The following is a 56,717-nucleotide window of genomic DNA, read 5'->3' on the forward strand; positions in this document are numbered from 1 at the left end:
CAACCTGAAGCACTTCAGCGACTGGAAAGCCATCGCCACCCCCGACGGCACCCTGCACTGGACCAGCCCCGCCGGCAAACACTACGCCACCGACCCCGCCACCCGCATGAGGCCCCCGCCTACAACACACCGACCCACCACCAGCCCAGAGCCGCCGGCCGCACCACCACCCGTGCCTAACCCGTGGGCCTCCGACTGGACCTCCGTCTGGCCCATCGATAACGCTGAGAACCCTGACCCCCAACCGTTCTAGGGGCCTTCTCGGCCGAGAGCAGAATCCTACTAATGAACAACGCCGGAAACACCGTTAGCGGGACACTCCCGCTGAGTACCGCGCTGTTTGCGCATTATGTCGACGAGCACCCCGGTGTGCCACGGTCTTGCCGCAGATTGCTGCCGAAGCGCGAGCTGGTCGACGGCTACCGTGCCGCCGGTGGCACCGGGCTGCTCTACTGCGAAGCTCCCCTCGCGTGGGCGCCCACCGAAGAGGCAGCCGTGAAGGCCGCCCACACAACGAATGCGTGGTCGGTCACCGGCTGGAAGGTGATGGCTGAATTGCCAAACCTGGTGAATTTCGAGGCCGCGGCGGCCAGCGTGCGGGAGGACGACATCCGTTCGCCGTACGCCTGTGGCCCCGACGTGGAGCGGCACCTTGAGGTGATCGGTCAGTTCACGGATGCGGGTTTCGACCACGTTGCCCTCATGAATGCCGGCCCAGACCAGGACGGCTTCTTCGACTTCTTCGAGCGCACGCTTCGGTCCCGGCTGTTGTCGGCGGGCAGCCGATGACAGGCCGACGAGCGGTGTTGTTCGACATCGACGGCACCCTGGTCGACTCGAACTATCTACGCGTCGATGCGTGGCACCGGGCGGTCCAAACGATGGGCGTCGACGTTGAAGCGAGGCGCATCCACCGCTCCATCGGTCAGGATTCCGGCCAAATGCTCGACTCGCTCGTCGGTGACCGTGACGCTCACTGGGTGACCGAGGCGAAGCGACTGCATGCCCACAATTATTCATCGCTCGCCCCGCGACTGCGCGCGTTCCCGCACATCCACGAGCTGCTGAGCGTGCTCGCTGAACAGGGCCACATCGTCGTGCTCGCAACTTCGGCGCCGGAGGACGAACTGCGCATGCTGCTCGAGGTACTCGACTCAGCCGATGCCATTCATGCCACCACGAATTCTGACGACGTAGACGTGGCCAAACCTGACCACGACATCGTGCGGGTAGCGCTCGAACGCGCCGGGGTAGAGCCGACCGAGGCGATCTTCATCGGCGATTCGGTCTGGGACATGATGGCGGCTTCCCGCGCTGGAGTGCAGCCGTTCGGAATGCCCTTAGGAGGCATTGCAGCCGAAATGCTCGTCGAAGCGGGCGCCGGTGCAGTTTTTGAGAATCCCGCGGACCTTCTGGCCCGGCTCGCAGACCTCGGGCTCAGCGACTGAAACCAAATGAGCCATGTGCTGCAACCGGCGGCACTGCCTCAAGTTGCCTAAATGTAAGGCATGAATAACATCGTTACCTTGAGCAGATTGAAGCCGCAATCCGCCGAGCGCATGTTCCTTCGAATCGTCGAACCCAGGGCGGATGTTGACAGCTTTTTCAGGGCGCCCCGCCACGACGATGCAGGCTCCCGACAAGAAAGAAGAGTTTGCATCGTGCCACTGACAACACAAATCCGGGCATAATCAGCATCACTGCAGGGTTCGATACCCGCACGGCGATCGTTCTTGCCTGCAGGCGTATCGGGAGAACAATGTCATATGTATCGTCGAGCTTGAAAAACCGCGGCTGGTTGACTATCACGGCTTCCGTTGCGGCTGCAGCATTGTTGGTCATCGCGGGAATCACGTTTACCGCTGCGCCGGCCAATGCCGCCAAAGACGATCGCGCCGTCGTAATGCGCGTAATCGACGGCGATACCCTGGTGCTGAAAGCAGACTCAAAAGAGACACGGGTGCGCCTTCTGAACATTGACACCCCCGAAACAAAAGACCCGAACGAGCCGGTGGAATGTGGTGGCCCGGAAGCCTCGGCCTTTCTCACCGCGCTACTTCCCGTAGGGGCCAAGGTGACGCTGAAATATGACCGCGAGCGCCTCGACCGCTACGGACGCACGCTGGCCGCCGTCTATACCGCCAACGACAGGTTCGTCAGTGAGGAAATCGCTCGACAAGGCTACGGAATGGCGGTCACCTTTGGTGCTAATGACAAGAATTTTAAGACCGTGCAAGCCGCTCAAAAAGTCGCCCAAACCGAGTTTCGAGGGCTCTATTCAAAGACCACCGACTGCACCATCCGCACCCAGGTCAAGGCCTTGAAGGCGGAGACGAACCAGCTTGCTGCGGTCAACAGTTCGGCCGCTCCGTCGAGTGAGGTGACAGCACTGGTCGCGCGCTCCGCCGCGCTCATAGCCGGCGTCGCTACGATTCAGCGCATGGCTGATCTGGATCAGCCCTCCATCGCGATGGCCATCCTGCTGGCGACACCGAAGATGGGCTACGCCAAGGGCCTGACGAACATGGACACGAAGGCACGGTTGGTGCACAAGAAACTGGCGGCCGCCGAGACGGCTGCGCTATCGCGAGAGGCCGCTGCGGCCGCCGCTGCCGCTGCACAGGCCGCCGCAGATGTTGAGGCCGCTCAGGCAGCTGCAGCAGCAGCACAGGCAACCGCTGCTGCGCAAGCGGCCGCCGACGCCGCCGACGCCGCCGCGCGGGCTGCTGAGCAACAGCAGGTCGCTCCCAACGTTGCGCCCTCGGCTCCCAGCGTCGATACCTACACCGGATGCCGCGCCTACGGCAGCAACGGAACATCCGTCGATAACCAGGGTCGCCGATATACCAAGATCCCCTGCCCCTAATCGACAAGTCGATTCGCCGTAAACCCGACATCGACTACCTCGTGGTCGGCCCCGCGTCGTCTTCACCATTAACTCCAGACACCATGGCGGCAAGTAGATCTGGTTCGCCGAACGGTGCTTCCTGGTCAACGGCCAAAGGTACCCCTACCTTCGAAACTCCAAATTCGGGGCCACATCAAGATCCTTCAAGAGCGGATGCCTCTGCTCCTGTCCGCGCAGGTCGTTGAGGACTCGGCCGACCTGCTGGCACGAGCCTCAATCTCGAAGCCTGACCGCGGCGCCAGCTCGATCTTCGTCGCGGCGTCTACTAGCGTGGTCAGACACGCTCGGGGCGATTGATCTCTCTCCGTGACGAACGCGGAGGTCTCGATGTCCACCCAGCAGACAACCCGCACCGCGAGGTCGCTCAGTTCCATCGCGCTCGGCATCGGCGTGGCCGCCGTTGTCGTGTTTGTGCTCGGATCGATCCTGCTGGCGCTGCTGCCCGGCAATCTTGTGGTGATCGGCGTCGTGACGGTGCTCTGCTATCTTCTGCCGATTGTCGGCATCGTCGTTGGCCACAACGCGTGCCGCCGCGAGGGCGCGCAGAAGTCCGCGAAGTTCGGGCTGATCCTGTCGTACATCGCCTTCGGTCTCGTCGTGATCCCGCTGCTGTTCGACATCGTCGTGCGGCTCACGCAGCTCGCCTGATCGACCGACTCTCGCGAGCGGATGCCGCTGCTCGGGTTTCCGCGCGCCCGTCGCGCTGATTGTGAAGCGCGTCGACAAATTGCACAACGCCGACCTCGTGCTCCAGGCCGGGATCTCCCGCTAGATTGGCACTAATCATCGGGGGATGCATGACAACACAGCTACCGGGCATGCGTGACCAGATCGCCGCCCAATCGGTCATTGAAGAGTTGCTCCGCCAGCAACAGTCGATGCCACCGCGCACGCGCTTCGCTCGGTTCTGGGGAATCAACCCGCTGGCCGCCGACAGCGTCGCCTGGTACCGCGGCGCCCAGGGCGAGATCGAGGTCGGCAGAATTCTCAGCCGGCTCCCGCCCGAGTGGCGAGCCTTCCATGCACTCCCCATCGGTAAAGCAGGCGCGGACATCGACCACCTCGTACTCGGCCCCGGCGGAATCTTCACCATCAACACCAAACACCATCGCGGCAAGAAGATATGGGTCGCCGAACGGGTGTTCATGATCAACGGCCAAAAACAGCCCTACCTTCGAAACTCCACATTCGAGGCCACACGCGTCACGAAAATACTTCACGAGCGAATGCCGCAACTCCCGCCCGCGCAGGCCGTGATCGCGCTGGTCAGCCCCGCGTCGATCATGGTCAGGAAGAAGCCCGATGGCGTCAGCGTTCTGGATGCGATCAATTTGCGCCGGTGGCTTCTGAAGCGGCCACTGGAGCTCGACGAAGTCCAACTGGTAGAGCTCGCTGCCTTAGTAAATGCCCCCGCGACTTGGCCTGCACCCGCGTCGCCACCGAGTCCGAACCTGTCGGCACAATTCGCTGTGATCGACAGCGAAGTGAAAACCGCGCGGGTCCGGCGCGTGACGTGGACCCTGCTCAGCTTCGCGACGGTGGCCACGCTTGCCGTCTTCGTCGGTTTGCCCCTCTACAACCGGTTGGTCCTAGGGCTCATTGGCGTACCGTGACGACTACGGGTGGCGTCGGGCGCCCTGGAATCGCGCTGGCTAAGCTGACGTTACGGATTGACAGCTAGGCATCGGAGTTCACCAGTGAAAAAGAGAATTAATGTTGTCGGCGCCGTGCTGACGCGCGGACAGACAATTCTCGCAGCACGTCGTAGTTCGAAAATGTCGCTGCCGGATATGTGGGAGTTTCCCGGGGGAAAGATTGAGGCGAACGAAACGCCTGAGCAGGCTTTGCTCCGCGAACTCGACGAAGAGTTGCTCTGCTCGGCGGAGATCGGCGCGCTCGTCGAAACCACTGAGCATGAGTACGACTTTGGGATCGTTGTCCTAACGACCTACTACTGCTCTCTCATTGGCGAAGAGCCCCGGCTGACGGAACATTCAGAAATTCGGTGGGTTAAGGTCGCAGAGCTGGACCAGCTCGATTGGGCACCTGCTGATATTCCTGCCGTCGTGCGGGTAATGAAAGACTTTCGCGAGTGAGCGCGACCAGCCGTCAACTTACGTTCGATAACAACTTTGGATTCTTAAACTCCCAGGTCAAAGCTGACCAGATCTACAACCCGACGCTTGTGTCGAATTCCGACGGTAACACCATGCTTCGAACGATTCGTGAGGAACTTAAGCGCTCGCGTCGTTTCGTCTTCTCGGTCGCCTTTGTCTCGCCGAGCGCGATAGCCCTGCTCAAGCAGGCGATGATCGACTTTCGAGGTTCGGGTACGATCATCACCTCCACCTACTTGGGTTTCAACTCGCCTGCAGCCTTTCGCGAACTCCTCAATCTCGAGGGCATCAACGTTTTAGTGCATCCAGATTCCTCTGCTGGCTTTCATGCCAAGGGCTACATCTTTGAGCAGGAGTCGAGCACTACGGCGATCGTAGGCAGTTCAAACCTGACGGATCGCGCGCTCCTGAACAACCACGAGTGGAATCTACGCTTTTCCGCCCTCCCGGACGGGGACATAGTCCAGCAGCTCAATCGAGCCGCGCAGGCTCACATCGATGCGTCCATTCCCCTCACTGAACACTGGATTGACGACTATGAGCTGACGTGGACGGCGCCCATACGCGAGTCTTCACCCGGAATCGGCCTGATTGAGCCGGAAACTGGTTTGCCCCTCGATGGCGTGATTCAGCCCAACGCCATGCAGATCGAGGCGCTTGCTGAGATTGCGGCGCTGCGCGAGACCGGGGAAAAACGCGCGGTCGTCATTTCTGCAACCGGAACTGGAAAGACGATTCTCTCGGCGCTCGACGTGCGCGCTTACGCACCGAAACGGATGCTTTTCATAGTGCATCGAGAGCAGATCTTGGACCGCGCGATACACGAATTCAAGCGCGTACTTGAGGCCCCGGACGGCAATTTCGGCAAGTTTGTGGGAGCAAAGAGAGAGCTCGATCGTCGCTACGTGTTCGCCTCGATTCAGTCACTTTCGAGGCCCGAGAATCTTGCGGCGATTGAGCCAGATGCGTTTGACTACGTTCTGATCGACGAAGTCCACCGAGCGGGCGCCGCGAGCTACAGAAGCGTAATTGACCATCTCAAGCCGGCCTTTCTGCTCGGAATGACAGCGACTCCCGAACGAAGCGACGATTTCAACGTCTTTGAGCTCTTTGATTTTAATGTGCCTTACGAAATTCGATTGCAGAAGGCGCTTGAAGCTGACATGCTGGCTCCGTTTCACTACTACGGAGTGACCGACTACGTCAAAGATGGTGAGGTCATTGACCAACTCGCCGAACTTGGTCGGCTCGTCGCCGCTGAGCGGGTCGACCACCTCCTGTCCTCGATCGAAAAGTACGGACACGCGGGTGCACCGGTACGAGGGCTAATCTTCTGCAGCAGAAACGATGAGGCGGCTGAGCTTTCTGCACTTCTCAATCAGCGCAAAGTCCACGGCCGACAGCTGCGAACCCGCGCGTTAAGTGGTTCCGACCCTGTCGATGAGCGCGAACTAGCAGTGCAAATGCTGGAGCGTGGCGAGCTCGACTACATAGCTACCGTCGACATTTTCAACGAAGGTATCGATATCCCGTCGGTCAATCAAGTCGTAATGCTCAGGCAAACACTCTCGAGCATTGTATTCACCCAGCAGCTCGGTCGGGGACTCCGCAAGTCAGCGGGCAAGGACCACTTGGTGGTGATTGACTTCATTGGCAACTACGACAACAATTATCTAATCCCTATCGCGCTCTTTGGCGACAGCAGCCTAAACAAGGATTCGATCCGCAAAAAGATCATCGACGCGCAAGAGGCCGGCGCCATAGCCGGACTATCCAGCGTCAACTTTGATGCGATTGCGCGAGAGCGAATTTTCGCGTCACTTGCGCGTACGACTCTCGACAGTATGACGAATCTCAAGAAGTCCTTCCTTGAACTGCAGAACCGCCTAGGCAGAGCCCCCCTACTAATTGACTTCGCGCGCTTCGACTTGGTTGATCCGACCGTCATCGCGATTAAGCAAAATAACTATTGGCGTTTCCTCAACAAAGTCGGTGCACGCGAAGCAATAGCCGACGAATATGAAGATGCCGTTCTCACGTTTCTGTCTGGAGAGCTACTCAACGGCAAGCGGCCCCATGAACTCCTACTCATCAAAGATCTTCTGTCGAACGAGGGCAGCCTGGAAGCGGCGACTTTCCAACATTCCCTCGCAGGAAGTCGTCTGGCGGCTGATCCCGCGACTCTCGCTTCTGTCCTCCGCGTGCTAGACCTCAGTTTCTACACCAAAGCGGAAGCCCTAAAATTCGGCGCGGTGCCGATCCTTAGCCTGAATCACGGGCTTTACATTCTCAGCGAGCAATTCATTTCGACTTGGCGGAGGTCTTTGGTGTTCCAAGAGCACGTGAATGACGTCATAGAAACTGGTCTTTACTTAGCCCGACACCGCCACAGTTGGAGTGGAGGACTCGAAGTCGGTGAACGCTATTCACGCAAGGATGTTTGCCGCCTACTTAACTGGAAGTCGAATCAACAAAGCAACATTAACGGGTATAAAGCGGACATTTTTTCACAGACCTGCCCCATATTTGTCACCTATCAAAAAGGGGAGCATATCTCGGACACTACCAAGTATGAAGACGAGTTTGTCAACCGCTCGACTTTGAGCTGGTTCACGACAAGTAGGCGCACGCTCGCGAATGTCCAGGTGAAAGCGATTGTCGAGAATAAGATGCCCCTCCACCTTTTCGCAAAAAAAGATGATGCAGACGGGATCGACTTCTTTTACTTAGGAAAGGTGACATCACGAGATGCTCGGCAGACGAAGATGTCGGGAGGTTCTGGTCACGACATCGTGTCCATGACTTTGGGACTTGCGAATCCAATTGATTCCAGCCTTTTCGAGTACTTTGCTGCTCGCGCCTTGGGGGTTGTAGCTCGTGCTTGACCTGTGCACCCCTTAGTAATATCGGTGCCGTTCACGCCGTTCACGCCGTTCACGCAGTACCGCCACAACCGTTGACACCCCTCGTCCACGGGCCGCGCCCGCGTCTACCGTCTCGGTACAGTCAAACGACCACCCCAATCAGTTCAGGAGCACCATGCCCGGTTTCGCCGTCATCGACTTCGAGACCACCGGACTTTTCGCGGGCGGCAGCCACCGGGTCATCGAGGTGGCCGTCGTGCACGTCAGCGCCGACGGCCAGACCGAAGGCCAGTGGGAGACGCTCATTAACCCCGGGCGTGACCTTGGGCGCCAGGACATCCACCACGTGCGCGCTGCCGACGTCATGCAGGCGCCGACCTTCGCCGAGGTAGCCCCACAGCTCGTGGCGCTGCTTGACGGCCGCGTCGTCGTGGCCCACAATGCCGCCTTTGACTTGCGCTTTCTTCTGGCCGAACTTGCCCGCGCCGGTTACCCGGTTACAGAGCCCGTGATTAGCCTCTGCACCATGCAGCTAGCCCGCGACTTTCTGCCCGGCACCGGTCGCGCGCTCGCCGACTGCTGCGCCGCCTACGACATCGATCTCATCGGAGCACACCGCGCTTCCGTCGACACCTATGCCACCGCCCAGCTGCTCAGCCACTACATCACCGGCGCTGCCGACCCGATGCTGTGGGCCGACGCCCTCGACCGAGCCGCCACCTACCGCTGGCCGACTTTGCCGCCAGCGGAGCGCGCGTGGTACCCGCGGCCGCAATATGCGACCGAGCAGACGGCATCCGCTTTTCTGGAACGCATCAGCGTGCGACTGCCTGAGATTACCGGGCCGGCTGAACACCAGGACTACCTCGCCCTGCTCGATCGTTGCTTGCTCGACCGGCAGCTTTCCGCCCACGAAGCGCAGGCGCTCGTGCAGCTGGCTGAGGAGCTCGGCCTCAGCCGGCACCGGTGTGAGCTGCTGCACGGCGAGTACTTCGCCGCGCTCGCCCGCATCGCCTGGGCCGACGGCGTGCTCACCACAGATGAGATGGCCGACCTCGTCGACGTCGCCAACCTGCTCGACATCTCAGCGGATGCCCTCGATGCAGCGCTCGACTGCTCAGAGCCGGCGGTTGTGGTGGTGGCCAGTGCCCACTTTGAACTGCACCTCGGCGACCTCGTTGTGCTCACCGGTGAGATGATGCGGCCGCGCAGTGACTGGGAGTCGGAGCTGCTGGCCCGCGGCTTCGCCCCGAAGAGTGCGGTGACCAAGAAGGTCACGCTGCTCGTAGCCGCCGACCCGGACTCGCTGTCGGGCAAGGCCCGCAAGGCCCGCGACTACGGAATTCCGATCGTGGGGGAGGCCGCGCTCGCCCGACTGGCCGGTGCATTTCCGCTGCGCTGAAGTCTGGTTTTTCCACTGCTCCGGCATGATTTCATGCCGGAGCACGCGGTATCCGCTCTGTGAAGACGTGTTGACCTGTTAGGGCGTGGCGACGATTTTCTTGCCGAGGGGCATGAGCGCGACCGGGATCAGCTTGAAGTTGGCAATTCCGAAGGGGATGCCGATGATGGTCACGCAGAGAGCGATGCCGGAGAGCAGGTGTTCGAGGGCGATCCACCAGCCGGCCAGAATGACCCAGACGACATTGCCGAGCAGCGACCCGACGCCGGCGCCCGGGGCGTCGACCACGGTCTTGCCGAACGGCCAGAGTGCGTAGACACCGATGCGCGCTGCCGCGATACCCCAGGGAATAGTCACGATGAGAATGCACATGATGAGCGCGGCGAACATGTAGCCGACGAACAGCCAGAAGCCTGACAGTACCAGCCAGATGATGTTGAGAAGGGTCTTCATCGTGGATCTATTCTCGCAGGTGGCGCGTGGCACGATCGCAGGTCTCCGGGCACAATAGAGGCCATGGCCCACCGTCAACGGCACCCTGCCGACTCTGACCCTGCAACTGACCGGGCGGACAAGACCTGCGCGTCCTGTGGGCGCCGAATCGAGTGGCGGGCCAAGTGGGCTTCCCGTTGGGAGTCAGTGAAGTACTGCTCGGCAGCCTGCCGCTCTCATGGGGTCAACGCGAAAGACCTCCAGCTGGAAACGACCATCGTGTCATTGCTCGACAAACGTGCGCGGGAGTCCACGATTTGCCCGTCGGACGCAGCGCGAGCCATCGGCGGCGAGGAGTGGCGCGAGCTGATGGAACCGGCGCGCCGAGCGGCACGCCGGATGGTCGCTCGCGGCGAATTGCAGATCACCCAGGGCGGCGTTGTGGTCGATCCGTCGACCGCCAAGGGACCGATTCGGTTGCGGCGGGCGCGCTAATTGGCTCGGCGGCCGATCTGGACTTAGTCCAGTGGACTAAGTACGCTGGCTGCATGACCGAGATCGTGAACATCCACGACGCGAAGACCCAATTATCGCGACTGCTTCAGCGCGTCGAGGGTGGGGAGCGGGTCGTCATTGCCCGGGCGGGCAAGCCGATTGCCGACTTAGTGCCTCATCAAAGCGGCAGCGGGCTGCAATTTGGGGCGCTCGAGGGCCAGATCTGGGTGGCCGCAGACGCATTCTCGTGGCCGAACGACGAGATCGATGCCATGTTCTACGGAGATCCCACACCCCTGCACACTGATGATCCTTCTTGATACCAACGCGTTGCTCTGGGTGCTCGGCGATCCGAAACAGTTCGGCGCGAATTCCCTCCGTCTGTTGGCCGAAAGCGACGAAGTCTACTCGTCTCCAGTTTCGCTCTTCGAGATCTCGATCAAGACCATGCTGGGCAAGCTCTCCGTTCCGCCGGACTTCGCCGCCGCTGCTCGCGCTAATGGGATCCAAGAATTACCGTTGAACCACCGCCACGTTGAGGCTGTGGGAGTCTTCACTGAACTCGCCCGACATGACCCGTTCGACCGGCTGATTCTCGCGCAGGCATACGTGGAGGGAATGACCCTTCTCACGTCCGATCGGGTCTTGATCTCATTGGGGCGGCAATTCGTGCGCGACGCCCGGACATGATCAGTGTCAGTGTGACGAAGAGAGGAGCGATCGACATGACAGTGACCTGCGACATGATGGTCTCGGAGGACGGCTACGCGGCGGGCGTGAATCAGAGCCTGGAGCATCCGCTGGGAGAAGGCGGCGAACGACTGGCACGCTGGCGGTTCGAGCGGCCCGACGAGAATGCCGCGGAGATCGCCGCCATCGCGACGGCGGGCGCCTACATCATGGGGCGTAATATGTTCGGCCCGGGTCGTGGTGAGTGGGACGACGACTGGACGGGGTGGTGGGGTGACGACCCGCCGTATCACGCACCGGTTTTCGTGCTGACGCACTACCCGCGAGCACCGCTGGAAATGCACGGCGGCACGACGTTCACGTTCGTGACCGACGGCATCGAGTCGGCGCTGGAGCAGGCTCGCGCGGCTGCGGGGGAGCGCGAGGTGGCGATCGCGGGCGGGGCAGCCACTGCGCGGCAATATTTGTCGGCCGGACTGATCGACGAACTGCGGCTGCACGTGGCGACGGCGGTGCTCGGCGCCGGGGAGCCGCTCTTGACGGGACTCGACGAACTCAACTTGAAACAGATCGTCTCGGTGCAGCGGGAGCTGGTCACCCATGTCACGTATCGGGTGGTGCGCTGAAGAGGTCGTGTGCCCCTAGTCCAGTTGTAGGGCGAGGCGCAGGGCCTCGTCGATGAGGTTGAGTTCGTCGTGACTGACGTGTCCGGCGAGCACGCCGAGGCGTTCCGGCGCAACGGCGGATGTCTGCTCGACGAGCACCTGCGTGAGTTCGCCGCCGATCGAAATCGAGGGGCGAAAGCTTCTCGGCTGGGCGGAGCGCGAGGTAGGGGCGACCAGCACTGTCGAGAGCATCAGATCATCGGACTGCAGAATGACCGCGAAACGCACGCCGGTCTGTTCGTGGCCGCGGGTGCCGCGGGGTGCGCGCAGCCGGTGGATGTCACCACGCACGTAGGTCGTCCAGATCGCGGAGCACGGCACGGCTCTCTGTAAGGTCGGCAGCGTCAGTCAGCAGAGCGGTGGACTCGCGCCGCATGAGGTCACGCCGCTTCTGGCGTGCCGCATCGATTAGGGCCTGACGAATCGCGGCCGAGACGGTCGCGCCGTCCGCTGTCAGCTCGTCGAGTGCCTGTTGGGTGAGTTCGTCGGTGCGGAAGTTGACTATCGCCATGAAACCAGCGTAGTACGATGCGTAAGACGCCGCCAGGACTGGTTGTCATGCATCAGCGCGCTCCCGCCATTCGTGGGAGCATGACGCATGCCTAACTTCGCGAGTGAGATCGTCTATCAGACGGTGCAGCAAGACAACTGGTGGCTCAACGGTGGCGGCTGGTTCGTGCTGGCCCTGGTGAACGCTGGCCTGGCCGAGCAGAAGAACCGTTCCCGCTGGAACTGGTTCGTGCTCTCGCTCTTTCTCGGGCCCGTCGCCACGTTCCTCATTGTCGTGTGGGAGCCGGTGACCCGGCAGCCACTCGAACTGAACAATCCGTTTGAGAAGGCCGACGGCCGCTATCTCACCCTGGCCATAATGGCGCTGGTGCTCACGATTGGTGCGCTGCCCTTCGCCGTGTTTGGGCAGACCTGGTACATGTGGGTGGCCAGCGCCGTCGGCGCCGCGGCCGCGGTGACTTTTTTCCTACTGTTCCAACGCGCACGTGCCGAGCGGATGCACGCACACGGCGCCTGAGGCAAGGTCTCGTTCCTGGGTTGGCGATGTCTGGGAGCCAGCCCTGAGCATCCGTTTGAGCGTGTCGTTCGAAGGCATCGCTGGGTATCGTTGACCTATCGCTGTATATCGTTCGCAGTTCCTAGAGGAGGCAATCATGGGCAACACATTCCCAACCGGCGGGTTTAACGCTGGCAACATCGACGGCATCTGGCAGGCGATGGAGCAGTTCCGTTCGCGGTTCGAAAAGCAGACCGGCACCCGCGCCGGCCGCGGCGAGGTGCGCACGGCGGTGCTGGCGCTACTCGCCGAGCAGTCGATGCACGGCTATCAGATCATTCACGAAATTGAAGAGCGCAGCGGCGGCAGCTGGAAGCCCAGCGCCGGATCGGTCTACCCGACCCTGCAGCTGCTCGCCGACGAAGGCCTGATCAGCGCGGAAGAGAGCAACGGACGCAAGATCTACTCGCTGACCGACGAGGGTCGCGCAGCTGTCGCTGACGCCGATACCAGCGCGCCGTGGGAAACCACCGCGTCTGCGTCGGGCCACGGTCATGCAGCACTGCCAAAGGCGGGCATCGAGCTCGCTCAGGCAGCGGCCCAGGTTGGTCGCACCGGCTCGCCGGAGCAGGTCAAGCAGGCCGTCACGGTGCTCGACGACGCCCGTCGCAAGCTCTACTCGATCCTCGCCCAGGACTGACGGGGTGCCACTGGCTCGACGAGGTAGCTACGATTCGAATTCGGGCGCGGGCAACATGCGCGCCCGGTACCGCCGCATTCTGCGTTTTGCCAGCTGGTATCTCGCCATAACGTGGTGGTTCGAATTGTTCCTGCCTCGCATCGGGCTGGTGAAAATTGCCGAGCGCACAAGATCTAAGCGGATGCAACGCTTCGCAAAGGGTTTTCACGTCCTCGCGGCCGACCTCGGTGGTCTCATGATCAAGGTCGGGCAGTTCATGTCATCGCGGCTCGACGTGCTGCCGCCCGAGATCACCAAAGAACTCGAGGGGCTGCAAGACGAGGTCGCCCCGGTAGCGTTTGCGGCTATTCGCGAAGCCGTCGAGGCAGAGCTCGGCATGCCGCTTGAGCGGGCCTTCACATTTGTCGACGAGACCCCCGTGGCGGCGGCCTCGCTCGGGCAGGCGCATCGAGCGCGGTTGACCGCCCTCGATGCCTCTGACACCGGGCTCGACGGAGTCATCATCAAGGTGCAGCGACCGGGAATCGACGAGATCATCGACGTCGACCTCGCCGCCCTGCGCAAGGTGGGCGGGTGGCTTAGCCATGTTCGTCTGGTGTCCAACCGCGTCGACATGCCCGCGCTGGTCGAGGAATTCGCCCAGACCAGCCTCGAAGAGATCGACTACCTGCACGAGGCGGCCAGCTCAGAGCGCTTCGCGGAGGCCTTCCCCGACGACGACCGGGTGAGCGTGCCCAGCGTCGTCTGGGAGCGCACCACCCGCAAGGTGCTCACCCTCGAAGACGTGACGGCGATCAAGATCACCGACGTCGAGGCCCTGCGCAAAGCGGGAATAGACCCGGCCGAGGTGGCGCCCGTTTTCGCTGAGGTCATGTTCGACCAGATGTTCACGATGGGCTTCTTTCACGCTGACCCGCACCCCGGAAACATCTTCGTCACCCCCGACGCCTACAGCGAGCGTGGCTGGAAGCTGACGTTCATCGACTTCGGCATGATGGGTGAGGTCCCCACCAGCACGCGCACCGGGTTGCGCAAAATGCTGATCGCGGCCGCCTCGCGTGACGGGCGCGGGCTGGTCAACGCCATGAACGACGTCGGCGTGCTCCTGCCCTCGGCCGAGACGGCCGAACTCGAACGCGCGATGACCCAGCTGTTCGCCCGCTTCGGCGGCATGGGATTCGCCGAACTGCGCGAGGTCGACCCGCGCGAGTTCCGCGACTTCGCGGTGCAGTTCGGCGACGTCGTGCGCTCCCTGCCGTTTCAGCTGCCCGAGAACTTTCTGCTCATCATTCGAGCCATGTCGCTCACCTCCGGCGTCGCCAGTGCGCTGAACCCCGCCTTCAACCTGTGGGATTCCGTCGAGCCCTACGCGGCTCAGCTGCTGCGCGACGAGAGCGGCAATTTGGTGCAGGACATTGCCAAGCAGGCGATGGAAACGGCTGGCCTCGCTGTTCGCCTGCCGAAGCGGCTGGATGAGTTCATCACCCGCGTCGAAGACGGCTCCGTGGGCGTAGCCAGCCCGGGCCTGGAGAAGCGGGTCGCGCGCCTCGAGCGCACCACCCGACAGGCGGTATCGGCCGTGCTGTTCGGGGCCCTGCTCATCGCTGGGGTCCTTCTGCGAGCGGATGACTCGGTGCTGGGCACCGTATTAATGGTTGCGTCCGTCGCCCCCTTGCTACACGCGCTGCTGGCCGGTCGCCGCGGGTTCTGAGCGTTCGGTCGCCACGATCTGCGACGGGCAGGCGATCCGGCGGGCGGGAGGCATCCGTTTGGGGGAGGCTATGGCGCAACCGACGGCTGGATCGGCCGCACGTCGCCACCAGCCCGCTAGCTTTCGCAGCCTACGCCGTCGCCGTCCCGGTCGAGGTGGCGACCGTAGCCGGGCTCGCCTGCGTGCACCGGAGCGGCTCCCGCCGCTCGTGCCGCAGTGCAGTTATCGTAATAGGCGCTTGCCGGAGCCGGCTCAATCGGTGCAGCCGGTGCCGGTTGCACGACAACAGGAATTGGCGCGACGGCCACCGGAGCGGGGGCCACGACCACCGGCTCCGGCGCAAAAGCGGATGCCGTAGCCCGCTCGTCGGGGCACGCCGCGAGAATCCGGGTCATCGCGTCGTGCTCGGCCTGGGTGACCCACAGTCCGTATGTTGCCTTCACCGAAATCTGGCGTGCCACGTATGCGCACCTGTACGACTTTGCCGGTGGCAACCAGGTGGCCGTGTCGCCGTCACCCTTGCTGGAGTTGGTGCGCCCGTCCACTGCCAAAAGGTTGAGTGGGTCGTTGGCCAGCGACACCCGCTGAGCGTTAGTGAGTTGCTGCGCGCCGGTCTGCCACGCATTCGACAGAGCCACAACGTGGTCGATCTGTACCAGTGACGAGGTCGAGTTGCCACGCACGAAATTGATGATTTTTCCCGTATACGGGCCGACCAGGGTGCCGGTCAAAACCCGACAACGTCCCGATTTCACGGGGTCGGTGAAGTCGCGCGCCAGGATATCGTTGCGCGTATCGCATCCGTTCTGGTCGACGTCGAGCCAGGCGGCGCCGAATTGCCCGCTGCGGTCATACCCGGTCTTGGGTGCGCGTCCCTTCACCGGGAGGGTCGCGAGCAGCGCGACGGCCGTGGTGTCAGTTGCCGCAGTATCGGCAAGAACGATGCTGGCCGCTTCCGATGCCGGCATCGTGGTGGCCGGATCGGCCGGTGCTTCGTCGGTGAAGACCACCGGGGTGGGCGTGGGGCTTGGCGTCGGAGTCGGGCTCGGCGTCGGTGTCGGTGCGACGGTCACGGTCGGCTGCTCAGTTGAGCGCGCCAGCTTGGTGTCGAAGGAAGTCACGGCCAGCGAAGATCCGGCGATCATCGCCACGAGAGCCCCGGCCAGAACTATTCCGGCAATCTTGCGCGTTGGTATGACGGCCCAGGATTGGCGGCCCGTGGCCAGTACATAGATGGCGGTGAGGGTGCCGATCGTGCCGGCCATCGTGAACAGGGCGGAAAATCCGCCGGTCGACGCCGCCACGAGCAACAACACTTGTGACACTCCGAGCATGATCCAGGTGAGCGTGGACAATTTGGGTCCGCGAAGACGGGGTGGTGTGGACATGATGCTCCTTCGGCCGCATCGCCACGACCAGTCGAACTTACCGTCGGACCAGAGTTTTCGCACTCCCACCTTCGGGGCTTCTCGACTGACCTTTACAAAGGTGAACCGGCCGGGTCTGCGGCATTCGCTTGTGACGGATGACACCTTGCAGTTGGTCGTGAGGCTCTCAGGGTTCGAGCGAGAGTGCGACCGCTGGCGTCTCGCCGACCGTGATGACCCACGTCAGCGCAGAATTAGTCTGGGCCATTTTGAACCAGCTCTGCAGCACTCCAGCCGGCTGAATCTAACGGCTAATACGCACTTGATCAGGTTAGTAACTGAATTCCAAGCGGCGGCCAACCTGTCACGGGTCGCAAATTATTGCACGGCAGCGCCGGCGTGACCGAAAGTCAGCGGATTCGGAGAATATCGTGAGGATTCATTCAAAAACTCCGGGCATGCTGGCGGACTCGCCCGAGCCACCCCGAAGTGCACGGGCCAAAAACCCAGCGAACGGGCGTACCTAGCGTCCATCATTCGCGCCAGATGAAGGACATGCGCCCAAAAAACACTGAAACGCCCCGTGCCCACCTTGCCACCCGAAGCCACCGAAAGCCCCGCAAACCACGCACCCGCCGGCACGAGATTGCAGTTGCCACCGGTGCCGCACTCGTTATCGCCGGCCTCGTCGCCGGAAGCGGATTCGCCGCCCAGTCCGCCGATGCCAGGCAGGACAGCATCGCCGCCACGACGGCACTGGCCGAAACCTCGGGCCGGCAGAGCGACCAGCTCGACTTTTACGCTGCGCGCGGCGAGTCGATCACCCGCGACAACGCATACGCTGCCCTGAGCGCCGCCAACCTGGTCATCGCTGCCAGCGTCAGCAAGGTGGATTCCACGGCCCTCACCTCGGTAGCCAGCTCGCTCGCCAGCTACAACATTTTGCCGATCGACCAGGTCGAAGACCTCACGGCCGAGGCGAAAACCCAGACCGCGTCGGTTGCTGCAGCCACGGCCGAAGTTGACCGCGCTGCCGCTGAGGCGGCCGCTGCTGCCGCAGCAGCCGCTGCTGCCGCAGAAGTTGCAGCCGAAGCCGCTCGCGTGGAATCGCTCGCCGGGGGCAACAGCGTCGACGGCGCACGCGCCACGGCACGCTCGATGGCCGCCGCACAGTACGGCTGGGGCGAGGACCAGTTCAGCTGCCTCGACCGGCTCTGGCAGAAGGAATCCGGCTGGAACTATGCGGCCATGAACTCAAGCAGCGGCGCGACCGGAATTCCGCAGGCGCTGCCCGGCAGCAAGATGGCCTCGGCAGGCACCGACTGGGCCACCAACGCGACCACGCAGATCAGTTGGGGGCTCGGCTACATCAAGGCCTCCTCCTACGGAACGCCGTGCGCAGCCTGGTCGCATTCGCAGGCCGTCGGCTGGTACTGATCTCGATCGTCGTGGGCGGTTTATGCCCCGGTCACGACCGAATCGACGAGGAGCAGGCTGTTTCGTCACGGCTGGCCGCAGGTTCTGCGGCGGCCGGCCGAGGCGCAGGGCGCGGCGCTACGATGGGCAAGCGAGGGCTCGGCTGAATAAATACGGCGCGGCACACCGACGTGCCCGTCGCGGGAGCCCGCACACCTATCTCTTATGGAGGCGTTTTTCGATGTCGTCTGGTTTCACCCGAACGGATCTGTTCCCTTCAGATCCCACGCTCGAAACGTTCATAGTTGATTACTACGAGCATCTAACAGGCGAGGATGCGGCGACGTACACCCCGGAGCTTCTCGAATCGCGCGCGCGCGCGCACTGGCAGGTCGCGCAGCGTCGGGTACCGAAGACGGCCACAATCGAGATTCGTAATGAATCCGGTCGCAGCGTCGTCTATATCGTCACCGACGACATGCCATTTCTCGTGGACTCGGTCACGGCCGAACTCGTGCGCCAGCATTCGGCCATCCACCTGGTCGTGCACCCCCTGCTGATCGTGGCCCGCAGCAAAGCCACCAACGATCTGGTCGACATCAACCGCATTCCGGCCAGCGCTGGCGTTTCAAGCGGTGATACCTCGGCCATGCCCAACATTGCACACCTCATCGCGACCGGTGATGACGCCTCGCACCTCGAATCCTGGATCGCCATCGAGATCGACACGGCCAGCGAGGAAGAACAGGCCAGCCTTATCGCCGGGCTCACCGCCGTTCTCGGCGACGTGCGCGCTGCCGTCGCCGACTGGCCGCTCATGCGCACCAAGGCCATGCAGATCGCCAACGCCCTCGATTCGATCAACGGCGCCGAGCAGATCAAAGACCTCCACCAGACCCAACAGCTGCTGCACTGGCTCGACGAGGGCAACTTCACCTTTCTCGGTTACCGCGAATACAACCTCGCGACGCTCGGCGGCGAAGACGTTCTCACCCTCATTGAGGGCAGCGGCCTCGGCCTGCTGCGTTCCGCCGACGATCGGCACCAGATCCAGCACCTGACGGATGCCGGCCGGCAGAAGGCGCGCGAGCGCACTGCCCTGGTCATCACCAAGGCCAACTCCCGGTCCACCGTGCACCGCCCCGCCTACTTCGACTACATCGGCATCAAGAGCTTCGACGCTAACGGTCAGGTCAACGGGGAGCAGCGCTTCATCGGACTGTTCGCTGCGAGTGCCTACACCAGCTCGGTCACCGCCGTGCCGGTGCTGCGCGAAAAGGTCAACGCCGTCATGACCGAGGTGGGCTTTCCACTCGAGTCGCACAGCGGCAAGGATCTGCTCGGCATCATGGAAACCTACCCGCGTGACGAGCTCTTCCAGATCGAGGTGCCCGCCCTCGTCACCGCATCGCTCGCCATCCAGCGTCTGCAGGAACGTCGCCGCACCCGACTGTTCCTGCGACCCGACATCTACGGCCGTTTCATGTCGGCGCTCGTCTACCTGCCGCGTGACCGCTACAACACCGCCGTGCGGCTGCGCATTGAGAAAGAGCTGCAGGAGACGTTCAACTCGGAATCGCTCGACTTCGAAGCACGCATGACCGAATCCGCGCTGGCGCGATTGTTCTATCGCATCCGCTTGCCCAAGGAGATCTCGGCTGACACGGTCGATGCCGCCGCGCTGGAACACCGACTGGCCATGGCCGTGCGGTCCTGGCCAGAGGGCATCAGCGACGAACTGCGCGAAACGCACTCGGTCGAAGAAGCCGAGCGCTTGTCCGGCGTGTGGGCCGACGCTTTTCCCGACAGCTACCGGATCGATTACGAAATCACCGACGCCCTCGAAGACATCGGACGGTTCGAGGCGTGCGCCGCGCAGGTGGGGGCATCCGCTGACGCACATACCCGTCCGGGACTGCACGTCTACCTGCCCAAGACGGCTGGCGACCCCGCCGAAGACGCTCGAATCAAGCTGTACATGACCGAACCGAAAAGCCTCAGCCAGATTCTGCCCTTTCTGCAGAACCTGGGGATCGAGGTGCTCGATGAGGTACCGTTCGAAATCCAGACCGCCGACGGGCGCAGCTTCTACCTCTACGACTTCGGACTGCACTACCCGGCCGGAGTCGACCCGGTGTCGACCGGCACGCTGCTGGCCGATTCTTTCGGCGCAGCCATCAGCGGGGCCATCGAATCCGACAGCCTCGACCGCCTGGTCTTGCAAGACGGCTTGCCCTGGCATCGCGTGGTCATTCTGCGCAGCTACGCCAAGTACCTCCGTCAGATCGGCAACACCAACTCCTACGGCTTCGTCGCCAACGCACTGCTGGCCAACCCGGCCGTCACGGGCGGCCTCGTCGCCCTGTTCGAGGCCCGGTTCGACCCCGACCTCGCCGACGACGAGCGGATGCTCCGCGTCGCCGACGTGCGCGAACAGCTGCGGGTCGCGATGGAGCAGGTTGCCACCCTCGACGCCGACCGCGTGCTGCGCACGCTGATCACCCTGATCGAAGCGTCGCTGCGCACGAACTTTTTTCAGTACAAGCCGTACCTGAGCATCAAGCTCGACCCGTCCCAGATCGAGCAGATGCCCTCGCCCAAGCCCATGTACGAGATTTGGGTGTATTCGCCGCGGGTGGAGGGCGTGCACCTGCGCTTTGGCAAGGTTGCCCGCGGTGGGCTGCGCTGGTCGGACCGCCGCGAAGACTTTCGCACCGAGGTGCTCGGCCTGGTCAAGGCGCAAACGGTCAAGAACGCCGTCATCGTGCCGACCGGCGCCAAGGGCGGATTCTTCGCCAAGAAGCTTCCCGACCCCGGCATCGATCGTGCGGCCTGGATGGCGGAGGGCATCGACAGCTACAAAACCTTCATTCGTGGCCTGCTCGACCTCACCGACAACCTGGTCGCCGAAACCGACGGTGAGCATGTCGTGGCACCGCACCGCGTGGTGCGCCATGATGATGACGACAGCTACCTGGTCGTCGCCGCCGACAAGGGCACAGCGTCGTTCTCGGACATCGCCAACGGGCTGGCCGCCGAGTATGGTTTCTGGCTCGGCGACGCGTTCGCCTCCGGTGGCTCGGTCGGTTACGACCACAAGGAGATGGGCATCACCGCCCGGGGCGCCTGGGAGTCGGTCAAACGCCACTTCAGCGAACTCGGCGTTGACACCCAGACCGAAGATTTCACCGTTGTCGGTGTCGGCGACATGTCCGGCGATGTGTTCGGCAACGGCATGCTGCTGTCGGAGCACACGAAGCTCGTCGCGGCCTTCGATCACCGGCACATTTTTCTCGATCCCAACCCCGACCCGGCGCTCTCTTTCGCCGAACGGGCCCGACTGTTCGAACTGCCGCGCTCGTCGTGGGCGGACTATTCGACCGACCTGATCAGCGCCGGCGGCGGCGTCTTTCCGCGCCAGGCCAAGGTCGTTCCGATCTCGAACGAGGTGCGGGTCGTGCTCGGCCTGCCCGAGAGCACCACCCAGCTGAGCCCGCCCGAACTGCTGCGGGCCATTCTGCTGGCACCCACCGACCTGCTCTACAACGGCGGCATCGGCACCTACGTGAAGGCCAGCACCGAAACGGCAGCGCAGGTTGGCGACAAGGCGAACGATGGCATCCGTGTCGACGGCAGGGACCTGCGGGTCAAGGTCGTGGGGGAGGGCGGCAACCTCGGCTTCACCCAGCTCGGCCGCATCGAAGCCGCACTCGCCGGCGTGATCCTCAACACCGACGCCATCGACAATTCGGCCGGCGTTGACTGCTCAGACCATGAAGTCAACATCAAGATTTTCGTCGATCGCATGGTCGCCGCCGGCAAGCTCGACCCCGCAGAGCGGGCCGAGTTCCTCGCCGAGATGACCGATGAGGTGGGGCGTCTGGTTCTGGTGGACAACGTCGACCAGAACATTCTGCTGCTCAACGACCGGGTGCTCGTAAACAACTGGAGCCCGAGCTACGAACGCCTCATGAACTGGCTCGAAGAATCGGGAGACCTGCAGCGCGAGCTGGAGGCCCTGCCGACGACGGCCACGCTGCGGGAGCGTCTCGACCGCGGACAGGGCCTGACCAGCCCCGAGTTGAGTGTGCTAGCCGCCTACGCCAAAATCGAGCTGGCCACCGCGCTGCGCGACAGTGATCTGGCCGACGACCCCTGGTTCGGTCGCACCCTGCGCCGCTACTTTCCAACCCAGCTGTCCCAGCGTTTCGATGCAGAGCTCGACACGCATCCGCTTCGCCGGGAGATCATCGCGACCGTCGTAGCAAATGACATGATCAACCTCGGTGGCATCACCTTCGCCTTTCGCACGATGGAAGAGACCTCGGCCAGCCAGGCGACGATCGCGCGCGCCTTCGTGGCCCTTCGCGAGATCTTCGACATCGACACGATGGTTGACGAGCTCAACGCTCTGCCGTCATCGTTCCCGACCGAAAAGTGGACGGCGATTCACCTCGACATTCGCCGGCTGCTCGACCGGGCCGTGCGCTGGCAGGTCAATCACGGCGGCAACATGCCGGTCGGTGCGGTGATTGCCAAGTACCAGCCGCAGATTGCACTCATGCGCGAGCATCTCGGTGAGTACCTGCAGGGCACCGACCGGGGGCGCCTGGAAACGCAGGAGGACAAGGCCAGGGAGTGGGGCCTGCCCGACGACCTCGGTCGCCGCTGGTCGGAGCTGTTCGAGGCTTACGCGCTGCTCGACGTGGCCAAGGTCGCCGCGCGGGCCAACGTGCCGGTCACCGAGGTCGCCGCCATCTACTACACGGTCTACAACCGTTTCGGTGTCGATAACCTGCTGGAGCGCATCACGAAGCTGCCGCGCAAGGACCGCTGGCAAGCCCTCGCCCGCGCCGCCCTGCGCGACGACCTCTACTCGACCGTCGCCGACATGGCCCGCTCCGTGCTCGACGAAACGGATGCCGGCACTGCCGACGAGCGCCTCCTCGCCTGGGAAGCGCTCAACGCCGAACAACTCGGCCGGGCACGCAGCGTGTTCGAGGAGGTCAACTCCCTCGCGCAAGACGACATGGCGTCGCTTTCGGTGGCCGTGCGTCTGCTGCGATCCATCGTGCGCCGCTAACAGCGCCAGATGAGGGCGCCCCGAGTGCGGGGCGCCCTCTTCGAGTCGGTCTACGAACCATACTGTTCATAACTGCGGAGATTTCGTGGCAATAATCCGCAAGAGCACTCTGCACAGGGCCCGTGTCGAGAATCTCCGCAGTTAGGAACCGCGCTAACACGTCAGAGTGACGCTCCACGCGAACGAGCGTTGTTGCGGTGGCCTCGGCCATCCTCTGGGCGCGCTACAGACGGCCGATGAATTTCAGGTCGCGACGCCCGCAGACTGGATCCCGGGAGAGCCCGTCATTATGCCGCTGCCCGGCTCCGGTGGAACGGCTAAGGAGCGCGTGGGCGGTGCCGACGAAGATCAGCGCACCTGTCAGGACTGGTTCTTCTGCACGAAGGAACTCAGCGAAAGCGAGACTGACGCCCGGCCTAAGGTCGCGGCACTCGAACCCGTCGCTGGCTAGGGCAGCGCGGAGATGGCGAGGGCGATGGCCATCCAGAGCGGCATCGCCGCGACCATGAGCGCGAGGCCGATCCACTGCAGCCGGATGTAGGCCTGGTCTGCGTCACCGCGCTTGCGGGTGCGCACGATGTCGATCACCGACACGACCATGCCCACGAACATCAGCGGAGACACCGTCAGCAGGGCAAAGATACTGATCGCATTGTTGCGCACGTCAACGCAGACGGCGACTCCGAGCACGCTGTAGAGCAGGAAGAGTGCGGCGCTGACCCACAGCGAAATAGGAATGCGTCGCGTCGACGGCGTGACAGTTGCGTGCATGGTTGCGACCCCCCATTGGTATCTGCGATTTCTGACAGTAGCACGGGGGTGCGTTGGGTGACGCCCGGTCAGCTGATGCGGCCGAGCTGGGTGAGCTTGGTGCGCACCTCGGCGTCGCTCGGTTCGACGAGGTGTGTGTCGTCGGGAAAAACGATGACGGGAATGTTGGTGCGGCCGCTGATGGCACGGGCACGTTCGGCGCCATCCTCGACCAGCAGCAGGTCGACGTAGTCGTAGTCCACCTCGAGGCGATCGAGCAGTGACTTAGAACGACGGCAGTCGCCGCACCACTCCGCTCCGAACATCGTGATGCGCGGTGGGGTGGCAGCAGTTTCAGTCATAGGAGTGATCCTAGGTGGCGTGCCTGTGTGGCGCGGGTGGGCATCCGCATTCAGCGAACCTGGGTGCAAAAGACGGCGCGAGCAAGCACTCGCGCCGTCTCACTTGCTGGTTGGGGCTTCGTTACTGTGCAGCGAAGAAGTACGTGTCGCCGAAAATCGTCGAGACCGTCCACGTGCCGAGTGCTGCATCGGCCGTCGGGATGGCAATGACTACGTTTCCGGTGCCGCTGGCATCGGGGTAGAGGTCGTTGATGTCCATCATCGACGGTGCCGGGCCGACAGCAAGCGTGTCCGACGTGGTGTGGGTGGTTCCTGCGGCCGACACGAATTCGACGGTCACGTCGATCCACGGCGTTCCGGTCTCGGTGCCCTTGTAGGTGACGGTGACCGGGATCATCGCGTACTGGAAGCCCGCTGCCGGGGCGTCATTGAACTGGTTCTCGGCGGCAATGATGTCATTTGCCGCGAGGTTCGATGCGCCGAGGGTGACCTCGTACTCCGGGGATCCGCCACTGGAGAGCTCGACGACTGAACCGAGCGGGGCCGGGTTCTCCCGGGTACCGACGTCGGAGCCGGCTGCCGGCGCCTCGTCGGCAGCATCGTCGCTCGAAGCGTCGCTGGCAGCGGGTGCGCTGATGGCAGTGCCGAGGCTGTCGTCGACGGCGTTGATGAAGCTCGCAGTGTAGGCGATGGCCAGAATGATCGACAGGAGCACGGCGACCGCCGAGACAATGAGTCCGATGAGCGCACTGCGCCGCGCTTTGGCCTTGCGGGTCAGCGCGATCGCTCCGAGCACCACACCGACAATCGCGAGGAGTCCTGAGCCGTAGTTGATGAACGGAATGAACGCGCCGACGAAGGCGACAATTCCAATGATCAGTGCTGCGGTGCCCATGCCGTTAGACGGTGTGGCCGGTGCTGGAAAGGGGATTCCGCTCGCATCCGGAGCGGGAGTGGTGCTTGGAGTTGGCTGTGAAGTTGACATGATTCAACACTGACAGACACGTCCGACACTCCATGTCGGTCCGTGAGCTGTCAGTTACCCCATAAGGAGTGCCGCCCGTTTGGCCGGAGGTCGTGTTCCTGGTGCCGGTGGGCGGGCATCCGTTCTAGTCGGTGAGGTGGTCGACCTGCCAGCCAGCGGACTGCTCGAGCAGGTCCAGAATGTTCTGAGCGGATGCCCGTGCCTCGGCCTGGCTGCGCGCGTCCACTACGTCGATGGTCAGCGGCAGGCTCTCGCCGAACTTGGGAATCTCCACCTCGACCCGACCCTGTTCGGGCAGGGCGATGAACGCGTTCGCACCGGTCGGGTTCTCAACCTTGGTGCTGAGAGCGGTGGCGATCGCCCAGAGGGCGTCGGGCTTGGTGTACTGCACCTGGGCAACGATCGTGGCCGTGAAGGTCATGGGTCTCCGAACTTGAGGGATGAGGGACCCGTTCAGTAAAGCAGTACCCGTACCCTGAAACCATGCCTTCTTATCGCGTCACCATGAGTATCGACTCCCTGCACCCGGGAACCGCGCCCGCCTCGGTCGTGCCGCGCGCCGCAGCCAAGGTCGCCGAGTTCACGACCGTGGAGGCCTCCGACCTCACCATTGTCGCCGGCGCAGCTCGGGTCATCGTGCGTTTCACAGCGGATGACGCGGCGTCGGCCCTGCAGATCGGCGGCAACGTGGTGGCCGACCTGCGGAGTGTTGCCGAGCTGCGGGCGTCGCTCGTGACGGAGCGGGTCAAAGGAACCTGGGTTCCGGTGGTCTGAATCCAGGCCGTGCGACACCCCGAAAAGAACGGGGTACAAATTAGACCACGGGGTCCATCGAGCTCAGGTGGCAGGCGTCGTTCCACATCTGCAGCACGCGATTCTCGCGCTCCCATCCGAGCGTCGAGACGGTGGCCGTGCCGAGGCTGAGGCCCTTGCCGGCGACGGCGGGCAACCCCATCCAACGGGCGGTCATGATGCGCAGAAAGTGTCCGTGGGCAAAGATGGCCACGCGGCCCTCGGCGGCGAGGCATTTCTCAATGGCGAGGTCGGCGCGTGCGCCCACCTCGTCGACGGATTCGCCCCCCGGAATCGGGTTGCCCCACACCGTCCACCCGGCAATTTCCGAGCGGATGTCCACGGTGCGGCGACCCTCATACACCCCGTAATCCCACTCCAGCACGTCATCGCTCGCCACGCCCTGGCTCGCGTAGCCGGCCCGTTCCATCGTTTCCCAGGCCCGCACGAGGGGGCTCGAATAGACCCGGTCGAAGTGTTCACCGTCGAGCATCTCGCCGAGGGCATCCGCTTGTTGGCGACCGAAATCGGTCAGTGGAACGTCGGTACGGCCGGTGTGCTGGCCGGAGATGCTCCACTCCGTCTGGCCGTGGCGAATGAGAACGATGTCGTTCTGGGTCATGCAGCTCCCTCAATTTGCCGAAGGCGCGCTTCGACCGGTCAAGTCTACGTTTCGCCCGCGCGCTGTGTGCCCCGCCGGGGGAGTAGACGACCCGCCGGCTACCTTTACAGGGTCAGTGCAGACGCCCTGAGCCACAATGTTGTAGCAACTCAGGGGGACCCTCGTGTCAACTGTCACCGCCAAACGCGCCACCGGACCGGTCGCCGCGTTCATGCGCCCGATCAACTCGCTCGTGGAACGCTTCATCCCGAGTGCTTTGGTATTCGTGATCGCACTGACCGTGATCGTGGCCGTTCTCGCCCTCATCCTCACCGATTCCACCCCCATTGACGTCGTACGCAGCTGGGGTGACGGACTGGCCGGGCTGCTCGCCTTCATGACGCAGATGGCGCTCGTGCTGCTGCTCGGGCACATTCTGGCCAACACGACCCCGGTGCACCGGCTACTCGTGCGGCTCGGCGGCCTGCCGCGCACGGCAATACAGGCCTATGTCTTCGTGTTCACGGTCGCCGCAGTGGCCTGTCTCATCACCTGGGGCCTTGGCCTCGTGGTGGGCGGTTTACTCGCCAAGGAGGTGGCGTTCCAGCTTCGGGCCAAGGGCGTTCCGGTGCACTTCCCGTTGCTGGTTGCTGCCGGATACTCCGGCTTCGTGATCTGGCATATGGGTTACTCGGGATCGGGACCGCTGACCGCGGCCACAGGGGGATCCTTTCTGGCCGAGCAGATCGGCCGCACCGTCTCTCTGGCCGATACGACATTCTCCGTCTGGAACATCACGGCGGCCATCGCCACCATCGTGGTCGTGGCGCTCGCCCTGGCGCTGGTGGCCCCGCGCCGGAACGCCCCGGTATTCGTGCTCGAGGTTGACGCCCGCGAGAAGACTGTCGCCCAGGAACCCGTTGTAACGCCGGCTGACCGGCTGGACGCCAGTCGCATCCTGACCCTGATCGTGGGCCTCGCTCTCGTGGCCTACCTCGTGATTCACTTCGTCGAGGGGGGAACCCTCACCCTCGACATCGTCAACTGGTCGTTCCTCGCGCTCGTCTTTCTGCTCGTGCGCAACCCGTTCGAACTCATTCGGCTGACCAAAGATGCCGCGTCGAACGTCGGCGATATTCTGCTGCAGTTCCCGCTCTACGCTGGCATTCTCGGCATGATGGTCGGTTCTGGCCTGATCGGCGTGTTCTCCGACTTCTTCGTCAACGTGTCGACCCCGGCCACCTTCGGCGTGATGGCCTTGCTCGCGGCCGGACTGGTGAACTTCTTCGTACCCTCCGGCGGCGGCCAGTTCGCCGTGCAGGGCCCGATCATGCTCGATGCGGCTGAGCGCCTCGGCGTCGACCCCTCGGTCGCCATCATGGCCGTCTCCTACGGTGACCAGTGGACCAACATGATCCAGCCGTTCTGGGCCCTGCCATTGTTGGCCATCGCCGGGTTGAAGATGCGTGACATCCTCGGCTACACGACGATCACCTTTCTTGCGGCCGGCCTCGTCTTCATCGCGACGCTGTTCATTGTCGGCGCCGGCTAGCCCCTGATCGGTGAGTCGGCAGGCTGGATGCCACCTGCGCATGTGTCAACTGACCCCGGATGTTCAATTTCGACCGCGGTGAGAGTCGTAGGCTGGAGACATAGCCATCAAGTCTGAGACGGGTGCCATGAGGGTCATTAGTTACAACCTCCGCAAGAATCGTGCCAGCGGCGAACTCGTCGCCTTGGCCGAGCGTTACAGTCCCAACATTCTCTGCCTGCAGGAATGCAACACCATCGACCTACCGGCCGAGGTCGGCAACCTGCACTTGGCCGATTCCACCCGGCGTAACCGGCTCGGCCTCGCTATCTACTACAACAGGGACCGTTACACGGCGATCAAGACCCAGACCTTCGCGCTCAAGAAGTCCCTGCACGATCGTCTTGCCGCCCCCGCCCACGAGCGACTGATCGCCACCCGACTCATCGACAATGTGGCGCAGCGGGAGATTGTCGTCGCATCCTTTCACGCCGCGCCGTTGACCGCACTCAATTCCCTGCGCCGCAACCAGATCCGCACCGCCCACGAAGAGTTGGGCCTGCTCGGACCAGGCCTACCCACCCTCATGGTCGGCGACTACAACTACCCGATTTTTCAGGGCAAGCTCGGCAACAAGGTGAACCAGTCCGGCTACGATCTCACGCTCAGCGACACGCGCACCTACACCCGCTACAAGTTCTTTCGCGGGCACTTCGACCTTGCGACCTCGATGGGGCTGGCCATCACCAACGTCGAAACGTTGCCGCAGGGTACGTCCGACCATATGCCCATTCTCGTGACGGCCACCTACCCCGACGAGCAAATGATGCAAACGGATGTCGAGCACCACATCGTTAGTCCCGCAGAAACGGCCTCGGTATCCGCCGAGGGCGTCGACTTCAGCATCTGACAGGCGCTGGCGCGCCCAGGCGAATCCTTCAGGTTCTGGTGCCGAAACTAAGAACGGTCATCGCCACCACCCAAATGAACGTAACGTTGACAGGCGGTATGCACGTTCGGCTTTTCCGGGTGACGCGAGCCGCGAAACGAAAGGTTTTGCCTCTTGGACGACGAATGTATCCACGGACTCGAGGGCCAATTGTGTGCCCTGTGTTATCCCAAAGTTGTCACTGAGCCTGTGGCGCCGGTAAAGAAGACCCGCGCCCCGAAGCTGTCCTCCCTGCGCGACCCGTTGCCGACGGCTGCCACTCCGCCCGCCCGCACGGCTCGCCCGGTTCGCGCCGCTGGCGCCCCCCGCCCGGTACGGGCCGAGAAAGCCTCGACCGACAACGTCGACGAGCAGCGGGTATATCACCTCACCCACATCAGCAACCTCGCGTCGATTCTGCGGGACGGTCACCTGTCTGCCAACGCGGCACTCACCGCCCCTCCTGCGGTCGACATCTCGACGGCGGCGACGCGTGAAACCCGTCGGGACGCCCGTGTTACCGAAGCTGACCGCAGCGTGGCCGAGTACGTGCCGTTTTTTCTGTCGCCCAATGCGACCGTATGGGAGAACATTCGCGCTGAGCAGGCAGACCCGCGCCTCGCTCTCGACGCCCACGGCTCGGAAGCCTTCGACTTCGTCATGCTCGTGAGTACGGTCAAGACGATTAACGACGGGCTCGCGGCCCTCGCCGCGGCGCCCGCTGACGCCGACGATGACGAGACCCCCATCCTTCCCAGCCTGGTCGCCGTCACCAACGGTGACGCTGCCGGAACGCTTACCCGGTTCGGTGCCACACCGGCCACCGCCGAGCGCATGCTGCAGACCCTGCGCGCCGAGACCGACGGCACCATGCTTCTCGAAGCCGAGCTGCTCGTGCCCGACGCGGTGCCGATGGAACTGATCACGCTCATCGGCGTGTGCAACGACAATGTGCGCCAGACCGTGCGCGGCATCCTGAAAGCCAGCGCGTTCAAGCCCAAGGTAGCGGTCTACCCGCCGTGGTTCCACACCTCCGCTGACCCCCAGTAAAAGAACGCACCTCTGCCTCTGCACGGGGCCCGGGCCCCGTCCGTGGGCCCAGTTTATAGACTGGGCCCACGGTCATAGGGTGGGCCCAGAGGGCGGTGGCGCGGCTAGACGACCCCGAGCGGGAGCTGCTCGCCGACGGGCAACTCCACCCGGATGCGGTCGCCCGGATTCACGACTCCGCCGGTCACCACGACGCCCATGATGCCGCCGCGGCGCTGCACGGTACCGGTGGCATCCGTTTTGATGAGCTGCTTCATCAGGCCTTTTCGGTAACCGTTGATGAGTGAGCATGGGCTGCGCATGCCGGTTATCGCGACCACAGCCTCAGCGCCGACGTGCAGCCGGGTCCCCAGCGGCAACGTCATCAGGTCGATTCCGCGCGTCGTCAGGTTCTCGCCCAGTTCTCCCGGTGCCACGAGGTAGCCGGAGGGCACGAGGGCATCGAACAGCTCGGCGGCCAAGAAATGCACCTGGCACAGGTTCGGTGCCAAAGGATTGCGCTTCTTCTCGTAGAGATGCTGCACCGTCGCGCCGGCGTGGCAGTCGCCCTCCACGCCGATTCCGGCCAGCAAGCGGATGCTGCTCACCACCGGCTTGCTGAAGCGATGCACGTCGTCGCGGCTGACGGAAATCACCGTACCGGCAGGTCTTTCGAGTGTCATGAGAATGAGTCTGCCATAGCGTACGCACGTTCGAACGGATGCCTCCGACACCCGATATTGCTGGCGTCACCGTGTTTGCGTCCAGCCGTTGACGCGGCGGCATGCGAGGCCTACATTTCATCAGTGGAAAGGTTGCCGATGACCAGTATTGCCCCTGACAGTCACGCCCAGAGCGATGAAACCCGGGCGGCGCTCGTTCCCACGCCGGCCGACGAACCCGCACCGCACATCGCCCGGCCCTATCGAGCCCTGGAACGGGAGCTGGAACGGGCCGTGCGTGACCGGATGGAGGTCAACCTGCGAGTCACCGCGGCGGTCAACGCGATGCGGGACGGCGGCTCTTCCTGGGCCGTCATCGCGCGCATCCTGGGTACCGCTCCGCAGACCGCGCACAAGAAATACAGCAAGCCGCACCCGCCGAAGGAGGCCTGAGCGACAGCGGTAGACCCCGGGGCGGCCCGGCTGCCGGGGGCCGCACGTCGGGTCTGCGGCCCCCGGGCGGGGTGATGGCATTGTGGCCCAGATCGGTCTGCGGTGATATGGTCTCGAGGCAAATTCTCCTCAATGAAGGGATCCCATGCACGCCTCCGAAACACTCAGTAACAACCTGCAGTCCGTTCTGGTCGACCTGATCGAGCTGCACGTGCAGGGCAAACAGGCGCACTGGAGCGTCGTCGGCAAGAACTTTCGTGACCTGCACCTGCAACTCGACGAGATCATTCTCGATGCCCGCGAATTCTCCGACGAAGTAGCCGAGCGGATGCGCGCCCTCGATGCCATGCCAGACGGCCGCAGTGAGACGGTCACCAAGACCACCCACCTGCCGAAGTTTCCCGACGGCGAGGTGGACACCGCCGAGACGGTGACCCTCATCACCGAACGGCTCGACGCGACCGTCGACAATATGCGCGCCGTGCACGATGAGGTCGACGAGGAAGATCCAACGACCGCCGACATCCTGCACGCCTTCATCGAAAAGCTCGAGCAGTATTCCTGGATGGTCAGCGCGGAGAACCGCACACCGCGCAAGCGCTCAGCGGCCACGTCCAAGTCCTGACGCACGCTGTACACGACGGGGCGTCATGAGGGTCGAATCGAACGTGCAACCAACCGGGCTTCGCAGCGACCTCGCCGATGCTGCCGCCGCGGTCAACGGTGACGCGCGACGGGCGCTGGTGCTCGTGAGTGGACTCGCCTCCGTTCCCTTTGCCGGGGAGGGACGCACGGCGCAACTCTTCGATACCCTGTCGACGCTTGCGGCGGCCGACCTCACCGCGGCCAGGGTGGCCGAGGCGCACCTGGACGCCCTCGCTATACTGCACCAGGCTGGCCGTCCGGCCCGGCCGGAGCAGAGCTGGGGTGTGTTCGCGTCCGAAGGCCCCGGAGCAGCGCTCACGGCCACCCGAACCGGTGACCGGTGGCGGCTCGACGGCACCAAACCGTGGTGTTCGCTCGCCGGACTGCTCAGCCACGCGCTCGTGACGGCGCACGTGGTGGGTCTGGCGGGTGACCGGGGCCGTCGTCTCTTCATAGTTGACCTGCGCCAACCCGGGGTGACCGTGCACGACGACGTCTGGGTGGCCCGCGGGCTCTCCCAGGTTTCGAGCGGCCCGGTCGACTTTTTCGCCGTCACCGCCGATGCGGTCGGTGACGAGGGATGGTATCTGCGTCGGCCAGGATTCGCCTGGGGCGGCGTCGGCGTGGCCGCTGTCTGGTGGGGTGGCGCTGTGGGCGTGGCCCGCACCCTGTATGCCGCCGCCCAGGGCCGTGTTCCCGACCAGATCGGCCTCGCCCACCTCGGCGCGGTCGACCTCGCCGTGAGCGGGTCGCGGTACGCGCTCGCCGCTGCAGCGGCTGCCATAGACGCCGGCGAGGCCGACGGTACCGCTGGTTCCCTGCTCGCCGCCCGCGTGCGTGGAGTCGTCGCCCGAACCGTTGACGAGGTCATATTCCATGTTGGGCATGCGCTCGGGCCGGCCCCACTCGCCCTCGACGCCCGACACGCCCAGCGGGTAGCCGACCTGCAACTGTATGTGCGCCAACACCATGCCGAGCGCGACGATGCTGCGCTCGGCCAGATGCTCGTGACGAGGGGGAATGCACCATGGTGACATTCAGTCATTCCGACAACGGAACGCCCGAGAAGGTCTGGGAGGCCGCCCGCTGGCCGGATCGCTTCAGCTCGCTCCGCCTGGACGCGCTGAAGCGTCTGGTCGTGGTGTCGGCGCACCCCGACGACGAGAGCCTCGGCGTCGGCGGTCTGATCGCCCACGTGGCCGGGCTCGGCCTGCCGATCGTCGTCATCGTGCTGAGCAACGGCGAAGCATCGCACCCGCAGTCCACCACCCACGACCCGGCCAGGCTCGCGCAGATTCGCCGCCTCGAAGTGACGGATGCCCTCGCTCACCTCGCCCCCAACGCGGAGATTCACCTGCTGGAACTTCCCGACGGCAAGCTGGCGGAGCACCTAGACCTGGCTGCGGGAGCGATAGCGGAAGCGATCGGCGACACGGGCGATTCGACCTGGGTTGTGGCACCGTGGCGAGCCGATCGACACCCAGATCATGCCGCGGCCAGTGCGGCCGCTGAGCGGGCGGCGCGAGAACGCCGTGCGCGGCTGTTCGAGTATCCGATCTGGGCCTGGCACTGGTCGACCCCGGAGGACGTGGTCTGGTCCGGCGAATCCGTGCGGTTGTTCGACCTGATTCCGGCCGAACGCAAGGCCAAAGCTCGAGCTCTCGCCTTGCACCATAGCCAGGTGGGCCCGCTGTCGGATTCCCCCGGCGATGAAGCGATCGTGCCGGCCAATTTTCGGGCGCACTTCGCCCGGGACTACGAGACGCTGCTCGACATGACACTGCGCGTGGCGGTGAGGCCCGTTTCCCCCGCACCGCGCGATAGGCGCCCCGGGACGAGCGACACTCGCGGGCAGGCCGACCCGAACCATACCCTGACCGCCGGGTACTTCGATGCGGTCTACGCCTCGGGGCCCGACCCGTGGGGGTTTGAATCCCGCTGGTACGAGAAACGCAAACGCTCCGCATTGATCGCAGCCCTGCCCCGGCCGCGGTTTTCGGCCGCACTCGAACTGGGTTGCTCGACCGGGGTATTGACGGCAGAACTGGCCGACCGCTGTGACACCCTGCTGTGTATCGACCTGGTCGAGCAGCCGCTCATTCTGGCCCGCGAGCGCTTGGCCGGTCGACCGGGGATCACCTTCGAACGGCGCACCGTGCCGGGGGAATGGCCGAACGGATCCTTCGACCTGATCGTGCTGTCTGAAGTGGGGTATTACTGCTCGGTGGCCGATCTGCGCCGCATGCTCGAACGGTGTCGAGCCAGTCTCGCCCCGGGCGGAGCACTCGTGGCCTGTCACTGGCGGCATCCGGTCGCCGACTATCCCATTACCGGTGATGCCGTGCACGCCCAGCTCACCCACGTGGTGGGGCTGCAGCGAACAGTGCACCACCTGGAACGGGACTTCGTGCTCGAGGTCTATGAGCCGCGGCCGGCCCAGTCCGTGGCGCAGCGCGAAGGGCTGATTCCGTGACCGGCGTCGCGCCCATTCATTCCGTGCCAGCTCGCACCGTGCCGATCGAAAACGTGGCCATCGTCGTTCCCGTGCGCGATGAGGAGGTGCTGCTGCCCCGCTGTCTGAGCGCCCTCACCGCGGCGATTGCGGCGTTGAGCGCCGTGCCCGAACCGGACCGCCCGCGAGTGACCGTACTCCTGGTGCTCGATCGCTGCACCGACCTGTCAGCGCGGGTGGCCGCACACTGGTGCGACTTCCGTCGCCACGAGATCGATGCTGGTGCGGTGGGTGAGGCCCGGCGCGACGGCGTCCGACACGCGCTGGGACCGTTGCTGCCAGCGCGACTGGTTGACGCGGCATCCGCTGCACGCACCTGGATCGCGACGACCGATGCGGACTCGGCCGTGCCGCCGAACTGGCTCGTGACCCAGCTGGCGCTGGCCCGCAACGGCGCCGAGCTCGTGCTGGGAACCGTGCAGCCCGACGACGACCTCGCCGCCCACGAACTGCTGCGCTGGGAGGCCCTGCACACGATCGGTGAGGGGCATCCGCACGTTCACGGCGCGAATCTGGGGGTGCGGGCCGACCGTTACCTTGCTGCCGGCGAGTTCGCGCCGGTAGACCGCGATGAAGACGTTCTCCTGGTAGCCGCGCTGCGCCACCTCGGTGTCGCCGAGGCGCGCACCGCGCTGATTCCAGTGCTGACCTCGGGCCGACGGGTGGGGCGTACCCCAGCCGGATTCGCCGGCTACCTGCGCGACCACGTCGACAATGAGCAGAAAAATGGGATCATGAACAGATGACTTATCTCCCAAACGAATCCCGCTACGAGTCGATGCCGTACCGTCGCGCCGGGCGCAGCGGCCTCAAACTTCCCGCCATCTCGCTTGGTCTCTGGCAGAACTTCGGCGATGACAAGCCGCTTTCAACGCAGCGAGCCATTCTGCGCCGGGCCTTCGACCTCGGCATCACGCACTTCGACCTAGCCAACAATTACGGTCCGCCGTACGGTTCGGCCGAGACGAACTTTGGCCAGCTCTACCGCGAAGATTTTCGGGCACACCGCGACGAACTCCTGCTCTCGACCAAGGCCGGCTACGACATGTGGCCGGGCCCGTACGGTAACTTCGGCTCCCGCAAGTACCTGCTGTCGAGCCTCGACCAGTCGCTCGCTCGTATGGGAGTGGACTACGTCGACATCTTCTACTCGCACCGCGCCGACCCCGACACTCCGCTCGAAGAAACCATGGGGGCCCTGCACACGGCCGTCACGAGCGGTCGGGCCCTCTACGCCGGCATCTCCTCATACTCGCCCGAACGCACCCGTGAAGCTGCGGCGATTCTGGCCGACCTCGGCACCCCGCTGCTGATTCACCAGCCCTCATACTCGATGTTCAACCGCTGGGTCGAAGACGATCTGCTCGACACCCTCGAGGACATCGGCGCAGGCTGCATCGCGTTCTCACCACTGGCCCAGGGGCTGCTGACCGACCGTTACCTCGGTGGTATCCCGGCAGATTCCCGGGTCGCGCGCGACGGGTCGGCGAACAAATCCATGGTGAGCGCGGAGGCGCTCACCCACATTCGGGCGTTGACCGAGATCGCCTCCGAACGCGGTCAGTCCCTCGCCCAGCTGGCACTGGCCTGGATTCTGCGTAATTCCGAGGTGACCAGCGCCCTGATCGGGGCATCGTCGGTGCCTCAGCTCGAAACAAATGTGGGAGCGCTCCAGAACCTCGAGTTCACCGCCGAGGAGCTGACCGCGATCGACGAGCACGCCGTCGACAACGGCATCAACCTGTGGGCGGCCTCGAGCGCGGTCTGATCACGGCTCGAGCAGGCCGCGAATGTCGTCGGCGGTGAGCGCGGTGCTGAACATGGCGTCATCGTCGAGCACCGCGGAGAACAGTTGCGACTTCTGTTTCTGCAGCGCCACCACCTTTTCCTCGATGGTGCCCGTGGCGACGAGCCGGTAGACCATCACGTTGCGGGTCTGCCCGATGCGGTGGGTCCGGTCGATGGCCTGCGCCTCGGTCTGCGGGTTCCACCACGGATCCAACAGAAAGACGTAGTCGGCTTCGGTCAGGTTGAGGCCAAAACCGCCGGCCTTGAGACTGATCAGAAAGACCGGGGCCGCCCCGCTCCTGAACCGGTCGATTACCTCGCTGCGCCGCAACGTCGACCCGTCGAGGTAGCAATATGGAATGCCCTGAGCATCGAGCCGGGCGGCGGCAAGCTTCAGAAACGAGGTGAACTGGCTGAAAATAAGCGCCTTGTGCCCTTCGGCCACCACATCGTCGAGCTGCTCGAACAGGGCGTCGAGCTTGCTCGAGCGCACGCCGGCATACTTCGGGTCGACCAGGGACGCGTCGAGGCTCAGCAACCGCAGCAGCGTGAGCGAGCGAAAGACGATGAACCGGTTCTTGTCGAGCTCCTCGATCAGCCCGTACAGTTTCTGCCGTTCACGCTGCAGGAACGTGTCGTAGAGCTTTTGGTGTGCCGGGTTCAGCGCGATCTGCAGCTCTTGCTCCTGCTTGGGCGGCAGGTCGCCCGCGACGACCTCCTTGGTGCGGCGCAAAATCAGCGGGCGGATGCGCCGGCGCAGCTTCGCCAGCCGCTCCGGGCTCGTTCCCAGCGTCACCGGTCGCACGTAGTCCTCGGTGAACCTCTGCGCCGACGCGAACAGACCCGGTGCGACGATGCTGAACAGCGACCACAGGTCCATCAGGTTGTTCTCGAGCGGAGTGCCCGTGATGGCCAGTTTGAACGGTGTGTCGAGCTCTTTGGCACAGGCATAGGCCCGGCTCGTGCGGTTCTTCACGAACTGCGCCTCGTCGAGAATGAGGCCAGCCCAGGTCACCGCCTGGTAGGCGTCGAAGTCGAGACGGAACAACGCGTAGGACGTGACGAGCACGTCAACGTCGGTGGCGGCATCCGCTATGAGGGTGCGGCTTTTTGCCTCGGTCGCCGTGATCGTGCGCACCCGCAGTCCGGGCGCGAATCGGGTCGCCTCGTTCAACCAGTTAGCCACAACGGATGTCGGCGCCACGACCAGGAACGGCCCCGGATGCGAGGTTTGCGCGTGCACCAGCAGCGCCAGGGTCTGCACTGTCTTGCCGAGCCCCATGTCGTCAGCGAGCACCCCGCCGAGCTGGTGCTGCCAGAGAAAGGCGAGCCAGGCGAACCCTTCCTGCTGGTACGGGCGGAGGGTTGCGTGCACCCCGGCGGGTAGCGGGATCGGCTCGATTCCGGCGAGATCCTTCAACCCGGCGGCGGCCGCCCGCCACGATACGGCCGGCACGGTTTCGTCGGCGAGGTCCTCGAAATCGCTCCACAGACTGGCCTGGTAGCGGCTAATGCGCAGGCCGGTCTCCCATTCCTGCAGCGCTCGCGCCTCGTTGATGAGGTCGTGAAGCTGCTCGAACTCGGGGCTCTGCAGCGACAGATAGCTGTTGTCGACCAGCTTCAGCCGGGTCTGGCCCTTCGCAAGGGCCTTGAACAGCGGGCCGAACGGCACCGTGATCGCGCCGACGGTCACGATCACGCCGAGGTCGAACCAGTCACGCTGGTCGGTCTCCACGGTCGTGATCACGAGGTGGGGAATTTCGGTGCGCTCGAAGTCGTCGGGCAGTACCTCGGGAAACCGCACCGATGCATCCGCGCTGGTGACCGAGACGCGACGCTGCAGGGCCGGATAGACCGTGCCGAGAAACTCGGCCGTGTCGGCGGCGGGAACCATCGCTGAGTCGAGTTGGCCCATCAGATGGCGTTGCTCGTTGCTCAGCGGACCGGTCGTCGGTGCGAGGGTGAACACGGTCGGGGTGCCGAAGCGCACGCTGTACACGCCGTGGCCCGCGATGATTCCGGCGGCTTCGAGCGGATGCGGGGCACCGTCGATGTGCAGGCGGGCCTGCAGCAGCAGCGGGCCCGCCTGCGTTTGGGAGGCATCGAGGCTCACCTCGGCGAGCGAACCGACCCGCACGGTGACGTCCTTCTTGTTGCCGACGAAGCCGATACCGAGCTGCTCGGCTTCCCGCAGCAGCGGCCAGAGCAGCGGGCTGGTGAAGTTGTCGAGGTAGATCCAGTCGGTTTCCTGGCTCGTGTAAACCTCGCGCACGGCCTTGTAGAGAGCAGCGAACTGTGAGATCCAGCGATGGTGTTCGGGGTCGAGGTTGAACCGGTTCAGCTGAAAGGTGAGGTGGCTCCAGGTGACGTTGCTGCGCACCCAGTTGCCGTTTGCGTTCTGGATGACCGGCCGCACGCCGAGCCGGTACTCGCCGTGCCCGGCCACGAGCGCCTTCACCGGCTTAGCGGTCGGCCCCCGCCACCGGTCGTTCGTGCGCGGAGTCTGCTCGCGCAGCTCGAATTGCAGCCCCATCGGCACCTTCGGCCCGGTGGGCAGGGCGCGCGGTTGCCCGAAATTGCCGATCCGCGGGCCAGCGGATGCCCCGGGCGGTGTTTCCGGCGCCAGCACCAGCCGCTTCCAGGCGGCTGTGCCCGGGGAATCCGACACGATCGTTAGCTGTCTGCGGCGGGGTGACCGGCAGGGTTCAGGCCGGCAGCATCGAGCACCCAGGCGTAGTTGAAGGCGCGTTCGTGCCAGGCGCTGTATCGACCGGAGACGCCGCCGTGGCCGGCCGACATCTCGGTCTTGAGCAGGGCATCCGCTTTCACTTCGCGCAGCTTGGCCACCCATTTGGCCGGCTCGACATAGAGCACGCGGGTATCATTCAAGCTGGTCACAGCCAGAATCGACGGATAGTCGACGGCACGTACGTTCTCGACGGGGGAGTACGACTTCATATAGGCGTACACGTCGGCGTCGTGCAGGGGGTCGCCCCATTCGTCCCACTCGATCACGGTCAGCGGCAGTGAGGGGTCGAGGATCGAGGTGAGCGCGTCAACGAACGGAACCTCGGCGAGGATACCGGAGAACAGCTCGGGCGCGAGGTTAGCGACGGCGCCCATGAGCAGGCCGCCGGCGCTGCCGCCCTCGGCGACCAGCCGGTCTGGGGTCGTGAAGCCCGCGTCGATGAGGTGGCGGGCGCAACTTACGAAGTCGGTGAAGGTGTTGCGTTTGGTCGTCGTCTTGCCGTTCTCGTACCAGGTGCGGCCGAGTTCGCCGCCACCGCGCACGTGCGCGATGGCGAAGATCATGCCGCGGTCGAGCAGGCTGAGCCTGGCAATCCCAAATCCGGGGTCGATGCTGTGCTCGTACGATCCGTAGCCGTAGAGCAGGGTCGGTGCCCAAGTGCCGGGTGTGACGAGGTCGCGGCGGTAGACCAGCGAGATCGGCACGCGGGTACCGTCTTCGGCGGTGGCCCATTCGCGACGCTGTTCGTAGAGCGTGGGGTCGTAGCCGCCGAGCACGGGCTGCTGCTTGAGCAGGCGGCGCTCGCCGGTTTGCACGACGAGGTCGTAGACGGTCGACGGGGTGACGAAGCTCGTGAAGCCGAAGCGCAGGGTTGGTTGCGTCCACTCCGGATTGCCGGCCGATCCGACGGCGAACAACGGCTCGTCGAAGTCGAGCTCGGTCAGGCCGCTCGCGTCGTGTCGGTCGATTGCCAGGCGGGTCAGGCCGTCACGCCGGTACTCCACGACGAGAAAGTCGGCGAAAGCGTCGACGCTCTCGAGGCGGATCTGCGGATCGTGCGGCATCAGCATCCGCTTCTCACCCTGCGGGTTTTCTGCACTGACGCTGACCAGCTCGAAATTGACCGCGGTGCCGGCGTTGTGCACGATCAGCAGGCGGTCTTCACCGTCGATGACGGCGTGCTCGACGTCGTATTCCACGTTGTCCTGGCGTGGCCAGACCACGGTGAAGTCACCGGTGGGGTCACTCGCGTCGAGCACCCAGGATTCGGTGGTCACGCTCGAGCCCGCTTCGATCATGAGGAATCTGCGGCTGCGCGTAATGCCGACGCCAACCCAGAACCGCTCATCGGGCTCGTGGAAAATGCTGGTGTCGGTCTCTCTGGCCGAACCGATCTCGTGCCGCCACACGGTGTCTGGACGCCAGGCGTCATCGACGGTGGTGTAGAAGAGGTAGCGTCCGCTCGGGTCGAACAGGGCGCCGGCGCTCGTGTTCGGGATGGTGTCTGGCAGGTTCTCGCCGGTCGCGATGGTGCGCACGCGGATCGTGTAACGTTCGTCGCCCTCGACATCGACGGCGTAGAGCAGGCGGGTGCCGTCTTCGCTCAGGTCGAAGCTGCCGAGTGAAAAGAATTCGTGGCCCTCGGCTTCAGCGTTGTCGTCGAGCAGAATCTGCTCGCCGGGCACGCTCTGATTGCTGCCGAGCAGGGGGGCGGCCCAGTCGTCGGGACCGGCGATGGGTGCCCGACAGTGGATGCCGTATTCCTGGCCCGCGACGGTGCGGGTGTAGTACCAGAACGCACCGCGACGCACCGGAACACTCAGGTCGGTTTCCTGGGTGCGATTTTTGATCTCGGTGAAGATCTGCTGCCGCAAGTTCTCCTGGTTGGCGGTGCGGGCCTGGGTATAGCTGTTCTCTGCCTCGAGGTGGGCGATGACCTCTGGGTTGTCCTTGTCGCGCAACCACTCATAGTCATCGATGTAGACGTCATTGTGGAACTCACGATGCTGCGGTTTCTTCGCTGCGCGAGGGGCAGCGTCGGGAGGGGTGATCGGGCCAGAGGTCATCCCCCCAGCGTAGTTTGTGCGCCGCTTAGACCGCTGCGCAGATGCGGGCGACCGCGAGTTGGCCGACACCGGTCAGGGTCAGGGCGTCAAGGGCATCGGGCCGAACCGCATCGAGCACCGCCAGAGACTGGGCGCCGAGCGAGAACAGGCCTTGGGCGATGACCACGACGACAATCTCTCCGGCTTCGGAGGTGATCGACCAGCTGTCGGTTACTCGGTGGCATTCGATTGTGCCGCTGCACCGACCGCGACGAGTCATCAGGTTCAGGGCGAGCGTCGGCCGGGTGACGTTCGCCGAGGCGACCTCGTTCTCGCCGGCAAAGCTGTGGGATTCGAATTGGCCGAGGCGCACGAGTGGGCCCTGATCGATTAGATCGAGCCCGTGTTGCGACAGCGCCAGCAGGCACCGGTCCACACCGGCAAAGGTCGAGAACGGCGCTGTGGAATCAATGGTCGCGATGCTGAGCCGCCAGTCGAAATCGCCGGCCGCCGGCGACACCAGAATCTCGCTGGTCACCCCCGCGCCGTTACGCCACGGCACGTCGACCCGATCGGCGGCCCGCAGAATGTCAACGCTCAACGCGCCCACCCTCTCGCCAGACGGCACCGGTCAGCGGAACCCCGGGGCGGTAGGCCAGGTGCGAAATCGACGGGGCGTTCAATACCTGCAGATCGGCGCGGCCACCGACCTGCAGGGAGCCGACGGCATCCGCACCCTGATCGCGGCCGAGCGACCGGGCCGCACCGCGCGTCGCCGCCCAGACGGCTTCGCCGACGGTCAGGCCCATTTGCAATACGGCGGTCGCCACGCAGAACGGCATTGACGTGGTGTACGAGGTTCCGGGATTGCAGTTGGTCGCCAGGGCGATGGTGACTCCGGCGTCGAGCAACTGCCGAGCCGGCGCAAACGGCTGCCGGGTCGACAGGTCGCAGGCCGGCAGCAGTGTCGCCACCGTCGTTCCGGCGGCCAGCGCGTCGATGTCGGCCGGCTCCAGGTAGTTGCAGTGGTCGACACTCGCCGCGCCGAGCTCGGCCGCGAGTTGCACGCCGCCGCTGAAGCCGAGCTGATTGCCGTGCACGCGCACTCCCAGGCCCGCGGCGCGGCCGGCCAGCAGCACTTCGCGGGTTTCCTCCACGTCGAAGGCGCCCCGTTCGCAGAACGCGTCGATGTACTGCACGTAGGGCCGCACGGCGGTGAGCATCGGCCCGGTCACGAGGTCGAGGTAGTCGCGACGGTCCATCCCGGCCGGCACGATGTGGGCGCCGAGAAAGGTCACCACGTCGGCCACCCGGGCCCCAGCGCGCGCCGAACGTGTTTCGCTGTCGACATCGAGCCCGTACCCGGTCTTCGTCTCGAGAAAGGTGGTGCCCTGCACTTCGGCCTCGTGGCGCAGACGCCGGGCCGTAGCCACGAGCTGTTCCTCGGTCGCGGCCCGCGTGGCGTCGACGGTCGTGTTGATGCCGCCCGCGGCATAAGCCTGGCCAGTCATTCGGGCTTCGAACTCCGCCGAACGATCTCCGCCGAACACGAGATGGGTGTGCGTGTCGACCCAGCCGGGCAGAACCGCGCGCCCGCCGACATCCGTTCGACGATCGGCTGCGGGAGCCTTCGCAGCGGGGCCGATCCAGAGGATGCGCCCCGCGCCGATCACGAGGGCGGCGTCGCGGCGCCGTTCGCCCGATTCATCGTGGGTGGTCAGCTCACCGATGCCGGTCACCAGCTCGGTACCGGTCATTCCGGTCGTAGTCATCTGCCGAGCCTAGCGAGCGCCTCGATCATCAGCGCTGCCGGCCGCTCACCACCGACCAGCTCACCACCGACCAGCTCACCGCCTACCAGCTCACCACACTCGGCGACCAGCCGCCCGCCCACGAAAACGCGGAGTACATCGGAGGCCGTGGCGGTCAGCGGCAGCTGCCCGGCCAGCGAGCCGACGGTGCGCACGCCGGTTGTGCTGATCTCAACCAGGTCGCATGGGTCGCCCGGTTGCAGTCGGTGGCGGCCGAGCCCGAGGGAGGCATAGCCGGCTGTCGACGCGGCGGCCAGGAGTGCGGACGGGGCGAAGCGTCCGCGTTTTTGTGAAGCGAGTCGTTCCCCCATTTCGAGTCCGCGCATCTCCAGGAACGGGTCGATGACCGCGTTCTGATCGGAGCCCAGCGCAATCGGCGACCCCGCCGCCGCGAGGGCGAGCGCCGGGCCGATTCCGTCACCCAGGTCGGCCTCGGTGGTCGGACACATCACGACGGTCACCGCAGCGCTACCAAGCTGGGCCCGATCGGCGTCGCTGAGATGCGTCGCGTGCACGACGCTCAGTCGCGGCGTGAGCGCCCCGAGCGAATCGAGCAGTCCGGTCGGGGTGAGGCCGTAGGCCGCGAGGCAATCGGTGTTCTCCTGTGGTTGCTCGGAGAGGTGAACATGCAGGGGAACCTCCGGTGGCAGCCCGCCCTGCACCTCCCGCATAGCGTCGGGGGTGAGCGCGCGCACCGAGTGCAGTGCCGCGCCGAGGGTCACCAGATCGTCGCCGTCGAGCCGCGCCCGCAACGACTCCCACCTGGCCAGCCACGCAGCGGCGCTCCCGTCGCCGAACGCGCGCTGCTCCGCAGCCAGCTCCCGCCCGATGCCACCCTGCAAATAGATCGTGTCGAGCAGCACCAAACGAATGCCGACGGCGCGCGCCGCCGCCGCAAGCGCCAGCTCCATGGCGTGTGCTGGTTCGTAGGGTGCGCCGTCCTGACGATGATGCAGGTAGTGGAATTCGCCCACGGCGGTATACCCGCTCACGAGCATCTCAGCGAACACCGCCGTCGCCAGCGCCTGATACGTGCCGGGGTCGAGCTGGGCGGCGACCCGGTACATCCGCTCGCGCCACAGCCAGAAATCACCGCCCTCCGCGTGGGTCTGGCCGCGCAAGGCCCGGTGAAAAGCGTGCGAGTGGGCATTGCCGAACCCCGGCACAACCGTTCCCAAACGGATGTCCGCGGCCTCCGCCGCTTGCGGCTGAACGTGCGTGATGCGGCCGGCCGGGTCGACCTCGAGCCGCACCCCCGCGACGGCGATCCCGTCGATCAGCAGGGATTCGCACCAGAACGCGGTTGACACCTCAGCTGTCCCGCATCTCAGTTTTTCCACGTCTCAGTTTTCCCACATCTCAGTCCTCCCACATTGGCACGCGCAGGCCACGCTCGCGGGCCACCTCGTCGGCCCGTTCGTAGCCGGCGTCGACGTGACGCATGACCCCGGTGCCGGGGTCGTTGGTCAGCACACGCTCGATCTTCTCGGCGGCCAGCGCGGTGCCGTCGGCGACGATGACCTGCCCGGCGTGGATGCTGCGACCGATTCCCACGCCCCCACCGTGGTGAATCGAGACCCACGTCGCTCCAGAAGCGGTGTTCAGCAGAGCGTTCAGCAGCGGCCAGTCGGCGATCGCATCGGAACCGTCCTTCATATTCTCGGTTTCACGGTACGGCGAGGCGACCGAGCCGGAGTCGAGGTGGTCGCGGCCGATCACGATCGGTGCGGACAATTCACCGGAGGCGACCATTTCGTTGAACTTCAGCCCGGCGAGGTGACGTTCCTGGTAGCCGAGCCAGCAGATGCGGGCCGGCAGTCCTTCGAACTGCACCTTCTGTTCGGCCTTGGTGATCCAGCGGTGCAGCCCCGCATCGTTGGGAAAGAGCTCGAGAATGGCTTTGTCGGTGGCCAGGATGTCGGCTGGGTCGCCGGAGAGCGCGACCCAGCGGAATGGGCCCTTGCCCTCGGCGAAGAGGGGGCGAATGTAGGCGGGCACAAACCCGGGAAACTCGAAGGCCCGCTCGTAGCCGCCAAGTTTTGCCTCGGCGCGAATGGAGTTGCCGTAGTCGAAGACTTCGGCCCCGGCGTCCTGAAATTCCACCATGGCCTGCACCTGTTTGGCCATCGCGGCGCGGGCGCGCACGGTGAACTCTTCCGGCTTCTCGGCCGCGTAGGTGTGCCATTGCTCAACCGTGACGCCCTCCGGCAGATAGGAGAGCGGGTCGTGGGCGCTGGTCTGATCGGTGACGATATCGATGGGCACCTTGCGCGCCAGCAGGTCGGCGAACACCGTCGCGGCATTGCCGACCAGGCCAACCGACAGGGCACGACGTTCGGCCTTGGCCGCGAGAACCCGTGCTATGGCGTCGTCGATGTCGTCCGTCATTTCGTCGAGGTAACCATGATCGACCCTGCGTTGCAGCCGGGCCGGGTCGACGTCGACGATGAGCACGACCCCGTCGTTCATGGTGACGGCGAGGGGCTGCGCGCCGCCCATGCCGCCGGCCCCGCCGGTCAGGGTGAGGGTGCCGGCCAGGGTTCCGTTGAATCTTTTCGTGGCGACGGCTCCGAAGGTTTCATAGGTGCCCTGCAGAATGCCCTGGGTGCCGATATAGATCCACGATCCGGCGGTCATCTGCCCGTACATGGTCAGTCCGAGATGCTCGAGGCGGCGAAACTCGGGCCACGTGGCCCAGTCGCCGACGAGGTTGGAATTGGCGATGAGCACGCGCGGCGCCCACTCGTGGGTGCGAAAAACGCCGACCGGTTTGCCCGACTGCACGAGCAGGGTTTCGTCTTTTTCCAGGGTTTCGAGGGTGCGCACAATCGCGTCGTAGCATTCCCAGTTGCGGGCGGCCTTGCCGGTGCCGCCGTAGACGACGAGGTCGTCGGGGCGCTCGGCAACCTCGGCATCGAGGTTGTTCATGAGCATGCGCAGCGGGCCCTCGGTTTGCCAGCTCTTCGCGGTTAGTGCGGTGCCGCGGGCGGCACGAACGGGGCGCGCGGTGTGGGTGTCGCTGGTTGTCATGCGTATCTCCCTCGATTACAGACTTAGCCGATCATTGAGGTTATCTGTTTGAGGCTCAAGCAGACCGATGACCACGGTCGAATCCAGCTCCTCGCTCTGCACGATGCGGGGGAACAGCCCGTTCAGGGCGAAGATCGCCGCCGTCTGCGTGGCCTGCCGCTGCCCTGTTTCGACGAGCAGACATCCGTTTGGTGAGAGCCACGGCGACGCCGCAGCGGCGATGCGCCGCTGAATGTCAAGGCCGTCGTCGCCGCCATCAGCCGTCGCGCGCGGCTCGTAGAGGCGGGCCTCGACCGGCATGAGTGCGATCTCGTTCGTTGGTACGTAGGGAGCGTTGGCCGCGATCACGTCTACCCGGCCCGTGAGCGATACGGGGAGCGGCGCGAACAGGTCACCCTCGAACACCTGCCCGGGGTCAGCCAGGTTGCGACGGGCACAAGCTACCGCCAGCGGATCGATATCGACCGCGAACAGCGAGGCGCCCGGTCGGGCCACCGCCAGCACGGCAGCCACCGCGCCTGATCCGCAGCAGAGATCGACCATGACCGACCCGGGCGCACAGAACGCCAAGGCCTGCCGAACCAGAAGTTCGGTGCGCCGGCGCGGCACGAACACACCCGGATCGACCAGAATGCGCCGGCCGCAGAACTCGGCCCAGCCGAGAATCTGCTCGAGCGGCAGCCCAGCGACGCGGCGGCCGATCATGGCGTTCAGTGCGGCAGGTGATTGCTCGACCGACAACAACAGGGCCTCCTCCTCCTCGGCGAAGACACAGCCCGCAGCGCGCAGCCGAGCGGTGATGCTGACTAGGTCGGGTGCGGGCACGGGCGTCTCCTGTCGAAGGCGAGCAGCGGCATCCTACGCCAAGGTCTTGAAGGGTGCGCGAAGCGTGATTACCCTGAAAGCATGTGCCGAAACATTCATGTGTTGCATAACTTCGAGCCCGCAGCAACCGACGACGAAGTGCACGCCGCCGCGCTGCAATACGTGCGCAAGATCAGCGGGTCGACGCATCCGTCGAAGGCCAATGCGGAGGCGTTCGAGCGTGCCGTGCACGAGATCGCCCACATCTCGAGGCACCTGCTCGAGGACCTCGTGAGTACCGCACCGCCGAAAAATCGAGAACAAGAAGCCGACAAGGCCAAGGCCCGCTCACAAAAGCGGTTCGCTGTGGCCTAGCGGCTTCGCCAATCCGCGTAAAGCATCATGACGGCCGCTACGACGCTGGCTGCCAGACCAAAGACCAGCCCGAAGGCGATGGTGATGCCGGCATACGCGGCATCACCCAGCACGGTCAGTGCGACGGCAACCCCGACGGACAGCAGCATCACACCGACGACCGCGCCGAATGCAGCGAAAAAGGTGCGCACACGACGCGATTTCGTGAGTTGTCGATCAAGAATCGCCACCGCGGCGAGCCCGCCGAGCATTGCGCACAGTGCTATGACGAGGCCGATCACACCGTAATTCGCCATGGACAGCACGAGAAACCAGAATCGAAATTCAGTTTCGCCGCTGCCGGCATTGGTCATGACGATCGCCACGCCGGCCGCGATGAGGAACCCCACGATTGGTGCGAACACGGCGATGCGCCAATAGCGCCGAATGATCATGTGCCAACCCTACGGCTAGAACTCTGACCAGGTACTAGGCAGCGGATGCTCCACCCGTCCTGGCCGGGTGCGCTCGCTGCGCCGCTCGGCTCGGTACACCAAAATCGCCGCCACGATGCCGGCAAGCAGCGCGGCGAGACTGACCGACCGCACCGAAGCCCACAACCGCCCGTGCGACGTTTACGACAGTCGCACCGCACCGGGTCCACGAGGGCCCGCCCGTGGCCATCACGCCGAACACGGCTGCCCCCAGGAGAAACCCGAGCACTGGCGCCATCAGCGCGGTGCGCCAGTAGCGGTGGATCATCATGGCTCCCACCCTACGGGGGCGGTCGGCATCCGTTCAGTCGGTGTAGGGGTCGACGACCCGATCCGTCAGGTGGGCGCGAGATAGGCGGACTCGTGCACGGTCGGCTGGCTTCCGCGATGTTCGATCAGCATGCACACACAATATCGACGCTGGACGCCGCGCGGTCATGGTTCGTTGTTGTTGCGCTCTGGCTTTATCGGCCTTGTCGGGCCGAGTGAACCGCATTACTCTGGCCGACACGTCGTGGCCGGCAATGGAAGGACACGGGAATGAAATTTGTTCGTGCTCCGAAGCCGTCCCGCATCATCCGTCGCACTCTCGCCGTGTTCGCCCTGGGTGCGATTATCGCCACTTCGTTTGCGCTGCTGCCGACGAGCGACGCTTCAGCCTCTGCGGTGCCACCCTCCGCCGCGACCATCGTGCCGACCGCACCCGACCTGGCCAGGATCTGCGCCCGACTCAAGCTCACGGTCGCCCGCACCACCCTGTGCAGTCACGGACCCGATCCGGTCGACGCGTTCGGCGGTGCTGCCAGGCTGAAGCAGACATCTGCTGCCGTGGAGCAGCGCCTATTCGCCGCTCCGGCCTCAGAACTGACCGCGCTGTGCAGCGCCGGCGGCGTGAGTGGCAAGCGCATCGAGGTGATCTACGGCGTTCCACGCGATCGCACCAACCGGTACAGCACGATGCTGGCGCCGCTGCGCGACATGATGCGCCAGGTCAACAACAACCTCGAGGCAGCGGATGCCGCTACCAGCCAGAATTACCGTTTTCTGTGCACGAACGGTGTGGACGTGACGGTACGCAACGTGACGCTGCTGCCGGTTGGCGCGGACGGCACCTACACCTTCGACGACTACGTAATCAGCATGCAGAATCAGATCGAGTTCGCGCTGGGACCGGTTGATTACATCGAGAACGACCGCCTCTACATCGCGTATATCGATCAGATTCAGGACGTCTATCCCTTCGGCGGTCAGGGGGAATTGTCGATCGATGACCAGCCGAGTGCCGCTGCGAACGCCAACAATGATTCGCGGCCGCGCTATTCCATGTCGGCCTATCTGGACATGCCCGTCATCGCGCACGAGGTTGGCCACAACATTGGGGCCGTTCAGGATTCGGCGCCCCACTCGTCCAGAGGCGGCCACTGCTACGACGAGGCCGACCTCATGTGTTACGACGATGGCGGGCTGTATTTTGCTCTCGGCGGAACGCTCACCTTCACCTGTGCCGGGCTCGATTCGGCCATCGACTGCAATGACGAGGACTACTACTATCCGGGCACACCGCCCGCCTCGAACTATCTCGCCACCCACTGGAATACCGCCAACAGCGGGTTCCTGACGCCGGTTGTGTCGTCGGCGGTCCCGCCAATCGTCACAGCGAAATCACCACTGACCCTGGCCACCCGGGTCGCGCAGACGGCCAATGTCACGGCCACGTTCAGCACGGCCGTGCAGGGTATCTCTACGACCACGATGCGGTTGAAGAACCCGACCGGTACGGTTCTCGCGGCAGCGGTCAGCTACAACGCGACCACCCGGGTCGCGACGCTCAACCCCACAGCAACGCTCAGTGCCGACACGAAATACAGCCTCAGCCTCACCGGGGGAGTGAGCGCAATCCGTGACACCGTGGGAAACCCGCTCCGGTCCACCGGCTGGAGCTTCACGACCGGGCCGGCGCCCACGATCACCACCCGCACCCCGACCAGCGGGGCGACGGTCGCCAGTCGCACCGCGAGTGTCTCGGCGACGTTCAGTGAGGTGATGGCGGGGGTGGCGGCATCCACTTTCACGTTGAAGAACACGGCAACCGGCGCCGCAATCGCCGGCGTGGTATCGCGCAGCGGCACGACCAACAAATGGATCCTGAACCCGAACGCCACGCTCGCGGCGAAGACCACCTTCACCGCCACGGTCGCCGGCGGAACCGCAGCCGTGCGCGATCTGGCCGGCAACCCCGTCTCGACGACCAGCTGGAAGTTCACCACCGGCAGTTGACTGCCGGGCAATTAGTCTGGACAGATGCCTGACCTCATCTGCTCCGACTGCGGCGCAACCTACCCGGTCGAGAGCCTGGTCTGGCACTGCACCTGCGGCGGCCTGCTCGACGTCGCCGAGTTCGTCCGAAAAGTGGATGCCGCGGCTCTGCCCGGCCGCGCCCCCTCGCTGTGGCGGTATGCCGAGGCGCTGCCGATCGAGGTCGACCCCGCCATCACGCTGGGGGAGGGATTCTCGCCGCTCGTGCCCTCCCGGGCCCTCGACCACGTACAGCTGAAACTCGATTTTCTGCTGCCAACGCTCTCGTTCAAGGACCGCGGCGCGGTGGTGCTCGCGACGCTCGCCAAACAGCTCGGCGTTCGGGGTTCCATGGTCGACAGCAGCGGGAACGCCGGCACGGCAATGGCCGCCTATTTTGGTCGGGCGGGCATCGGCTGCACCGTGTACGTTCCCGAATCCACCTCGACGGGCAAGCTCGCGCAGATGCGCGCGCACGGGGCGACGGTCGAGTTGGTGCCGGGTTCGCGAGCGGATACCTCCGCGGTGGCCCTGCAGGCGGCGGGACAGCCTGGGGTCATGTACGCGAGCCACGTCTACCACCCCTATTTTCTGCACGGCGTCAAAACCTACGGCTACGAGATCTGGGAGCAGCGCGGGCGCTCGCTGCCCGAGACCGTGGTGGTGCCGGTCGGCAACGGCACGATGCTGCTCGGCTGCTACCTCGCCTTCAGCGAGCTGGTAGCCGCGGGGCTCGCCGAGCGGATGCCGCGGATCGTCGCGGTGCAGGCATCCGCTTGCTCACCGCTCGAACAGGCCGTAGCGCAGGGGCTCGACGCCCCCGTGCCCGTTGAGGGCGGTGCCACAATCGCCGAGGGCATCGCCATTGCGGCGCCGCCCCGGGGTCGGCAGATTCTGGCGGCCGTACGCGCCACCGGCGGCACGGTCATCGCCGTCACTGACCGGCAGACCGCGGCCGCACGGCAGCACCTGGCCGCCGAGGGACTCTACGTCGAGCCGACCTCCGCGGTTTGTTTCGCCGCGGTACGTGCGGCGGCAGACCACACCTATGACGCTGACAGCCCCACCTGGAGGGTGGCCGCGACCCTGCTCACGGCCGGCTCGGTGGTCGTTCCCCTGTGCGGCGCTGGCTTGAAAGCGCCCGGCCGGTGACCGACCTCCCCGAGTGCCCCGCCTGCGGCATCGAGATGATCGAGGACGGCATCGATACGGCCGCCGGTCTTGAGTCCTGCCATCGGTGCCCATGCTGTCTCCTGGTGATCGTCGTACCGGGCTATTGGCCCGATCAGGCTCTTCCCCCCGAATAACTTTTCAATTGCAGAAGAATGGCACTTCTTCTGGCCAACATTCCTAAGAAAAGCGGTTGTTCTTGCGTCAATGTTGATTTAGCAGCCGATTGCGGCCCGCCGAGTCAGTAGTCCCGGCTCAGCCCACCACACACGTCGAAGGAAAGAACATGACTGTCTACCAGAAAGACATCGAAGGCATCGAGGCCCTCAAGCAGCAGGTTGGAAGCAGCTGGGACGCCATCAACCCCGAGTCCGTCGCCCGCATGCGCGCGCAGAACCGGTTCAAGACCGGCCTCGAGATCGCTCAGTACACGGCAGACATCATGCGCAAGGACATGGGGGAGTACGACGCTGACTCCTCCGTTTATACCCAGTCGCTGGGCGTCTGGCACGGTTTCATCGGCCAGCAGAAGATGATCTCGATCAAGAAGCACCTCAAGACGACGAACAAGCGCTACCTTTACCTGTCCGGCTGGATGGTTGCCGCTCTGCGCAGCGAATTCGGTCCGCTCCCCGACCAGTCCATGCACGAGAAGACGACGGTTCCTGCCCTCGTCGAGGAGATCTACACCTTTCTCCGCCAGGCCGACGCTCGCGAACTCGACCTGCTCTTCACCGGTCTCGACAACGCCCGCACCGTCGGCGACGACGCCAAGGCAGCTGCGCTCCAGACCCAGATCGACAACTTCGAGACCCACGTCGTGCCGATCATCGCCGACATCGATGCCGGCTTCGGTAACCCCGAGGCTACCTACCTGCTCGCCAAGAAGATGATCGAGGCCGGAGCCTGCGCCATCCAGATCGAGAACCAGGTCTCGGACGAGAAGCAGTGTGGCCACCAAGACGGCAAGGTCACCGTTCCTCACGAAGACTTCATCGCCAAGCTGAACGCCGTTCGTTACGCGTTCCTTGAGCTCGGCATTGAAAACGGCATCATCGTCTCACGCACCGACTCCCTCGGTGCTGGCCTCACGCAGAAGCTTGCCGTGACCTACACTCCCGGCGACCTGGGCGACCAGTACAACTCCTTCCTCGACGTCGACGAGATCACCGAAGCCGACCTCGGCAACGGCGATGTCGTCATCAAGCGTGACGGCAAGCTGCTTCGCCCGAAGCGCCTGGCCAGCAACCTGTTCCAGTTCCGCGCCGGAACCGGCGAGGCCCGCTGCGTACTCGACAGCATCACGTCGCTCAAAAACGGTGCTGACTTGCTGTGGATCGAAACCGAGAAGCCGCACATCGGCCAGATCGCCGGCATGATGAACGAAGTTCGCAAGGAAATCCCCAACGCCAAGCTGGTTTACAACAACAGCCCGTCGTTCAACTGGACCCTGAACTTCCGTCAGCAGGCCTACGACGCGCTCCTCGCCGAGGGCAAGGACGTCTCCGCCTACGATCGTGCCAAGCTCATGAGCGTCGACTACGACGAGACCGAACTGGCCCAGAACGCCGACGAGAAGATCCGTACCTTTCAACGCGACAGCTCGAAAGAGGCTGGGATCTTCCACCACCTCATCACCCTGCCGACGTACCACACGGCCGCGCTCTCCACGGATGACCTGGCCAAGGGCTACTTCGCCGACCAGGGCATGCTCGCCTATGTCAAGGGTGTGCAGCGTCGCGAAATTCGTGAGGGAATTGCCACGGTCAAGCACCAGAACATGTCTGGATCTGACCTCGGTGACAACCACAAGGAGTACTTCGCCGGTGCTGCAGCCCTCAAGGCTGGCGGCGTGAACAACACGAGCAACCAGTTTGACGAACCGGCCCTGAGCAGCCACTGACTCCAACTGCAGTAACGAAGAAGCCCCGGTCACGCGACCGGGGCTTCTTCGCGTGCCGGGGATGTAGCAGCGTTGGGTGGGCCAGCCTCTTTCGCGCGAACTCGCCGGGTCGTTCAGCGTATATCGCTGCGAGAATTAAGGTTAGGCATGGAACATATCGAAACGATCGTGGTTGGCGCCGGGGTGGCGGGGCTGGCCGCCGCCCGGCTGCTGGCACAGGCCGGCCGCCGCGTCGTAGTGCTCGAGGCCCGCGACCGCGTCGGCGGCCGTGTGTGTACAGACCGCGCTGACGGGCTGGTCACCGACCTGGGCGCATCCTGGATCCACGGTATAACCGCCAACCCCGTAGCGGAAGCGGCCGAGGCATTCGGGCTGCCGACCGTGGAGTTTACGGTGGGCGGCTACCAGCCGGACAGCCGCCCGATCGCTTACTACGGTCCGAGCGGTGAACGACTGGGTGATGATGCCGCGCGGGCCTTCGCTGACGACGTGCGAGTGGTCGACGCCGCGCTCCTGACGGCGGTCGCCGCTTCGAAAGCGGATGACTCCTACCTGCACGTGACCGAGACGGCGCTGGCCAGCCAAGGCTGGGGCGATGAACGCTCGGAACGCGTGCGGGAATTTCTGCAGCACCGAAGCGAGGAGCAATACGGGGCGGGGATCGAGGACCTTGCCGCGCACGGCCTCGACGACGATTTCATCGACGGCGACGAAGTGGTTTTCCCGAACGGCTATGACCAGCTGCCAGGGCGTCTGGCGGCCGGGCTGGACATCCGCTTTGACCACGTCGTCACCCGTGTGCGCTGGTCGACGAAGGGCGTTTCTGTCACGACACCGGGCGGCACGCTGACGGCGGATAATGCGGTCGTGACCGTGCCGATCGGCGTGCTCCAGTCGACGGATTTCACCATCGAACCGGCCCTGCCCGAACCGAACGCGGGCGCCCTGGGGCGCCTCACGATGAACGCTTTCGAGAAGGTTTTTCTGCGGTTTGCGAGCAAGTTCTGGGACGACGAAGTGTATGCGATTCGGCAGCAAGGACCCGAGGGGCGCCGGTGGCACTCCTGGTACGATCTCACGGCCCTGCACGGAACGCCGACACTGTTGACCTTTGCAGCCGGTCCGGTAGCCAGCGAGATTCGCGAGTGGTCAGAACAGCAGGTTGTCGACTCGGTCCTCGCGCAACTTCGGCGACTCTATGGCCCACGGGCTGAGCAGCCGACCCGGGTCGACATCACCGCCTGGCAGGACGATCCTTTCGCCCACGGTTCTTACGCCTACATGATTCCTGGCTCCACGACAGCGGACCACGACGACCTCGCAACGCCCATCGGCGGGGTGCTGCACATCGCCGGTGAGGCCACCTGGACGGACGACCCAGCGACCGTCACCGCGGCCCTCTGCTCCGGCCACCGCGCAGCATCGAACATTCTGCACCGGGAGATCCCGATAGCCCAGGTCTGGGCTGCCCTCTGAAGCAGACTCACGGTCCCGCGCAGGACGCTGCCGGTCGCCGTCCTATCGCACGCTTTCCAAAAAGTTCTTGGTGCGTTGGCGTTGAGGATTATCGAACACGTCACCGGGCCTTCCTGCTTCGACCACAACCCCGCCGTCCATAAAGACAACCTGATCCGCAACGCCGCGGGCAAAGCCGATCTCGTGGGTGACCACGATCATGGTCATTCCTGAGTTCGCGAGCTCGCGCATAACGTCGAGCACGTCGCCGACGAGTTCCGGGTCAAGGGCTGATGTCGGTTCATCAAACAGCATGAGCTTTGGATCCATGGCGAGCGCCCGAGAGATAGCGACGCGCTGTTGTTGTCCGCCCGAAAGCTGCGCAGGGTAGTGGCTCGAGAAATCTGCGAGCCCTACCCGATCGAGCAGTTCGAGTCCGCGGGCCTTTGATGCAGCCTTCGGCTTCCCCGAAATTCCGATGGGCGCCTCCGTGATGTTCTCTAGCGCGGTGAGATGAGGAAACAGGTTGAAGCGCTGAAACACCATGCCGATACTGCGACGCTGTTGCGCGATCTGCTTCGGGGTCATTTCGTGAATTTTGTGACCGGCTTGGCGATAACCGATCAGCTCGCCGTCAACTATCACGCGCCCACCGTCGATGGTCTCGAGGTGGTTGATGCAGCGTAACAGCGTCGATTTGCCAGAGCCTGACGGTCCAAGCAGCACCGTCACCGTGCCTGAAGGCACGTCGAGCGAGACGTCGCGTAACACCTGGTGGGCGCCAAAACTCTTTCGCACTCGCTTTATTTGTACGAGCGCTTCGCCGGTAGCGGCGGTCTGAGCGGGCGAGGTGATCGTCATCGTTGCACTCCAATCGGGGTTGTCTCAGGCGTGGGCTCAGGGCCAGGAATGCGCCGGCTCACGAAAGCCTGTTTCACTCGCTGGAATGGCGTGGGCGGCAGCGAACGACTGGTGCCCCGACCGAAGCGCCGCTCAAGGTAGTACTGAGGAATGGAGAGCACGCTGGTCATGAACAGATACCAGGCGCTCACAACGATCAGCAGTTCGACCTGCTTAAGATTCTGCGCGGAGATCATCGAAGCCTGTGTGTAGAGTTCGAGCACGGCGATTACCGAAAGCAGCGAGGTGTTCTTGAGCATCGAGATGAGTTCGTTTCCCATCGGCGGAATGATCACGCGCATGGCCTGGGGAAGCAAAATTCGTCGAAAAGTGTACAACGGGGACATTCCGAGCGAGTAGGAAGCCTCCCGCTGTCCCTCGTCCACGGACACCATGCCGGCGCGCACGATCTCTGAAGAGTAGGCGGCCTGATTCAGGGTGAGGGCCAGCAGTCCGGCGACGAACGCGGTAACCAACTGGTTGGTCCCGATCTGCCAGAAGACGATTCCGGTGAAGGGAACTCCCAGAGTGAGCTTTTCGTAAAGCAGTCCGAGGTAGCCCCAGAGCACTATCTGCACCAGCAGGGGGGTGCCACGAAAGGCCCAGACATAGAACCACGACACCGAGCTGAGCACCGGGTTGGACGAGAGACGCATCGCAGCGACGATGACGGCAAGAACGGTCGAGATCACCATCGAGATTCCGGTGATCACGATGGTCAGCCAGGCGCCCTCAACGATCCGCTTATCGAAGATGAAGGTTCCCACGGTGCCGAAGTCGATGTTCGGGTTCGTCGCCACCGAACTGATAAACGCGGCGAGGATGAACAGTACGGCGATCGCGCTAATGATTCGCCATGGGCGGCGCAGCGGGATCGCGACCACATCATGGTCGTTTGGGTCGGCGACCGGTGTCCCTCCCGACTGTGTCGGGGCGGCATGGTTTGCGATTGTCATTACTGAGCCGCTCCCCGGTTGACCTCAGCTGATTCGATTGCGTAGGCAGCGATATTGTTGCGTTCGAGTACGGCTTGGTAGCTACCATCGTCGATGAGCGCCTGCAGGGCCTGCTGAACTGCATCGATCAGATCGCTGCGGTCCTGCAGTATCCCGATACCGCTGTACACGGGGTTGAATCCTGCGGGGTTCTTCGGATCGCGCACGACCTCGAAGGCCTTTCCATCCTCGACGGTCACGGCCACGTATTCGGCGACGACGGCGTCGGCGACATAAGCATCGCTCTTACCCGCACGCAGAGCAGTCTGGGCATCAGTGTCAAGTGGCAATTCCATTACGGTTACCGGGCTCGATCCGCAGTCCATTTGGCGAAGCAGGTCGCCCTGCACGGTTGCCTTCTGCACCGCGACGGTCTTACCGCACAGGTCAAGCTGAGTTCCGACCTTCTTCGGGTTGCCCTCGGGAACCAAGATCGCAAATCCGCCCATTGAGTAGTCCACGAAGCGCAGCGTCTCTTGGCGTTCGGGAGTGTCGTTCATGCCGCTCATGATGATGTCATTCTTCTTAGCTTGCAGCGATGGGATGACGGAGTCGAAGGCCTGCTTGTTCAGGGACACGTCGATGTCGAGCTTCTGGCCGAGTAGCCGACCCAATTCGGGGTCGAAGCCGATCTTGCGATTGTTGTCGTCAAACATTGCCATAGGCGGGAAGGGGATATCGACGGCGATGTCGATCTTGCCCTTCTTGACAATGTCTTCAGGAAGGAGCGCGTGCAGAGCCGAATCGGCGGTAGTCGTAACCTCGTCACCGGTGGGTAATTCTCGGCCACCACCCGAGCCTTCATCGCCAGTTCCGGT

At 64.2% G+C, this 56,717-nt stretch carries 53 protein-coding genes and 3 pseudogenes (1 of these 56 running past the window's edge); 35 read left to right on the forward strand and 21 right to left on the reverse strand.

Translation table 11 applies throughout. The features are described from left to right. The 9 genes and pseudogenes from QMK31_RS13990 to QMK31_RS14030 all read left to right on the forward strand — a co-directional run. Positions 1–253, forward strand: a pseudogene (locus tag QMK31_RS13990) (hypothetical protein); the annotation flags it as partial. A 32-nt stretch (positions 254–285) separates the two neighbouring features. Beyond that, a complete protein-coding gene (locus QMK31_RS13995; RefSeq protein WP_283501567.1) occupies positions 286–789 on the forward strand; it encodes an LLM class oxidoreductase in 504 nt (167 codons plus the stop codon). After that, positions 786–1,448: an HAD family hydrolase gene (locus QMK31_RS14000; RefSeq protein ID WP_283501568.1), complete on the forward strand. Its 663-nt coding sequence runs from the start codon at positions 786–788 to the stop codon at positions 1,446–1,448. Before QMK31_RS13995 ends, QMK31_RS14000 begins: the two co-directional genes overlap by 4 nt. Positions 1,449–1,759: 311 nt before the next feature. Beyond that, positions 1,760–2,866 carry a thermonuclease family protein gene (locus QMK31_RS14005; RefSeq protein WP_283501569.1) on the forward strand — a complete coding sequence of 369 codons (1,107 nt, stop codon included), beginning with the start codon at positions 1,760–1,762 and terminating at the stop codon, positions 2,864–2,866. Between the two features lie 369 nt (positions 2,867–3,235). Next, positions 3,236–3,556, forward strand: coding sequence for a hypothetical protein (locus QMK31_RS14010; RefSeq protein WP_283501570.1), 321 nt, complete (start codon positions 3,236–3,238; stop codon positions 3,554–3,556). Positions 3,557–3,726: 170 nt separating this feature from the next. After that, on the forward strand, positions 3,727–4,521 hold the full coding sequence (locus QMK31_RS14015; protein WP_283501571.1) for a nuclease-related domain-containing protein: 795 nt from the start codon (positions 3,727–3,729) through the stop codon (positions 4,519–4,521). A gap of 84 nt (positions 4,522–4,605) precedes the next feature. Continuing rightward, positions 4,606–5,004 carry a (deoxy)nucleoside triphosphate pyrophosphohydrolase gene (locus QMK31_RS14020; protein ID WP_283501572.1) on the forward strand — a complete coding sequence of 133 codons (399 nt, stop codon included), beginning with the start codon at positions 4,606–4,608 and terminating at the stop codon, positions 5,002–5,004. Beyond that, positions 5,001–7,910: a DEAD/DEAH box helicase gene (locus QMK31_RS14025; RefSeq protein WP_283501573.1), complete on the forward strand. Its 2,910-nt coding sequence runs from the start codon at positions 5,001–5,003 to the stop codon at positions 7,908–7,910. The genes QMK31_RS14020 and QMK31_RS14025 overlap by 4 nt, the downstream gene beginning before the upstream one ends. Positions 7,911–8,064: 154 nt before the next feature. Further along, positions 8,065–9,291, forward strand: a complete 1,227-nt coding sequence (locus tag QMK31_RS14030) for an exonuclease domain-containing protein (protein ID WP_283501574.1) — start codon at positions 8,065–8,067, stop codon at positions 9,289–9,291. 78 nt (positions 9,292–9,369) lie between these two features. On the opposite strand, the gene QMK31_RS14035 is transcribed toward QMK31_RS14030, so the two are convergent. Continuing rightward, a complete protein-coding gene (locus QMK31_RS14035; protein WP_283501575.1) occupies positions 9,370–9,744 on the reverse strand; it encodes a YccF domain-containing protein in 375 nt (124 codons plus the stop codon). Between the two features lie 63 nt (positions 9,745–9,807). Here QMK31_RS14035 and QMK31_RS14040 point away from each other — a divergent pair. The 5 genes and pseudogenes from QMK31_RS14040 to QMK31_RS14060 form a co-directional block, all read left to right on the forward strand. Then, positions 9,808–9,948, forward strand: a pseudogene (locus tag QMK31_RS14040) (DUF2256 domain-containing protein); the annotation flags it as partial. Further along, positions 9,931–10,218, forward strand: coding sequence for a DUF3253 domain-containing protein (locus tag QMK31_RS14045; RefSeq protein WP_283501807.1), 288 nt, complete (start codon positions 9,931–9,933; stop codon positions 10,216–10,218). The pseudogene QMK31_RS14040 and the gene QMK31_RS14045, both read left to right, overlap by 18 nt. A 53-nt stretch (positions 10,219–10,271) precedes the next feature. After that, entirely contained in the window at positions 10,272–10,538 is a 267-nt protein-coding gene (locus tag QMK31_RS14050) for a type II toxin-antitoxin system Phd/YefM family antitoxin (RefSeq protein ID WP_283501576.1), read from the forward strand. Next, positions 10,525–10,908 carry a type II toxin-antitoxin system VapC family toxin gene (locus QMK31_RS14055; RefSeq protein WP_283501577.1) on the forward strand — a complete coding sequence of 128 codons (384 nt, stop codon included), beginning with the start codon at positions 10,525–10,527 and terminating at the stop codon, positions 10,906–10,908. The genes QMK31_RS14050 and QMK31_RS14055 overlap by 14 nt, the downstream gene beginning before the upstream one ends. Positions 10,909–10,943: 35 nt before the next feature. Continuing rightward, complete coding sequence (locus QMK31_RS14060) at positions 10,944–11,534, forward strand: dihydrofolate reductase family protein (protein ID WP_283501578.1); 591 nt, start codon at positions 10,944–10,946, stop codon at positions 11,532–11,534. A gap of 15 nt (positions 11,535–11,549) precedes the next feature. On the opposite strand, the gene QMK31_RS14065 is transcribed toward QMK31_RS14060, so the two are convergent. Further along, on the reverse strand, positions 11,550–11,864 hold the full coding sequence (locus QMK31_RS14065) for a type II toxin-antitoxin system PemK/MazF family toxin (RefSeq protein WP_283501579.1): 315 nt from the start codon (positions 11,862–11,864) through the stop codon (positions 11,550–11,552). Further along, positions 11,854–12,084: a hypothetical protein gene (locus QMK31_RS14070; RefSeq protein WP_283501580.1), complete on the reverse strand. Its 231-nt coding sequence runs from the start codon at positions 12,082–12,084 to the stop codon at positions 11,854–11,856. Before QMK31_RS14070 ends, QMK31_RS14065 begins: the two co-directional genes overlap by 11 nt. An 87-nt stretch (positions 12,085–12,171) precedes the next feature. Here QMK31_RS14070 and QMK31_RS14075 point away from each other — a divergent pair, with 87 nt between their 5' ends. From QMK31_RS14075 to QMK31_RS14085, 3 genes are all read left to right on the forward strand, one after another. Beyond that, positions 12,172–12,600, forward strand: coding sequence for a hypothetical protein (locus QMK31_RS14075; RefSeq protein WP_283501581.1), 429 nt, complete (start codon positions 12,172–12,174; stop codon positions 12,598–12,600). A 136-nt stretch (positions 12,601–12,736) separates the two neighbouring features. Continuing rightward, positions 12,737–13,279, forward strand: coding sequence for a PadR family transcriptional regulator (locus tag QMK31_RS14080; RefSeq protein ID WP_283501582.1), 543 nt, complete (start codon positions 12,737–12,739; stop codon positions 13,277–13,279). 55 nt (positions 13,280–13,334) lie between these two features. Further along, positions 13,335–14,990 (forward strand): ABC1 kinase family protein, encoded by a 1,656-nt coding sequence (locus tag QMK31_RS14085; protein WP_283501583.1) that lies wholly within the window; start codon positions 13,335–13,337, stop codon positions 14,988–14,990. 116 nt (positions 14,991–15,106) lie between these two features. Here the strand turns inward: QMK31_RS14085 and QMK31_RS14090 are convergent, their stop codons facing one another. Continuing rightward, positions 15,107–16,378 carry a GmrSD restriction endonuclease domain-containing protein gene (locus tag QMK31_RS14090; protein ID WP_283501584.1) on the reverse strand — a complete coding sequence of 424 codons (1,272 nt, stop codon included), beginning with the start codon at positions 16,376–16,378 and terminating at the stop codon, positions 15,107–15,109. Between the two features lie 534 nt (positions 16,379–16,912). On the opposite strand from QMK31_RS14090, the gene QMK31_RS14095 reads away from it, so the two are divergent. The 3 genes from QMK31_RS14095 to QMK31_RS14105 all read left to right on the forward strand — a co-directional run bounded on the left by QMK31_RS14095 (position 16,913) and on the right by QMK31_RS14105 (position 23,307). Further along, a complete protein-coding gene (locus QMK31_RS14095) occupies positions 16,913–17,794 on the forward strand; it encodes an aggregation-promoting factor C-terminal-like domain-containing protein (protein WP_283501585.1) in 882 nt (293 codons plus the stop codon). A 220-nt stretch (positions 17,795–18,014) separates the two neighbouring features. Continuing rightward, positions 18,015–22,856 carry an NAD-glutamate dehydrogenase gene (locus QMK31_RS14100; protein ID WP_283501586.1) on the forward strand — a complete coding sequence of 1,614 codons (4,842 nt, stop codon included), beginning with the start codon at positions 18,015–18,017 and terminating at the stop codon, positions 22,854–22,856. 166 nt (positions 22,857–23,022) lie between these two features. After that, a complete protein-coding gene (locus QMK31_RS14105) occupies positions 23,023–23,307 on the forward strand; it encodes a peroxiredoxin (protein ID WP_283501587.1) in 285 nt (94 codons plus the stop codon). Here the strand turns inward: QMK31_RS14105 and QMK31_RS14110 are convergent. The 4 genes from QMK31_RS14110 to QMK31_RS14125 form a co-directional block, all read right to left on the reverse strand. Next, complete coding sequence (locus tag QMK31_RS14110; RefSeq protein WP_283501588.1) at positions 23,304–23,627, reverse strand: hypothetical protein; 324 nt, start codon at positions 23,625–23,627, stop codon at positions 23,304–23,306. The two genes, QMK31_RS14105 and QMK31_RS14110, sit on opposite strands and share 4 nt — an antisense overlap. Before the next feature lie 68 nt (positions 23,628–23,695). After that, positions 23,696–23,968, reverse strand: a complete 273-nt coding sequence (locus QMK31_RS14115) for a glutaredoxin family protein (protein ID WP_283501589.1) — start codon at positions 23,966–23,968, stop codon at positions 23,696–23,698. Positions 23,969–24,089: 121 nt separating this feature from the next. Further along, a complete protein-coding gene (locus tag QMK31_RS14120; protein ID WP_283501590.1) occupies positions 24,090–24,953 on the reverse strand; it encodes a DUF4190 domain-containing protein in 864 nt (287 codons plus the stop codon). A 124-nt stretch (positions 24,954–25,077) separates the two neighbouring features. Continuing rightward, the gene (locus QMK31_RS14125) at positions 25,078–25,374 is read right to left on the reverse strand and encodes a hypothetical protein (RefSeq protein ID WP_283501591.1); all 297 of its coding nucleotides are present in this window, start codon (positions 25,372–25,374) and stop codon (positions 25,078–25,080) included. A 62-nt stretch (positions 25,375–25,436) separates the two neighbouring features. Between QMK31_RS14125 and QMK31_RS14130 the strand changes: the two genes are divergently transcribed. Beyond that, positions 25,437–25,727, forward strand: coding sequence for a hypothetical protein (locus QMK31_RS14130; protein ID WP_283501592.1), 291 nt, complete (start codon positions 25,437–25,439; stop codon positions 25,725–25,727). Positions 25,728–25,767: 40 nt separating this feature from the next. On the opposite strand, the gene QMK31_RS14135 is transcribed toward QMK31_RS14130, so the two are convergent. Continuing rightward, on the reverse strand, positions 25,768–26,367 hold the full coding sequence (locus QMK31_RS14135; RefSeq protein ID WP_283501593.1) for a histidine phosphatase family protein: 600 nt from the start codon (positions 26,365–26,367) through the stop codon (positions 25,768–25,770). Positions 26,368–26,578: 211 nt separating this feature from the next. Between QMK31_RS14135 and QMK31_RS14140 the strand changes: the two genes are divergently transcribed. From QMK31_RS14140 to QMK31_RS14150, 3 genes are all read left to right on the forward strand, one after another. Next, entirely contained in the window at positions 26,579–27,898 is a 1,320-nt protein-coding gene (locus QMK31_RS14140; RefSeq protein WP_283501808.1) for a short-chain fatty acid transporter, read from the forward strand. Positions 27,899–28,025: 127 nt separating this feature from the next. Continuing rightward, complete coding sequence (locus QMK31_RS14145; RefSeq protein WP_283501594.1) at positions 28,026–28,787, forward strand: endonuclease/exonuclease/phosphatase family protein; 762 nt, start codon at positions 28,026–28,028, stop codon at positions 28,785–28,787. A 228-nt stretch (positions 28,788–29,015) separates the two neighbouring features. Further along, positions 29,016–29,855, forward strand: a complete 840-nt coding sequence (locus QMK31_RS14150) for a DarT ssDNA thymidine ADP-ribosyltransferase family protein (protein WP_283501595.1) — start codon at positions 29,016–29,018, stop codon at positions 29,853–29,855. Between the two features lie 104 nt (positions 29,856–29,959). On the opposite strand, the gene QMK31_RS14155 is transcribed toward QMK31_RS14150, so the two are convergent. Beyond that, the gene (locus QMK31_RS14155) at positions 29,960–30,517 is read right to left on the reverse strand and encodes an MOSC domain-containing protein (protein ID WP_283501596.1); all 558 of its coding nucleotides are present in this window, start codon (positions 30,515–30,517) and stop codon (positions 29,960–29,962) included. Positions 30,518–30,655: 138 nt separating this feature from the next. Here QMK31_RS14155 and QMK31_RS14160 point away from each other — a divergent pair, with 138 nt between their 5' ends. The 6 genes from QMK31_RS14160 to mgrA all read left to right on the forward strand — a co-directional run bounded on the left by QMK31_RS14160 (position 30,656) and on the right by mgrA (position 35,874). Continuing rightward, positions 30,656–30,949 carry a hypothetical protein gene (locus QMK31_RS14160; RefSeq protein ID WP_283501597.1) on the forward strand — a complete coding sequence of 98 codons (294 nt, stop codon included), beginning with the start codon at positions 30,656–30,658 and terminating at the stop codon, positions 30,947–30,949. 145 nt (positions 30,950–31,094) lie between these two features. Further along, positions 31,095–31,574, forward strand: a complete 480-nt coding sequence (locus QMK31_RS14165; RefSeq protein ID WP_283501598.1) for a Dps family protein — start codon at positions 31,095–31,097, stop codon at positions 31,572–31,574. A 25-nt stretch (positions 31,575–31,599) separates the two neighbouring features. Continuing rightward, complete coding sequence (locus QMK31_RS14170; protein WP_283501599.1) at positions 31,600–32,628, forward strand: acyl-CoA dehydrogenase family protein; 1,029 nt, start codon at positions 31,600–31,602, stop codon at positions 32,626–32,628. Continuing rightward, the gene (locus QMK31_RS14175; RefSeq protein WP_283501600.1) at positions 32,622–34,067 is read left to right on the forward strand and encodes a bifunctional PIG-L family deacetylase/class I SAM-dependent methyltransferase; all 1,446 of its coding nucleotides are present in this window, start codon (positions 32,622–32,624) and stop codon (positions 34,065–34,067) included. Before QMK31_RS14170 ends, QMK31_RS14175 begins: the two co-directional genes overlap by 7 nt. Next, complete coding sequence (locus QMK31_RS14180; RefSeq protein ID WP_283501601.1) at positions 34,064–34,852, forward strand: glycosyltransferase; 789 nt, start codon at positions 34,064–34,066, stop codon at positions 34,850–34,852. Before QMK31_RS14175 ends, QMK31_RS14180 begins: the two co-directional genes overlap by 4 nt. Next, a complete protein-coding gene (gene mgrA, locus QMK31_RS14185) occupies positions 34,849–35,874 on the forward strand; it encodes an L-glyceraldehyde 3-phosphate reductase (RefSeq protein ID WP_283501602.1) in 1,026 nt (341 codons plus the stop codon). The genes QMK31_RS14180 and mgrA overlap by 4 nt, the downstream gene beginning before the upstream one ends. Here the strand turns inward: mgrA and QMK31_RS14190 are convergent, their stop codons facing one another. The 7 genes from QMK31_RS14190 to QMK31_RS14220 are packed head-to-tail and all read right to left on the reverse strand — an operon-like array spanning position 35,875 to position 46,354. After that, a complete protein-coding gene (locus tag QMK31_RS14190; RefSeq protein WP_283501603.1) occupies positions 35,875–38,562 on the reverse strand; it encodes a DEAD/DEAH box helicase in 2,688 nt (895 codons plus the stop codon). 5 nt (positions 38,563–38,567) lie between these two features. Continuing rightward, a complete protein-coding gene (locus tag QMK31_RS14195; protein WP_283501604.1) occupies positions 38,568–40,709 on the reverse strand; it encodes a S9 family peptidase in 2,142 nt (713 codons plus the stop codon). A 25-nt stretch (positions 40,710–40,734) separates the two neighbouring features. Continuing rightward, complete coding sequence (locus tag QMK31_RS14200; protein ID WP_283501605.1) at positions 40,735–41,289, reverse strand: HutD/Ves family protein; 555 nt, start codon at positions 41,287–41,289, stop codon at positions 40,735–40,737. Next, positions 41,279–42,460 (reverse strand): imidazolonepropionase, encoded by a 1,182-nt coding sequence (hutI, locus tag QMK31_RS14205; RefSeq protein WP_283501606.1) that lies wholly within the window; start codon positions 42,458–42,460, stop codon positions 41,279–41,281. Before hutI ends, QMK31_RS14200 begins: the two co-directional genes overlap by 11 nt. After that, positions 42,457–43,809 carry a formimidoylglutamate deiminase gene (locus QMK31_RS14210; RefSeq protein WP_283501607.1) on the reverse strand — a complete coding sequence of 451 codons (1,353 nt, stop codon included), beginning with the start codon at positions 43,807–43,809 and terminating at the stop codon, positions 42,457–42,459. The genes hutI and QMK31_RS14210 overlap by 4 nt, the downstream gene beginning before the upstream one ends. A gap of 49 nt (positions 43,810–43,858) precedes the next feature. Then, complete coding sequence (gene hutU, locus QMK31_RS14215; protein WP_283501608.1) at positions 43,859–45,529, reverse strand: urocanate hydratase; 1,671 nt, start codon at positions 45,527–45,529, stop codon at positions 43,859–43,861. Between the two features lie 15 nt (positions 45,530–45,544). Continuing rightward, on the reverse strand, positions 45,545–46,354 hold the full coding sequence (locus QMK31_RS14220; protein ID WP_283501609.1) for a putative protein N(5)-glutamine methyltransferase: 810 nt from the start codon (positions 46,352–46,354) through the stop codon (positions 45,545–45,547). 81 nt (positions 46,355–46,435) lie between these two features. Between QMK31_RS14220 and QMK31_RS14225 the strand changes: the two genes are divergently transcribed. Further along, positions 46,436–46,708: a DUF2277 domain-containing protein gene (locus tag QMK31_RS14225; protein WP_283501610.1), complete on the forward strand. Its 273-nt coding sequence runs from the start codon at positions 46,436–46,438 to the stop codon at positions 46,706–46,708. Here QMK31_RS14225 and QMK31_RS14230 read toward each other — a convergent pair. Then, on the reverse strand, positions 46,705–47,142 hold the full coding sequence (locus QMK31_RS14230) for a hypothetical protein (RefSeq protein WP_283501611.1): 438 nt from the start codon (positions 47,140–47,142) through the stop codon (positions 46,705–46,707). The genes QMK31_RS14225 and QMK31_RS14230 overlap by 4 nt on opposite strands. A 579-nt stretch (positions 47,143–47,721) precedes the next feature. Between QMK31_RS14230 and QMK31_RS14235 the strand changes: the two genes are divergently transcribed. The 4 genes and pseudogenes from QMK31_RS14235 to QMK31_RS14250 all read left to right on the forward strand — a co-directional run. Beyond that, positions 47,722–49,458: an Ig-like domain-containing protein gene (locus tag QMK31_RS14235; RefSeq protein ID WP_283501612.1), complete on the forward strand. Its 1,737-nt coding sequence runs from the start codon at positions 47,722–47,724 to the stop codon at positions 49,456–49,458. A gap of 24 nt (positions 49,459–49,482) precedes the next feature. Further along, a complete protein-coding gene (locus tag QMK31_RS14240; RefSeq protein WP_283501613.1) occupies positions 49,483–50,628 on the forward strand; it encodes a threonine synthase in 1,146 nt (381 codons plus the stop codon). Between the two features lie 304 nt (positions 50,629–50,932). After that, positions 50,933–52,549 carry an isocitrate lyase gene (locus QMK31_RS14245; protein ID WP_283501614.1) on the forward strand — a complete coding sequence of 539 codons (1,617 nt, stop codon included), beginning with the start codon at positions 50,933–50,935 and terminating at the stop codon, positions 52,547–52,549. 45 nt (positions 52,550–52,594) lie between these two features. Continuing rightward, positions 52,595–54,025: pseudogene (locus QMK31_RS14250) on the forward strand (flavin monoamine oxidase family protein); the annotation flags it as partial. A gap of 42 nt (positions 54,026–54,067) precedes the next feature. Here the strand turns inward: QMK31_RS14250 and QMK31_RS14255 are convergent. The 3 genes in view from QMK31_RS14255 to QMK31_RS14265 are tightly spaced (each overlapping or abutting the next) and all read right to left on the reverse strand, a layout consistent with a single transcriptional unit that may run on beyond the window. Next, entirely contained in the window at positions 54,068–54,865 is a 798-nt protein-coding gene (locus QMK31_RS14255; RefSeq protein ID WP_283501615.1) for an amino acid ABC transporter ATP-binding protein, read from the reverse strand. Further along, a complete protein-coding gene (locus QMK31_RS14260) occupies positions 54,862–55,860 on the reverse strand; it encodes an amino acid ABC transporter permease (protein WP_283501616.1) in 999 nt (332 codons plus the stop codon). Before QMK31_RS14260 ends, QMK31_RS14255 begins: the two co-directional genes overlap by 4 nt. Next, positions 55,860–56,717, reverse strand: partial view of an ABC transporter substrate-binding protein gene (locus tag QMK31_RS14265; RefSeq protein WP_283501617.1) — the 3' portion only. It continues 75 nt past the right edge of the window; only the last 858 of its 933 coding nucleotides appear in the window; the start codon falls outside the window, past its right edge; it ends in the stop codon at positions 55,860–55,862. The genes QMK31_RS14260 and QMK31_RS14265 overlap by 1 nt, the downstream gene beginning before the upstream one ends.

The sequence above is a fragment of the Cryobacterium sp. PH31-O1 genome (genome assembly GCF_030063455.1).
In the GTDB taxonomy this organism is placed as follows: domain Bacteria; phylum Actinomycetota; class Actinomycetes; order Actinomycetales; family Microbacteriaceae; genus Cryobacterium.

Excerpts from the sequence above, each read along its gene's own strand:
- QMK31_RS13995 (WP_283501567.1), top strand. The coding sequence starts at position 286 with ATGAACAACGCCGGAAACACCGTTAGCGGGACACTCCCGCTGAGTACC.
- QMK31_RS14000 (WP_283501568.1), top strand. The coding sequence starts at position 786 with ATGACAGGCCGACGAGCGGTGTTGTTCGACATCGACGGCACCCTGGTC.
- QMK31_RS14005 (WP_283501569.1), top strand. The coding sequence starts at position 1,760 with ATGTCATATGTATCGTCGAGCTTGAAAAACCGCGGCTGGTTGACTATC.
- QMK31_RS14010 (WP_283501570.1), top strand. The coding sequence starts at position 3,236 with ATGTCCACCCAGCAGACAACCCGCACCGCGAGGTCGCTCAGTTCCATC.
- QMK31_RS14015 (WP_283501571.1), top strand. The coding sequence starts at position 3,727 with ATGCGTGACCAGATCGCCGCCCAATCGGTCATTGAAGAGTTGCTCCGC.
- QMK31_RS14030 (WP_283501574.1), top strand. The coding sequence starts at position 8,065 with ATGCCCGGTTTCGCCGTCATCGACTTCGAGACCACCGGACTTTTCGCG.
- QMK31_RS14035 (WP_283501575.1), bottom strand. The coding sequence starts at position 9,744 with ATGAAGACCCTTCTCAACATCATCTGGCTGGTACTGTCAGGCTTCTGG.
- QMK31_RS14050 (WP_283501576.1), top strand. The coding sequence starts at position 10,272 with ATGACCGAGATCGTGAACATCCACGACGCGAAGACCCAATTATCGCGA.
- QMK31_RS14055 (WP_283501577.1), top strand. The coding sequence starts at position 10,525 with ATGATCCTTCTTGATACCAACGCGTTGCTCTGGGTGCTCGGCGATCCG.
- QMK31_RS14060 (WP_283501578.1), top strand. The coding sequence starts at position 10,944 with ATGACAGTGACCTGCGACATGATGGTCTCGGAGGACGGCTACGCGGCG.
- QMK31_RS14070 (WP_283501580.1), bottom strand. The coding sequence starts at position 12,084 with ATGGCGATAGTCAACTTCCGCACCGACGAACTCACCCAACAGGCACTC.
- QMK31_RS14075 (WP_283501581.1), top strand. The coding sequence starts at position 12,172 with ATGCCTAACTTCGCGAGTGAGATCGTCTATCAGACGGTGCAGCAAGAC.
- QMK31_RS14080 (WP_283501582.1), top strand. The coding sequence starts at position 12,737 with ATGGGCAACACATTCCCAACCGGCGGGTTTAACGCTGGCAACATCGAC.
- QMK31_RS14085 (WP_283501583.1), top strand. The coding sequence starts at position 13,335 with ATGCGCGCCCGGTACCGCCGCATTCTGCGTTTTGCCAGCTGGTATCTC.
- QMK31_RS14090 (WP_283501584.1), bottom strand. The coding sequence starts at position 16,378 with ATGTCCACACCACCCCGTCTTCGCGGACCCAAATTGTCCACGCTCACC.
- QMK31_RS14095 (WP_283501585.1), top strand. The coding sequence starts at position 16,913 with ATGCGCCCAAAAAACACTGAAACGCCCCGTGCCCACCTTGCCACCCGA.
- QMK31_RS14100 (WP_283501586.1), top strand. The coding sequence starts at position 18,015 with ATGTCGTCTGGTTTCACCCGAACGGATCTGTTCCCTTCAGATCCCACG.
- QMK31_RS14110 (WP_283501588.1), bottom strand. The coding sequence starts at position 23,627 with ATGCACGCAACTGTCACGCCGTCGACGCGACGCATTCCTATTTCGCTG.
- QMK31_RS14115 (WP_283501589.1), bottom strand. The coding sequence starts at position 23,968 with ATGACTGAAACTGCTGCCACCCCACCGCGCATCACGATGTTCGGAGCG.
- QMK31_RS14120 (WP_283501590.1), bottom strand. The coding sequence starts at position 24,953 with ATGTCAACTTCACAGCCAACTCCAAGCACCACTCCCGCTCCGGATGCG.
- QMK31_RS14125 (WP_283501591.1), bottom strand. The coding sequence starts at position 25,374 with ATGACCTTCACGGCCACGATCGTTGCCCAGGTGCAGTACACCAAGCCC.
- QMK31_RS14130 (WP_283501592.1), top strand. The coding sequence starts at position 25,437 with ATGCCTTCTTATCGCGTCACCATGAGTATCGACTCCCTGCACCCGGGA.
- QMK31_RS14135 (WP_283501593.1), bottom strand. The coding sequence starts at position 26,367 with ATGACCCAGAACGACATCGTTCTCATTCGCCACGGCCAGACGGAGTGG.
- QMK31_RS14140 (WP_283501808.1), top strand. The coding sequence starts at position 26,579 with ATGCGCCCGATCAACTCGCTCGTGGAACGCTTCATCCCGAGTGCTTTG.
- QMK31_RS14145 (WP_283501594.1), top strand. The coding sequence starts at position 28,026 with ATGAGGGTCATTAGTTACAACCTCCGCAAGAATCGTGCCAGCGGCGAA.
- QMK31_RS14155 (WP_283501596.1), bottom strand. The coding sequence starts at position 30,517 with ATGACACTCGAAAGACCTGCCGGTACGGTGATTTCCGTCAGCCGCGAC.
- QMK31_RS14160 (WP_283501597.1), top strand. The coding sequence starts at position 30,656 with ATGACCAGTATTGCCCCTGACAGTCACGCCCAGAGCGATGAAACCCGG.
- QMK31_RS14165 (WP_283501598.1), top strand. The coding sequence starts at position 31,095 with ATGCACGCCTCCGAAACACTCAGTAACAACCTGCAGTCCGTTCTGGTC.
- QMK31_RS14170 (WP_283501599.1), top strand. The coding sequence starts at position 31,600 with ATGAGGGTCGAATCGAACGTGCAACCAACCGGGCTTCGCAGCGACCTC.
- QMK31_RS14175 (WP_283501600.1), top strand. The coding sequence starts at position 32,622 with ATGGTGACATTCAGTCATTCCGACAACGGAACGCCCGAGAAGGTCTGG.
- mgrA (WP_283501602.1), top strand. The coding sequence starts at position 34,849 with ATGACTTATCTCCCAAACGAATCCCGCTACGAGTCGATGCCGTACCGT.
- QMK31_RS14195 (WP_283501604.1), bottom strand. The coding sequence starts at position 40,709 with ATGACCTCTGGCCCGATCACCCCTCCCGACGCTGCCCCTCGCGCAGCG.
- hutI (WP_283501606.1), bottom strand. The coding sequence starts at position 42,460 with ATGACTACGACCGGAATGACCGGTACCGAGCTGGTGACCGGCATCGGT.
- hutU (WP_283501608.1), bottom strand. The coding sequence starts at position 45,529 with ATGACAACCAGCGACACCCACACCGCGCGCCCCGTTCGTGCCGCCCGC.
- QMK31_RS14225 (WP_283501610.1), top strand. The coding sequence starts at position 46,436 with ATGTGCCGAAACATTCATGTGTTGCATAACTTCGAGCCCGCAGCAACC.
- QMK31_RS14230 (WP_283501611.1), bottom strand. The coding sequence starts at position 47,142 with ATGATCATTCGGCGCTATTGGCGCATCGCCGTGTTCGCACCAATCGTG.
- QMK31_RS14235 (WP_283501612.1), top strand. The coding sequence starts at position 47,722 with ATGAAATTTGTTCGTGCTCCGAAGCCGTCCCGCATCATCCGTCGCACT.
- QMK31_RS14240 (WP_283501613.1), top strand. The coding sequence starts at position 49,483 with ATGCCTGACCTCATCTGCTCCGACTGCGGCGCAACCTACCCGGTCGAG.
- QMK31_RS14245 (WP_283501614.1), top strand. The coding sequence starts at position 50,933 with ATGACTGTCTACCAGAAAGACATCGAAGGCATCGAGGCCCTCAAGCAG.
- QMK31_RS14255 (WP_283501615.1), bottom strand. The coding sequence starts at position 54,865 with ATGACGATCACCTCGCCCGCTCAGACCGCCGCTACCGGCGAAGCGCTC.
- QMK31_RS14260 (WP_283501616.1), bottom strand. The coding sequence starts at position 55,860 with ATGACAATCGCAAACCATGCCGCCCCGACACAGTCGGGAGGGACACCG.